Raw genomic sequence first — 57,671 nt, 5'->3', positions numbered from 1 at the left:
CGGGGTTATAGGCTCTATCACCTTTGCTATAGTAACCGATTTGTTTGCCCTGAACCAGCGCGGACGCGTTATGAGCTTTATGCAAATGGGGTTTGGCGCCAGTCAGGTACTGGGCATACCCATAGGTCTTACAGCAGCCGAATACCTGGACTGGCACGCGCCATTTTTAGGCATCGTAGTGGTAGCGGGTATTATTATGGCACTTATAGCCTTTAAATTGCAGCCCGTAGCCGAACACTTAAAGCTGAAACAAGACAAATCGCCCCTACTCCACTTGTGGCACACAGTTTCTAAAAGAGACTACAGGGTGGGGTTTACCGCCACTGCCCTGCTTTCTATAGGTGGTTTTATGATGATGCCTTACAGCAGTACTTTTGTAACCAACAACATAGGTATATCATCGGCACAACTGCCCATAATTTACTTTATAGCCGGGATTTTCACCCTTATAATCATGCCTATTATGGGTATAGTAAGCGACAAGGTAGATAAGTTTAAAATTTTTGCAGCAGGCTGTCTGTGGATGATAGGTATTGTAATAATTTATACCCACCTGGGTGCATCGCCACTATGGCTGGTAATTACCGTAAATGTTCTGATGATGATAGGCATTATGGGCCGTATGGTGCCCAGTACAGCCATGATATCGGGTGTGCCCGAAATGCAGGACAGGGGTGCATTTATGAGCATTAACTCATCGTTACAGCAAATATCGGGTGGTATTGCTGCAGCCATAGGTGGCTGGATAGTATACCAGGAAAACGAAAACAGCCCGCTACAACATTTTGATACCCTGGGGTATGTAGTGGGATGCATTACTCTTATAAGCATAGCGCTTATGTACAGGGTGTATCTTATGATAAAAGCCAAACCCAGTGCAGCACCCAAGCCACAGGACGATATAGAAGAAATAGGCGTACCGGAAGTGTAAACATAATTTAAACAGACATAAACAAAACCCTGAAAGTCAATTACTTTCAGGGTTTTGTTTTTATATTTATGGTTAAACTGTTAACCGTAAACCGTAAACTAAAAAACTAAAAACCATAGTTAGCCGCTACACCAAATACCTGCCTTACCTGGAAACCACGATAGGCGTTGTCGTCATATATGGTTTGAAATTGCAGATTGGTTGTAAGGTAACGGTTTATCTTCATTACAATATTTAACTGGTAGTCAATATCGACATTCTGAGGATCTTCAAGGTAGTTTGAATACAGGTTCACTATGTTTTCAAAGGTTACATTGGCTATAACATCCAGCTTGTAATACATATTAGCGTTAAAACCCAGCTCATAACGCATGGTTTCACCTTCCTTTACCCCAAAATAAGCCTCATCGGGCAGGGTGTAGTTCTTGTCTACAAACGTAAACTTAGATGTAGCCGGAGAAATGTTTATCTTCAGGTTATCATTCTTTTTATATTCCATACCCGGCCCCACAAGCAGGTAGGCAGGAGAAAAGAAATTAGTATACTCCTCGCGTACTTCGGCACCATTTGCATCTTTACTGTAGTTATATCCTTTGGTAAACTGCGTACGGAAGTTCAACAGCATTGTATACAACCAGTGCTCAGCCGCTTTTTTACCCAAAACCGAGTTGTAGTACATCCGGTCGTCTGTTTTCTTCGCAAATGAGCTGTTTCGCGTTTTTACTACACCATACGACGCTATTACTTTGTTATCCCAGCTCCAGTCGCCTTTTTTGTAATTAAAATCATAGTTAAAACCCAGCGTACCCGATATGTTGTTTTCGCCACCGGCAACCCAGTTGTCAAAGGTACTTTGGTTAAACAATAACGAGGCATTGCCTTTTTTTGTCCAGGGGCCTATGGTATCGTTATCGGCTTTCGCCGGATTTTCGGCATCTTGGGCAGTTACAGTAAAAGCAATGGCAACAGTTGCAAAAAACGTAAGTATCTTCTTCATAATTGTCGGGTTTTTACAAATATAGTACTTGGTAAGGCGGCAAATTTTAAACTTTCGTTAAAACTATCTGCGCTTATAAAGCGGCACTGACGAACAAGCCTCGCCAAACATAATGCTTTTGGCTACCGGCATCAGCTTTTGTGTGGCTATTACATAAGCCTCCTCAGGCACGGGCTTGCGCGAACAGCCTTTTATAATCACCGGTTTATCGGCATAAGGAGAATAGTCAAGCCCATCAAGTATTTCCTGGTACACCAGTACATTCAGGCGGTCTATACTGCCCTGAACTATCTTTTTGGCAAAAGGTTGCAGGTAGGTGGTAACCAGCATATAAGCCCATGCGGGTACTATAGCATCTTCACTGCAAAATACAGCTACAAACTTGCCACTGTACTGCTCCCAGTCGTGGTTTTTAAGGGCATCGCGAAACTCTTTTTCCCGCAATACAAGCCCCTGCCACAACCAGCCCGAAACATCGAGTGCCACGCGCTCGCCATCCGGGTAATAATCTTCAAGATCAAAAACCTGCAGGGCACTGTTTGCCACACGGTTTACAATCTCGTCTTCTGTGTTTATTTCGGGTTTCATAATCAACCTTTATTAAAAAGTGTTACATACCCACCCCGGCTTTCAGTCTCCCCTCTGTAGGAAGGAATGCCACTCTGATGTTCGGTTACTACTATTCCCCTCCTACGGAGGGGTGCCCGCAGGGCGGGGTGGATATCCTTTACGACCTTATGACTTTCGCCTTTTAGAAGTATAAGACGCAATTAAAGCATTCCCAGCTCCAGTTTGGCTTCTTCGCTCATAAGGTCGCGAGTCCATGGCGGGTCGAAGGTAATTTCTACCTCAGCGGCTTTTACGCCCTCTATGTTTTTTATCTTCTCCTCTACTTCCAGCGGAAGGCTCTCGGCCACCGGGCAGTTTGGCGATGTAAGGGTCATTAGTATTTTCACTTCGTTATCGGTGTTTACCATAACGTCGTACACCAGGCCCAGTTCGTATATATCTACCGGAATTTCAGGGTCGTAAATCCCTTTAAGCACCTTTACGATTTCTTCGCCAAGTTGTGCAGTATCTATTTCGTGCTCCATATTTCTTAGTTTTTGGCACTGAAAGCCAGTGCGTACATTTTTATCTGTTTTATCATGCTTACAAGGCCGTTTGCCCTTGTAGGCGAAAGGTGTTCCTTAAGGCCTATTTCATCTACAAAAGCGGTGTCGGCCTCCAGTATCGCGGCAGGTTTTTGCCCACTGAATACCCTGATCATTATGGCTATAAGCCCTTTGGTAAGTATGGCATCGCTATCGGCAGTAAACACTATGTTACCATCGTTTGCTTCGGCGTGCAACCACACTTTGCTTTGGCAGCCTTTAATAATATTATCTTCGGTTTTGTACTGTTCATCTATCAGCGGAAGCGATTTCCCCAGGTCTATTACGTACTGGTAGCGCTCGTCCCACTCATCAAACATAGAAAACTCGTCAATGATTTCGTCTTGTATTTCTTTAATGGTCATATACTGTGTTCGTATTCTTATTTTTCAAACCCGGCAAGCTGCACTATCTTGTCTACAACCGGTTTTATTTGTGCCGGAGGGTTACCGTGGTCAAAGGTTATGCTGGTAGTGGCCTGCTCCCCTGACCTTACGGTGAGGTTAGCTGCCATAGCACCATCAAACTGGTGTTTTTTGCTTGGTGCTTCCAGCTCTTCAAGCTTTACTCCTTTTTTGGTTACGTTGTCGTTGTATAGCTTTACCAGCTCATCCCACTGTACTGATTCAATTTTTTTAGCCTCAGGCTTGTTTCCACGTACAGAAGAAGCCCATATACCGGCCTTGCTGATAACAACATTATACTGGCTGCCACGGGTTATGGCTTTGTATTCAAACTCCAGGTTTGCAGCCTGTTTGGCGGCTTCCTCCTGCGCTTTCTTTTTAGAGGCACAACCTGTAACCAGCACCAGGCCCAGGGCAAACAATGTAAATAGTTTTTTCATCGTAAAGTTTTTAGGCGGGCCGTATAAGGCCTCATGGTAAAAATAGCAAAAAATCTGCCAATTATTATCCCAGCATCATTTGTGCCTTTTTCACTGCCGCCACAAGCGCATCTATCTCTTCTGTGGTATTGTAAAATGCAAACGAAGCCCTTACCGTACCCGGAATATTAAAATGCTGCATAACCGGCTGTGTACAGTGGTGGCCCGTACGCACTGCTATGCCCATTTTGTCTACAATAGCGCCTATATCATACGGGTGGATGCCCTGCAGGTTAAACGATATTACCGAAGCTTTTTCTTTAGCGGTACCTACAAACTGTATACCTTCTATTTCAGATAGTTTTTGTGTACCGTACACCAGTAACTGGTGCTCATACACGGCTATTTTGTCCATACCAATGCCGTTTAGGTAGTCTATGGCTGTACCCAAAACAATGCCGCCCTCTATGTGTGGGGTACCGGCTTCAAACTTATGCGGAAGCCCGGCATAGGTTGTTTTTTCAAAAGAAACCTCCTTAATCATTTCGCCACCGCCCTGATAAGGGGGTAATTTTTCCAGCCACGCCTCTTTTCCATACAAAACACCCGTACCTGTAGGTCCGCACGCTTTATGCCCGCTAAAGGCGTAAAAATCGGCATCGAGCGCCTGTACGTCTATGGTAAGGTGCGGTGCAGCCTGGGCGCCGTCTATAAGTACGGCAGCTCCGGCAGCATGCGCTTTGTCTATAATGTATTTTACCGGGTTCATGGTACCCAGTGAATTGCTGATGTGGTTCACTGCAACAATCTTAGTACGCCCCTCTGCCAAAAGGCTGTCAAACGCAGGCAGTATTAACTCCCCGTTTTCATCCATCGGTATAACTTGGAGGTCGGCTCCGGTGCGTTCGCACAGCATTTGCCAAGGCACTATATTGCTGTGGTGTTCCATAGCCGATACCATAACAGCATTACCCGGCTTTAAAAACTGGGTAAAACCACTTGCCACAAGGTTAATACCGTGGGTAGTACCTGAGGTAAACAGCACCTCATGGGCATGGGCAGCATTTATGTGTTTTTGTATGGTGTGGCGCGATACCTCATACGCATCAGTAGCCAGCTGGCTAAGTGTATGTACACCACGGTGAATGTTAGCGTTAATGGTGCTGTAATAGTTACTTATAGCATCTATAACCACCTGTGGCTTTTGTGAAGTAGCGGCATTGTCAAAGTAAACCAGCGGCTTGCCGTTTACTTTTTCGTTTAAAATAGGGAAATCGGCTCTTATAGCCTGTATATCAAACATGTTTATCCTTTCTTTTTGGGCAACTGCATCCATGTGCAATAGTTTTTTGCAAAGTTACGTCATGTTTTTTTAAAAAGTACCCTTGTAAACCTTAAAAAGCACCCTTATGCATTTTGGTTCTAAATAAGCGTTACTTTTTTAGCAAATCATTTTCTTTTATAGCCAAATAAAATGGATAGCCATCCTTTTTCGGTGGTCCGAGCAGTATACTTTCGCCTTTAATTACTGCATAATGGTAGCCTTTTACACCACTGCGGGAATCAAAAAATACGGTATCACCCTTAACGGTGTAATCACCGGTTTCTTCATCAATACCGAAACATGTTTCCCTAAAAAGATATGTTTTATTTTCCCTGAGTTTTAGTGTACACATACAACTGGCTACACCTTCGCGATAGGCTACTAATAGGGGGTTACTTTCAAGTTTTTCAAAAGGTATAATTCCGTTAGGAAAAAGGAAAATAAGAACAAGGCACGTTGCCAATAAGGCAAAAACCTTGAACCTTTTTTTATCGGATAATTTTTCCCTGATGATTATTATAAGTTGTGCTAAAGCTGCAACAGCCAGTATTAAGTACAAAAGCACAAGCAATACAAAAACGGGGATGGTAAGTACGCCCAGCCAACCTTCCCAGAAATAACGGGTATTAATAAGCAGGAAAAAGATAATGTTGGTAAATAACAGCAACCTATGTTTTTTCATAGCCCTAATATATAAAAAATCCCGCCGAAGCGGGATTGAATCTATATCTTGGTAATTACCAGTTCTACACGGCGGTCATACTCCGGGCCTTTGCCCAGCGGCTTGGTATTTCCGTAGCCTTTATATGTCATGCGGTTAGCTGCAATTTTCTTTAGCTTAAGGTAGTTGTATACCGTTTTTGCACGGTTTATACTCAGCTCGCGCTGGCGGGTGCCCATGTCTATAGCCTCCTTTTGGAACGTAGGCGTACAACATATATGCCCCTGGATTTCGAACTGCAGGTTCTTATATTTCTGCAATATCTTAATAATCCTGTCCAACTCTTTTTTGGAGCTAAGGGTTAACTGGCTTTTACCCTTTTCAAAAAGGATATTGTCCAGGTAAATGCGGTCACCCACCACCATATTTGCCTTAAGGTCGTCTATATGGTACATGCCGGGTTCCAGCTTTGGCGGCGGTGCAGCCCTAAAGTTTACCACAACGTCTACGCGGCGGTTTTTAGACCGTGCCTCGCTTTTATTGTCTATATCTTCTTCCAGTAATATACGCCCTTTACCTTCTATGGTAATAATAATCTTGTTTTTAACACCTTGCCCTACCAGCTTGTCTTTAATGGTATTGGCGCGGTTTTTACTTAGTTTAAGGTTGTAGCTGTCTTTACCTCGGTCGTCGCAGTAACCAAATATCTGAATGGTTTCTATACGGGTAGTATCAAGCGCTTTAATAAAAGCAACTACACCATTTCCCTGTTTTTCATCAAGGTTGTATTTATCAAACTCAAAGTAAACCGAATACACGGTTTCTTCTTGTGCCCGGGCTATAAGTGGGGCGAAAATCAAAAACAGGTAAATAACTTTTCTAAGCATTGTTTTGTGGGGTTTTATCATCTATCCTGCACAGGCTTATATCTTCCGGCGGATGTATTACAATAGGGAACTTTTCTACCTTAACCGAACTGCTGTCTAACCCAAACGCTCTTCCTTCTGACAGACTGACTTTTTTCAGCACAAAGTAAATATCAAGAATTATACGCTCTAACCACGGCAAATCGTTGTCGTAGCTCAGGAACTTCTCAATAATAACAAACTTAAAGTCGCCAATTACGTTATTTCGGCTAAGCGATTCATAACGGCTCGTAATATCCACTTCTCCACGCTTCACAAGGTCGCGTACTACCTGTTTAAACATAAGGTTTATACGCGGCTGTACCCTGAAACCAAGGTAGAAGTCTACACGTATAACGTCATCTTTTACAATTTCGCGTACACGGTACTCCATTGTATACGGTTCGTCTACCACATTTACGTGAACAAACCAGTAAATATCGGCACGTTTTGGCCTTTTTTGAAGTATCGAATAAATAATTTTAGATTCTACCTCATCGCTCAGACCCGCATTGGTCATGTATACCAGGTGGGTAGCGTATTTAGGTATAGAGCTGTCGTTACTCAGTTCGGCCAGTACATTCTTGTAGTTGTCTATCTTTGTAAACTCAGTATACTCGCTACGGATTTCCTTAGCTCTGTACCACATAAACATTATAAATGCAAGTAACCCGGCAATACCCAGCGAAACGTAACCACCGTGGTGGAACTTGCTCATATTAGCCACAAGGAACGAAAACTCTATGGTAAAATATATGGCCACAGTACCCAGTATGAACAGCTTGTTGTAGCGTTTCATAACCATGTAGTACCCCAGCAATATGGTAGTCATTATCATACAAAGTACAATGGCAAGACCGTATGCAGCTTCCATATTACCCGATTCTTTAAAGTGGAGTGTAATGAATACACAACCCCAAAACAGCAACCAGTTTATAGACGGAATATAAATTTGTCCTTTTAGCTCTGTAGGGAACTTAACCGATACCTTAGGCCAGAAGTTAAGGCGCATGGCCTCACTGATAAGGGTAAACGAACCGCTAATTAACGCCTGCGATGCTATAATAGCCGCCGAAGTAGCTATGGCAATACCGAACGGCAGGAACCAGTCGGGCATAAGCAGATAGAATGGGTTACCCGGCACCTCAGGGCTAGGGCTAAGCGCGGTAAGTGTTTTACCGGCATGTGATATAAGATATGCTCCCTGTCCAAAATAGTTAAGGATAAGCATAAACTTAACAAACCCCCAGCTTATGCGTATGTTGCTACGCCCGCAGTGGCCCATGTCGCTGTACAGCGCCTCGGCACCTGTAGTACACAGGAATACAAAACCCAGTACATAAAAACCGTCGTGGTGCACACTAAGCAGGTTTATGGCATAATATGGGTTAAGCGCTTTAAGTACCTCAGCATACTGAAATATGGGTATAATACCTAATACACCAAGCATACCAAACCATAACAGCATCATAGGCCCGAAGAACTTACCTACAAGGCTGGTACCAAATTTTTGTATAACAAAGAGCGCAAACAATATGCCTATAACAATAGGCACAGTATTCAGCTCCGGGTTGTAAATTTTAAGACCTTCTATAGCCGAAGAAACCGAAATGGGCGGGGTAATAATACCATCGGCCAAAAGGGCACTACCCCCTATAATAGCGGGAATAATAAGTCCTTTCTTTTTAAGGCGCTTAACCAGTGTGTACAGTGAGAAAATACCACCCTCGCCTTTGTTATCGGCCTGTAGGGTAAGTACTACGTATTTTAGCGTAGTTTGTAGGGTAAGTGTCCAAAAAATACACGAGAGTGCTCCCAGCACTACTTCGCTATTTATGGGCTTTTCGCCTACTATGGCCTTCATTACGTAAAGGGGCGAAGTACCAATATCCCCGTAGATAATACCCAGTGTAACAATTAGGCCTCCTAAGGTTACACTGTTTAGGTGTTTGTGACTTGAGCTCACGACAATTGTTTGATTTATAAAGAATACAAAGTTAGAAGATTTTACAACATGCGGTATCGCAAAAGGGCTAATATTTCACTTGCAGGTGTTGCATTTACACTCTGCGCAATACTACAGCGTATTTGTTTATTAAAAAGTTATAAACACAAATAAAAGTGCTTAAAAGAAAAGGACTTTTAAATATTAAACCTCAGAAAACACATCGAAAAACATCAATATCAGGGCTTATCCGGGTAATTACGGCACCATTCGCTCCAGGAACCCACATAAAGAGATGGTATTCCTAAGCCCGCTTGTGCCATAGCCAACAAGGTATGGCAGGCGGTAACGCCCGATCCGCAGTGGACGATGATATTATCTTTACCATATTGCTCAAATAGCGGTGCATATTTTTCATACAAATCACTTTCTGATAAAAACTCACCCACGGCGTTAAGGTTAGACTTAAATGGAATATTTATTGCGTTTTTAATATGCCCAGCAATAGGGTCTAAAGGCTCACTAATACCAAGAAATCGTTCACCATCACGAACATCAATAATAACAACTGTTTCATTTTCAGAAGCTTCTTTAACCTCATCAATATTCTTTAGAGGTAACTGCCATGCACTAAACGGATAAGGTTTTTTTGGATGAACAATGGGAACATCTGTTTTTATAGAAAAACCTGAAGACACAGCAGCCTGTAACCCTCCACTAAGCACCTGAACATCGGTATGCCCTGCCGCCCTGAGCATCCACCAGAAACGCGCAGCCGCATTACTGCCCTGTTTATCATCATAAACAACTACATGAGAATTTTTATCGATGCCAAGATTTCCGAGGAGATCAGAGAATTTCTCAATATCGGGCAAAGGATGCCTGCCGCCTATTGCAGCATTTTCGGGTACTTTTGCCAGATGTTCATTAAGGTCTACGTATAAAGCTGATGTCAAGTGACCTTCTTTATAACGCAACTTTGCCTCCTTTCCAGAGCCCGCCTCAATTAATACAATGACTTGCTTTTTCAATAATAAGCTTAATTCAGTAGCAGTGATTATGGGTTTCATGGCAGTTAAAATAAAAATCCCCTCGTAGTGAGGGGATTGTAGTATAAATTACTTTTTAAGTAGCTTACTATATTCAGCCGAGTTAGCCAGTACAGCCGTTGCTTTTTTAATCTCGGTATTACTGGTCAGGTAATACTTATAAAGCCCTTCCTTGTACTGGTAGCGTTTTATAAGCTCATCTGTAATCAGCTGTTTTATTTCCTCCTTGTGGGCAGCCAGCTCTTTGTCTTCGCTTTTTTGTACTGCTGCAAGCAAGGCATTGTATTCTGCTTTAATGCTTTCATCTACTTTTTCTTTTTTTGCTGTAACCATCAGGTCTTTAACCGCTCTTTCGGTATCGGTATCAAACTCAAAGTTTTCTTTCTTCAGGTACGCCTTAAAGGCTTCAAAATCAGCATCGGTTACCGTGGGTATCTTGGTGCCCAGGTTAGGGTTTTTGTAGTAGTACTGGGTAGCGTAGTTAAACACACCGTCTTTGCGCTGCAATGCATCGGCTATGGCGCTTTGTTTGCTTGCATCGAGCACTACATCCGGTAATATACCTCCGCCGTCGTACACAGTACGCCCGTTACGGGTTTTAAAAGCGTTGTAGTTCTTAGAATCTATGCGGATGGCCTTACCATCGGCATCCTTATGGGTATAATCCAGTGCCTGTATACCACGGCCCGAAGGCGTGTAATAGCGCGATATGGTAACCTTTACCTGCGTGCCATAAGTTAAATCCAGCGGACGCTGTACCAACCCTTTACCAAAACTACGGCTACCAATGATAACCGCACGGTCTAAATCCTGCAATGCTCCAGATACAATTTCTGAAGCCGATGCGCTTTTACCGTCTACCAGTATAGCCAGTGGAATATCCAGGTCTACCGGAGCTGCATGGGTTTTATAGGTATTGTTATACTTGTCATTCTTGCTCTTTGTGGTAACAATAATTTCGCCTTCCTTAACAAAAAGGCTGCAAATGTTTACCGCTTCGTTCAGCAGGCCGCCCGGGTTTCCGCGCAGATCCAGGATAATACGCTTGGCTCCCTGCGATTTCAGGTCGAGCAACGCCGCTTTGGTTTCGCTGCTTGCTTTGGCATTAAACTGAGACAGCACTATGTAGCCCGTTTCCTTATCGGCCAGGCCGTAATACGGTACAGCTTTTACATCTACCTCGCTCAGTACAAGATCTGTAGTATACGGTTTGCCCTGGCGCAGGTATTTCACGGTAATTTTTGTGTTCTTACTGCCTTTAAGTAATTCGCTGGCATCTTCTTTAAAATCAGCCAAAAGCACATCGCCTATCTGTATAATTTCGTCTCCCGCTTTAAGCCCGGCCTTATCGGCAGGATAATCCTTATACGGTTCTTTAATGATTAGCTTACCCTCCTTACGGCTTATCATGGCGCCTATACCGGTATATTCGCCCGTGTTGTTAATCTTAAACTTGGCCACATCGGCCTCGTTAAAGTATACCGTGTAGGGGTCCAGATCGGCCAGCATGCTTTTTATGGCCTTGTCCATCATATCGCCCGGATTCGTTTGATCCACATAGTTAGTATTCACCGTTTTATACAAGGTGGTAAATATTTCTATCTGCTTAGCTATCTCAAAAAAATCATCGCGATAGGTAAAACCCGCGCCGGTAAACAGCAGCCCCACGGCCACCGCCGGAACTACGTATTTCTTTTTAAGTCTCTTGAACATTTTTTTTCCTCTTCTTTAATTTTTTTCGGATCAGTATAATCGCAATTACGAAAATAAGTATTAACGGCCAATTGTCGAGCACGGAAAGGAAGAAATCTGATATAGAATTAAATCCTGTGCCTAATGATGCCACTATTTTACCACCATACGATTGCCTTTTGGCAGTACCGCGGGCTATTTCCTTATAAAAATACAGGTCTACAGTACTCATGCTCACCTTAGTTTGCAGGTACTTCAGTCTGCCCTGTTTGGCTTCAATTTCTTCTCGGATTTCCGACAGTTTTTGCTCAATTTCCAGCATCTCCGACACCTTGTTGGCTTTTTTCAAAAGCTCGTAGTAGCGGTTTTCCAGTTCTTTTTTGGTTTTAATGCGGGCAGCAACATCTACATATTCCTCTGTAACATCCTGCGACGAAATTTCTTTGGTGTCATAATAGTCCACACCCTTGCTCAGGTCGGCTATAAAAGCATCAAAGCTGGCAGACGGAATGCGAAGGCTCATATTGCGTGACATCTGGTAGTCTTCATGCTCCTGCACATCGCTTTGAATGTTGCCCTTGTATTTCTCTATCAGTACCTGCACTATAGCTGTTGTGCTGTCTATGTCATTGGTCTGGAAACGCAGGTTGGCGTTTTTGATGATTTTTGGTTGAATAATCGAGGCATCGTTAGTGCTTCCTTCGACAGGTGGTGGAGGTGGTAATTCACTCACATCGGTGTCAGCCATTGGGGCTTCCATAGCTGCAGCATCTACAGCAGTACTATCGTATGCCGAATAGTATACACCTTCTTCTGGAACCTCTAATGCCTTGTATTTAACTTCCTCTATAACCTCAACACCTTCTGTTGATTCAGAATTATGATTATTGCAGCCGGAAAGGGCTAATGCAAGTAAAAGGGTATAAAAAATTGTCTTCATAGGTTTGGTGATTTTAACGTATAACGCAAAATACCAAATCTGTAGTATAGTTTACTGGTTTACAAAACCTTCCTTTTGCAGAAACTTCTCAAACAGCACTACCGTTTTCTCCATAATCTCGGCATGGGTAAGGCGGTCTTTGGTTTGGTAAAAAAACATTATGGCATAGGGTTTTTCTACTGCATCAGGCAAAAGATGCTTGTTTAGCCGGTAGGCTTCACGCAGGTGGCGCTTAAAAAGGTTGCGGTCGTGTGCGCGCTTAAAATATTTTTTAGACACAGAAACTCCCACCTGGGTAGCCACCCCTTCGCCCGGCGCTAATGCCTTAAATACCAACCTCAGCGGGTACTTACTTACCGACTGCCCGTCTATAAAAAGCTCACTAATAAGTGTGCGGCTTTTTAGTTTTTCGGCTTTGCCATAAGTGTAGCGTTTCGTTTCCATGCGGCGCAAAGGTAGTATGTTTTTAGCTTTTTGCCACTTCTTTTACCATTTGGGCACGCTTATGGTTAAAAATCAAGGCACTAAGCGGGCGTAGTGCCCAATTATCGCATAAAAACACCGAAGTATATAGATTATTTTCTTATGTTTGTAAAAAATTCTGATATGGTATCACGCAGGGTAGGCCAGTTTATAGAGGCCACAGGCATTAGCTATTACGCTTTTGAAAACAGTATCGGCGCAAGCCGCGGTGCTATAAGCAAGGCTGTAAAAGACGAGAAAAGCATAGGCAGCAACGTACTGGAAAAAATAATAACCCAGTACCCACAGCTAAACCCTAACTGGCTGCTTACGGGCTTTGGCGATATGCTACTGCCTGAAAGCGAACTACCTACAGGGGTAACTACTTTCCGCCTGAAAACCGATGTTACCGTAGAAAGCCAGAAGATACCGCTGTACAACCTGGAAGCTGTGGCCGGTATAGTGCCGCTTTTTGGCAGTGCCAATACCATGAAGCCCGATGATTTTATCTCGGTACCACACCTACCCAAATGCGACGGTGCAGTATATGTTACCGGAGATAGTATGCGCCCCATACTAAACAGCGGTGATATAGTGATGTACAAGATACTGGACGATATTAAAAACAGTATTTTCTTCGGTGAAATGTACTTGCTGGGCCTGGATATGGGTGGCGATGAGTACATTACCGTAAAATACATACACCGCAGCGAGGAAACAGACCACATAAAACTGGTGAGCGAAAACCCTAAGCATCAACCAAAAGACGTGCCCATGCAGTCTATAAGGGCGCTGGCACTGGTTAAGGGCAGCATACGCATCAACTCCATGTTTTAAGCAAGATATTTACATTCAACAAAATAGCCTGTGGGCAATTTACATTTTACTTTTTGCGTTTTGCAAAGTATGTGTAAATTGCCCATAGTTTTTTATACCTACCCACCATGAAATCAATACTCAGATATACTTTAATTTCTATACTACTGGTGTCTTGTACAGACAGGAAAGCTATGGAGAAAACCGTAGAATGCAAAATACCAAAAACTCCTGAAAATGAAATTCCATCCTGCTTTTGGGCAAAGAAAATACAACCTGATAAGCACTATGATTACTGGGCATATGTGGGTTATAACCTCAACTATTTTTATGATAAACCGATAATTAAAGAAGCCGGCGACACCCTGTACCGGAAATATACTTTACAGAAACCTCCCAATCTTGGCTTTTTTCATGGTTGTCATCCAAACTTTTGTTCCCAATTTATAATCGCAGTAAAGAACAAGAAAGTTCGATATATAGATACCGAACTAAAATTAAGGGACTTCTTAGGAACAATTGACAATATTGAAGAAGCCCTACTATATGCGGCAAGTTTTAACTATTATAACACTGGAAATCACTACAGGGTAGTAAACGGAAATTATCAGTTTAATGCCAACAAATATAGCACCTACGGCAGGGTGGCTTTACCGTCGGAAAAAATTACTATTACCAAAGACGGCTTTATAAAAACGGAACGATTAATAAAAGCCAGATAGAATGAAAAAGAAACTGATATGTATAGTTGCTATTGTTGTAATGTTTGGCTTTGCAGGTTGCGACAAAAAAGGTAAAACACGCACAGAATCGTTGCCAAAGGTTAAATACAATTACCCCGAAAAATATTATGACATTAATCCATTTGATAGGGATATCTCAAATTTTGTAAAAGATATAAACCCAAAAAAAGATTATGATTACTGGCGATATACGGGTTCTGAAACCTTTGAAAAAGGCAATAAAGAATTGCGGAACCTTATTAATCTTGATAGCGTAATCAAGTTGCGAAGTAATTTTTTCGTTGGAATTAAAAACAACAACGTTGAATATTTCCCGCAAGAGCACATAAGAGATTTTATTGGCGATGTAGACAATCTTGATGAAGCGTTATTGATAGCCAATTCATACAATTTTATCCCTAATAAGCTTAGTGGTGCCACAAGCTATTACACTCAGGACGGCACTCATATACTCAATCTTGAAAATAACAGCGCGCATTCAATAAATCGTGGCGAAATAGCTGAAGTATCCATAACTAAAGAAGGTTTTACAAGAACCCATTTTATTAAACAAACTACCAAAAGATGAAACATCCTTACCTATATCTATGGGCTGTGAGTATTGCATGCCTTATTTTACCATTTTTTAATAACTCACCCGACAGCACACTGGATATAAATATACATGACACTTACTATGTAATCTTGTACAAACATTTTTACATACTTTTAGCAATACTATATTTTATAATCGGACTACCATATTTGCTACCGGTTCTTTTGAAGAAAAAGTTATTAGTTTGGCCGACACGTATCCATGTTTGGGGTAGTGTTTTATTTTTCTTCTATTTGTTAATGTTGATTTACTGTTTTACTTATACATCCCTACCACAGCGTTATTACACAAATAGTGCTTTTGATAGTGTTTCGGACGGATTGTTATTGATAAGCTTCCTAATAATCTTTGTATTAATACAATTACTTGAGTTGATAAATTGTATAGTCGCATTAATCAAAAAATCATAAATGACTAATCTATGAAAGTATTGATTACCAAAATATTAATTTTGTTAGGTGTGTTTAATTCTTTGGCTCAGCAAAACATTCATTATACAAAAGACAGCGATACTACGAGTATAAAATACACTCACGACGTTGAAAACCGATTTGACATAGAGCCTATCTGCGGTTTACAAGAACCATTTGTTTTCAGGAGTTGGAATCCCCGTTCTTTACTTGAAATTCGTAAAGACAGTACAAATCAACTTTCAGGCAGTATAACATATATGGTTCATGAATCTTCACAAAACAATAGCGGCGTGTATACCAAGGTATTTAATCTCAGCAGAAAAGAGGTTGCAAAAATGTATAAAATAATAACGCAGTCAAAGGTAGACACCATACCTGACAAGAAATACATAACGGGTTGGCCATGGGGCTTTGATGGGTATACATACACCTATGAAACGAAAAACGGCTCTGTATATTCGCACAAAAGCTATTGGTGCGCCGGCAATTACAAACTCATACCAAAAGCAGTTGCTGTGGAAAAATTTAACAAAGAACTATATTCTTGTCTTGATGAAGGTTACTTTAAAGCTTTTAATAACGGAATACCTTTTTTAGGCTGGCTTTATCCTGGATCAGCAATGTATACAGGAAAAATCTTGACTGCTGAGGAACGCCGCCGTTATGATGGGGAGATTTGGAAAAAAGGTCCGTACATGAATAAAACTACTCATTATAAGCTGGTTTACAACGAATTTACTCCCGGTGAGCCACAAAATGATACCACAACCACCATTACGCGAAATTGGCGCGGCTATAAATTTGTAAATGTGAGTGAACCGGACGGTAAAGGCAGAATGTATTATCAGGACTTAATCATTTTACAAAAGGACACGTTACCTAACCAAGCTATCTTTAATGAAAAATATGAAAAACTTTTGCAAAAAATAAACCGGAAGTTGGAGCAACAGTTTCTTAAAATGAAAAAGGAAGATATCAAAGAAACAAATTCCTACCTTGAGGATTTAGTATTTACTCCATTTGAAATAGATAAACTTCTAATAGAAATAAACGACGAAAAATCGTTTACTTTTATAGCACAATATGATGTGGGTATGGCCTGCCTTCCGGTAATGTTTGACCGTGTAACAATTCCTTATTCAAAAATTAGAAAATACCTGATTGACACGCTAACAAAAGTGAACAAATAATTCAGCAAACTTGAAACCTTAAACAAAAAATTTGTGCATACGTATGTGCGGTATATCATCTTCTAAATACCCAGCGCCTTCCTGCTCAAAACCGTGGCTTTCGTAAAACTTTTTCAGGTATTCCTGTGCCGATATGGTAATGGCTTTTTGCCCAAAGTTATCGTAAATGCCCTGTATGGCGGCACGCATCAGATCGTGACCCCATTTACGGTCGCGATAATCGGCATCTACCACCACCCTGCCTATAGATGGATTGTCAAAATAATATCCGCCATCAAACAGGCGTGCATAAGCTACTATTTTACCCTCAAACGTGCCCAGGAGGTGTAATGCTTTAGCATCTTTACCGTCAATATCCGGATAAACGCAGTTTTGCTCCACTACAAACACGTTTGCGCGCAGTTGCAGGGATTGATATAGTTCTAATGTAGAAAGCTCGTTAAATCGCTTTATTTCGAATTGTACACTCATAAGAATTTTGTGGAGCGTATTATGGCCTCAAGTTCCAGCAGCAGGTCGCGCTTAGGCGACGACGGGCAATAAATAAATCCCTCAATAACCATATAGCACTGGTTTTTGTTGTCGCGTATACTGAAGTTGATGAACGGACCGCTCATAAAATCGTTTTTCATTTCCCAGTTGCCACGGGTTTCCAGCGCATGATGGTCCTTAAACCCGGTCATGAACACCGATGGCGAATAAGATGCCTCGGTAACCATGTACGTTTCCGGCTCGCGACCGTGAATGTATAGCGTACCCACCGAATCGCGCATACGGATAATGTTGTTTATCATATCACGGTCTTTCTCCAAGGTAACATAGGGTACACGGTAGAGCAACAGGTTAGTGTTACCTCCCTGTATCTCTTTTTTCAGCCAAACAAAACTTTCATTTCTTATGGCGTAACGGTAGCTGTGCGGAACTTTTATACTCAGGTCGTACTGGTTGATAAAGTAAGTGGTATCGCGCAGGCCAACTTCTATATCCTGTTTTTGCGCACGCGAAATCTCGCCCTGTTTTATCGTCCTTATGATTTCATCGCTGTACATCTGTACCGCCTCTATCAATTCAGGAATATCCTTACCGGTAAGCGTAAAAACATTTTGCGGATTACAATAACTGTTTTGTTTGTAGCGGTAATCCAGTTTAAGCCCATCGCCCTGGTTTATGAATATGATATTTCGACCGTGCTTTATATCGTCGTCCAGCAGCTGGCCACGATACTGGTTCAGGGTAAAAATGGGCTCTTCCTGTACAAGACCCTCTACAGGAGCGGCAAATTTTTTGCGAAGGCTGTCGCCCACCGCGCCATTCCACAAGGCATCGCTTATAATAATGCTTACCTCATTTGGCCCGCCTTCCGATACATTTTGGTCATCGTCACCTTTACAAGACGAAAAAGTGCAGCCAATAAGCAACGCCATCGCTACTATTTGCTGCACTTTTTTCATGGTAAATATGTTAGGGAGCATTTCTTAGTTGTCTCCTACTTTCAGTTTCATTCCGGGCTGTATGCTCTCACCTTTTATCTCGTTCCAGTCCTTAAGGTTGTCTACAGTAACACCCGGGTGTTTCCTGGCTATACTGAACAGTGAGTCACCTTTCTGTACAATGTATAAACGGGCTTCGTCATAGGTCGTATCACGCCTTTTCGGTTGCGATGCCACAGCATTGTTTACCTTTTGTTCAGCCGGAGTATCACAATCAGCAGCCGCAATAGCCTGTGCATCTTCGGTTTGTTCTTGTTTCTCTTTGCCTTTTGCTGCTATAGCAGTTTTAGACTTGTCGGCGGTTTTAGCCGTAGCTGTTTTTGAAGCTTTCGTAGTATCGTTAGCTGCAATAGCTGTTTCCGGTTCTTCCTCAGCTACTATACGTTCTTTAACTGTAGTTATCTTTTGTATTTTAAGCTTCTGACCCGCCCTGATGTTTGTGCCCTTAATGTGGTTCCACTTCTTAAGCTCAGCAAGGCTTACATCATACTTATCTGCAATGGCGCCCAGGTTATCACCACTCTTCACCACATAGGTTTTTGTGGAAACATTAGTTTTCTTCTGGTACTTTGATTTACTCTTAGCCGGTGCTGCAGCTATAGCAGTAGAATCTTTATCAGGACGTCCTACCCAGTATGGCCTTTCGCGCCTAGTGCTTTCGTGATCTATATAAGCATAAATGGCATTTTCGTTTGAAGCGAATAAACCTATTTTCTCCTTAGGAAGCCTCAGGTAATGTGCCTTAGCGCCCGTAAACGGAATTACATCAAGTTTATAGATAGGGTTAAGGAACTGAAGTTGCTTAACCGGTATGTCTAACAGTTCTGATATCTGCCTGAACGACATTTGGCGTTTTACCATTACAGTATCAGTCTCAAAGTAAGTAAGCGCCGCTTTTTGTCCTTTCAGGCCGTGCTCCTTAGAATATTCGTAAATGTACATGGTAGCCAGGAACGCAGGGTTGTATGCCTGTGTTTCCTTAGGCAGGTTTTTACGGATGTTCCAGTAGCTTTTGTAGTTACCACTACGACGGATAGCCTTAGTTACGTTACCCGGACCTGCGTTGTATGAGGCAAGCACAAGATCCCAGTCGCCAAAAATGTTATAAAGGCTTAGCAGGTACTGGCAGGCAGCTTCTGTAGCTTTTAGAGGGTCGCAACGCTCGTCTACATAGCTGTTTACTTCAAGGTTATACTGCTTACCTGTAGGGTACATAAACTGCCAAAGGCCTGTAGCACCTACCGGGCTTTTTGCCCTTGGGTTTAGCGCACTTTCTACTATGGCAAGGTATTTAAGTTCAAGCGGAACATTGTATTTGGCAAGATGCTCTTCAAACATCGGGAAATAGTACTCGCTTATCGCCATCAGCCTTTCATAGCTTTTCGGACGGTTTTTAAGGTACGATTTTATAATGTTTTCCAGTCCTTTGCTGTATTCTATGTTAAACGGAGATGCAGCATCCAGCTTTGCAAGCCTGTCTTTAAGAACCTCAGTGCTAAGCGCCCTGTAGTCTACATCAACATCGGGGTTAATGTTCCTAAGGTCGTTTTGCATGTCTTCAAACAGGTCGTCGTTAGCCAGCTCACCCATCCATAGGCTGTCAATACAGGCCATTTCGTGGTTGCGCACAAAACTGCCTTTTATTGAATCAAGGTATGAAACCTTTACATACGGCCTGGGCGATATCTCTGTTTGTGCCGTTTCCTGGGCAAAAAGCCCCGCTGAAAGCAGCGCAAATAGTAACGACAATGTTCTTTTTTTCCTCATAATTTACTCCTCACTATAAATTACGTGCCTCTGGGACACAGACCAGTATAACTCCGGCCTTCAGGGTTTTATTGTATTTTTTAACTATTCCAGTATAGCAGCTATACCCGGAAGCGTACGTCCTTCCAGCATTTCCAGCATGGCGCCGCCGCCTGTAGAAACGTAGCTCATTTTAGGCTCCAGGCCAAACTGTTTTACAGCCGCCACAGAGTCGCCACCACCTACAAGAGAGAATGCTCCGCTTGCAGTAGCCTCAGCAATATACTCGCCAAGGGTTATTGTTCCGTTAGCAAATTTCTCCATTTCAAACACGCCGATAGGACCGTTCCAAAGGATGGTTTTGCTTTGTAATATTACTTCTTTAAAGTTTTCAAGAGTTTTTGGACCTGCATCAAGACCTTGCCATCCGTCAGGGATTTCCATAACGTCTACAATCTGAGTATTAGCGTTAGGGCTAAAATCATCAGCAGCCACAACGTCTACAGGGATGTGTACCTGTACGTTGTTTTCTTTGGCTTTAGCCAAGATTTCGTGTGCAAGATCCAGCTTGTCAAGCTCGCAGATAGAGTTACCTACATTTCCGCCAAGGGCTTTAATGAAGGTATACGTCATACCGCCACCTACAATCAGGTGGTCTATTTTATTAAGAATGTTCTCTATAACCGTAATTTTTGTAGAAACCTTGCTACCACCAAGAATTGCAGTTACAGGCTTCTCGCTGTTTTTAAGTACTTTATCAAGGCTTTCTATTTCCTTAGCAAGCAGGGTACCAAATACCTTAGCCTCAGGGAAGAACTTAGCAATGATAGTAGTAGAAGCGTGAGCGCGGTGTGCCGTACCGAAAGCGTCGTTTACATACACATCGCCCAGTTTTGCCAGTTTACCTGCAAATTCTTCGTCGCCGGCTTCTTCTTCAGCGTAAAAACGAAGGTTTTCAAGCAGCAATACTTCACCAGGCTGTAGTGATGCAGCAGCAGATTCAGCTACTTCACCTATACAGTCTTCAGCAAACTTTACTTCTTTGCCCAGCACTTCACTTACTTTGGCAGCAATGTGCTTAAGCGAATATTTTTCCTCTTTTCCTTTCGGGCGGCCCAGGTGGCTCATAAGGATAACGCTTCCGCCATCTTCCAGAATTTTATCAATTGTAGGTTTTGCAGCTACGATACGGGTATCGTCAGTTACGTTAAAGTTCTCATCCAGAGGAACGTTGAAGTCAACACGTATTACAGCTTTTTTGTCTTTAAAATTGATGTCTGAAAGGGTTTTCATAGAGTTATTTATGTTCTGTTTTAAGTATGGTGAAATGCAAATATAGGTTTTTGTGTTAATAATTACCCAAATAATTGTTCATAAAGATTTGCTTAAAACAAATAATATTTTGATTTACAGTAATTTACATATATGTTAAAGTTGGTTTTTCTGCATGAAACGGAAATAATATGTAACGAATTTAAAAAGTAGATTTTTCAAGAAATCGATTGCGGATTTTTAAGGCTAAAAACTTTATAAAGAAGATTTTTGTTAAATTTGAAATCTTAATCACCAACCCATTATGAAGAAACATACAACAAAAATTACCTATAAAAGTATAGAACAAAGTTTAGTTAAGGATTTTAAAAAAGCTATTGCAGAATATATTTGGAATGGATTTGATGCTGAAGCAAGCCAAATTGAAATAACGTTTTCCAACAATGAAATAAACTACATAACTGACTTTCAAATAAGTGACAATGGAACCGGAATTAATTTCGAAACAATCGACGAAACTTTTGGGCAATTTTTAGATTCAAAAAAGACCTCGTCAAATAATTATCATGGAGTAATAAGAGGAAAAAAAGGCAAAGGAAGATTTTCATTTATAAACTTTTGTATCAATGCTAAATGGAAAACAGTTTATAAATCTGAAAAAGGGATCATATCATTTGAAATTACTTTAGAAAAGCATTCTTTACCATCTTTTACCACTTCAAATAATTCACTCCACAAAAATAAAGAAACTGGTACTATCGTAGAATTTTCGAATTTCACTGATCTAACAGCTGATTTACTTTATACACAAGAATTCATTAACTTTATTACGGATGAATTTGGTTGGTATCTATTTTTAAATAGAAGCTCTAAATTTAGATTGACAGTAAATGATTATCAAATCGATTATGGTAGCATTATTGAATATTCAACAAATGAGACTTTAAATATCGATGGATACGATTTCCACATCAACTTTATTAAGTGGAAAAGGAATATCGGAGAAAAGTATTACTATTATTTCCTGGACGATAGCTTGAAAATCGTGGATAAACAACATACTTCATTCAATAATAAAACAGAAGATTTCCATCATTCAGTATACATTGATTCAAAATATTTTGATGAATATTATATTATTGAAAATGAACAACCTACTTTCGAAGAATTTGGAAATACTAAAAATGACATCACGTTTAAAACATTAGTAAAAAGACTTAATCAATTAGTTCTTGAGCAAGAGAGGAATTTTATTAGAGAACATAAAGCTGAGAATTTAATTAATGATTATAAACGTAAAAACATTTTTCCAAAATTTAAGGATAATCAATATGATAACATCAGAAAACAAGATCTAGAGAATGTTATTAGGGAGATTTATTGTTTAAGCCCAAAAATTTTTCAGGGACTAAAAGATCCTCAAAGTAAAACAATAGTAGGATTCTTAAATTTACTATTAGACAGTGAACAAAGAGAAAGCGTTTTGAATATTTTAGATCGAGTAATTGAATTAACAGACAATGAAAGAATAGAGCTGTCAAAAATATTAGAAGACAGTAAATTATCAAATATAACCAAACTAATTTCAGAACTGAAAAATCGCTTTGAAGTAATATCTATCCTCAAACTATTAGTATTTGACTTTGAAGAATTTACAACGGAGAGAGATCAAATACAAAAAATCATCGAAAAAAATTACTGGTTATTTGGAGAGCAATATCATTTGGTAAGTGCAGATTTGAATTTTGAAAAAACTCTGAATAATTATTTAGCATTCATCGAGTCTGATAAAAAAAACTTAGGCCTAAAAAACCAATCCTTAAAGCTTAAACGACCAGATGTTTTTATTGCCCGACAACATCAAATCTTTTCTAACGATCAAGAAGACAGCATAGAAGAAAATATAATTATAGAGTTGAAACGACCATCCGTAACTATTGGTAAAAAACAGTACGACCAAATTGAAGAATACATAAGGTATATAATTAGTGAACCAAACTTTAATAGTGAACTTAGAAAATGGAAGTTAATTCTTGTTGGAAAAGGTGTAGATGACTGGATAATTGATCAATACGAATCACAAAGAAATAAAAATAAAAAATTTTTAGTGCAAAGCGTAAAGAACTACGAAATATACGCATATAGATGGGATGACATATTTAAAATTTTTGATATTCGACATAAACATCTGATCAAGAATTTAGATTTTAAAGATATTGTCATTGATAGCTTAATAACACTAGAAAATAGTGAAGCTACGAGAATCCTTACCCAAATGGCTACTGATGATTAACAAGTCTTTGATTTCTCAAGATGAATAAAATAGTTTAACAAACTAAGTAACTTCTGTTATCTTTGCCCTATGCTTTTTTCAGAAATCTTAGGCCAAGACCACATAAAAAGCCACCTGGCTACCAGCGCCGACAGTGGGCGCATACCCCATGCACAATTGTTTATAGGCCCCGAAGGCAGCGGCACGCTTCCTTTGGCTATAGCCTACGCACAGTACATACTGTGCAGCAATACCGGTGGCGAAAACCAGGGCGGTAATGCGGCGTGCAACCTAAAATTTGAACACTTTTCGCACCCGGATTTGCATTTTGTATTTCCGGTAGCGGCAAATAGTGAAGTGAAAAGCCACCCGGTAAGTGCCAACTTTTTAAAGCACTGGCGCGAGTTTATTACCGAAACGCCTTATGGAGGCCTGTTTGATTGGTACAAGAAAATAGACATTGCCAACAAGCAGGGGCAAATAGGTGTAGATGAGGCTACGGAGATTGTAAAATCGCTTTCGCTGAAAGCTTTTGAAGGCGGGTACAAAGTGATGATCATTTGGATGGCGGACAAGATGAACACTGCCACCGCTAATAAGCTGCTGAAACTGCTGGAAGAACCGCCGCAAAAAACGGTGTTTATCCTAATAGCCGAAAGCCAGGACGATATACTGCAAACCATACTGAGCCGTTGCCAGGTATTGCAGTTTAACGGGCTGCCCGAGCAGGTAATAGCCGACGGGCTTGTTTCACGTGAAAAAACAGAACCAAACACGGCCATGAAACTGGCACACCAGGCGCAGGGTAACTACAACAAAGCCTTACACTTACTGCACAAAACCGAAGATGAATTCCCGTTTGAGGAATGGTTTATTATGTGGGTGCGTGCTGCATTCCGTGCCAAAGGTAATGCAGCTGCCATACACGACCTGATAAGCTGGAGCGAACAGATAGCGGGCATTGGCCGCGAGGCACAAAAGCAATTCCTGAATTACTGCATTGATATGTTTCGTCAGGCGCTGTTGCTAAATTACGGTGCTAAGCCATTGGTTTACATGGAGCCATCTGTTGAAAATTTCAAGCTGGAAAAATTTGCACCCTTTGTAAACGGCACAAATATTACCGAAATTTTTAAGGAGCTAAGTGATGCCCTTTACCACATAGAACGAAACGGTAATGCCAAAATTATCCTTACCGACCTGTCTATAAAGCTTACGCGACTTATCCACAGGAAATAACGGCTGTTTTGATGTTCAATTTCGACCGAAGCGCAGCGACACGAGGGCTTTGCCCGGACTGTCGAAGCAAGTGGAGAAATCTCAAAACATGGATTTGTAGGAATATTTTTCCTTTCCGTAAAAACTTAATATGCTGCAAAGCAAACTTTTGTTATTTTTGAACACCTAAACAAACACAACATACATGGAAACGCATAACCAAACTGCAATTATCATAGTACTGGCTTTTTATGCCGTAACGTTCATACAATCGGGCTACGATAAAATCATGGACTGGCAGGGCAACGTAGGCTGGCTGAAAGGACATTTTTCTGCAACCATCATCAAAAATATGGTGCCTGCTTCACTAATGCTTATACTTGTACTTGAGGTGCTTTCGGGCGCATTTTCGGTAATCGGTATCATAAAGTTGCTTATGGATGAAGGCACCGATTTCGCATATTATTCAGGTATACTTAGCGCTGTAACACTTATTTTCCTACTACTGGGCCAGCGACTTGCCAAAGACTACGACGGTGCCCGTACCATAGCTATTTACTTTGTTCCGGCAGTATTGCTGCTGAGCTGGTTGTAAAATGGATTTTTTGATGGTTGGATTATTAGAGCTTTAGATACTTATATTTTAAAATAAGCCAAAAATATAGGGCTGTTTCAGGAGTTGTAAATACCACCCTTGAAACAGCCCTTTTTCTTGTTCGAAAAGTATCTTGTTTTATTTCTTAACCGCATTTTTTAGGAGCCAGTAGTTTCGGCCTGCCAGTAACAACTCCGTTTGTTTTTGCTTTTTTTCTTCAGCGGTGTGCCATTGTATATCAGCAATCGCGGCATCATTGTTTTCCTTAAAACGGCTGCAAATAGCTTCTTTTTCAGCTTCGCTAATTCCGGATGTAATGGATAGCAGCTTATAAAAATTGGCTATGTGCGGAAGGTTATGTTCCATCTTCAATTGTTCCTGAATAAAGAATTTCTTCTCCTCCTCAGTAGCTTCCCCGCTTAAAAGCGGTTTATATATACTAAACAGCCACCTGTTTTTTAAATTAGTATCGTAGGCGGTCCCTTCCGATTTTTGGGTGTCAATCTGGTACAGATCAATCATTTCCGATAACGATCCCGGCTTTATCTCCCCCGAAGAAACTTTATTGATTTCCGAATCTACAGGTATGGCGCCCTTATCGCTATTCTCCTCAATCCTATTTTTCAAACTCAGGCCTTCTTCGCTTGTATTAAACTCTTTATCTGTACTACAACCAACAAAAGCCAATGCAGCCAGCATGAGGTAAAATGCATTTTTCATGGATTGGAAATTTAAAGTTAGTAACTAACACACATCATTGCACTTATAGATTAAGTAACTGTAATTAAGCGAATTAATTAAACTTTTAAAAAACCTCCTGTTAAAGCTTTGTTAATTAAACCGTTGAAGGATGCGTTTTCTTGATGTACGATTTTAAGCGCGATAATATTGATGAATTACAAAAAAACTCGTTTTCAAATGAATAAAGTAAAGGCTAATACACGCATCAACACATCAGCTTACTTAATCGTTGCCTGGTACAGTCGCAGTTCGCCGTAAGTAAACTCGTCGCCGTACTTTTCCTTAAGCGGACCCAGGGCGGTTTCGGTATAGCCTTCAAAAGCCTTTGCCAGCGCCACGATTTTATCTTCCGGCAACACCTCCTCTATTTTTATCTTTCCGGCCTGTATAAGGCCTGCTAAATGGCTTTGTATGGTGGTTTCAGTGAGTTTCCGTGCACCGGCAATCTCTTTAATGCTTAGTTTTTGCTGCCATAGCTCAAAAGTTTCATCCAGCGTGGACTTTTTCTTCTCTGCCGTTTTCTTTTTGGGCATGTAACGCTCCTCTTCATAATCGTCCTCGTCATCTTCCACCAGCGCTACCGGGTTTTGCTTCATAATTTCTGCAAGGGCAGCAATTTTATCGGACTTATACGTTTGTATTTCAGGAGTATTAAGGCTGTCTTTATCTATACTTTCCCCGGCGGCCAGTACTTCGGCAAGCTTACGGGCGCGCAGCATTTTCAGCACTACAGTGGTTTGCATTTGTTCCAGCTCAGTCAGTTCACCAAAAAAAGCTTTAGAACGTTTCAGCCTGCGTACCTCCAGCATTTTGCTGTACAGGCTTGTAGCTATGCTGTCCATTGTAGGGTAGAAATAATTCACCGCTGCCGTAACACGCTCTTTTACAAAATTAACATCCACGTTATCAGCACTAAATATACGGTCGAGTTGATTTAAGAATTTACCCGACGCGTCCATCAGGCTGTAAATACGGTCTTCCTGCTGTCGAGCCCATTGCGCATGGGGCTTCTTCACGCTTTTTTCACCCTCACCGCCATAGCTTACTTTGTGCTGCTGCCATTGGCGGGCAAGGTTGTCCCATAAAAAGCTGTCCTTAAGATACCTAAGCGCAAAACCAAGGGTTTCTTTACGCAACGACGCTTCAAGTTCGTCTTCCTCTGCCCTACCCTGGGCATACTCCATAACGTCTTCATCGTTACTAATACCGTTCATTCGCATCGGAGAAAGCAAAATAAGCCCCTCTAACGAACGCAAACGCGAAAGAGCTACATAGGCCTGCCCCGGCATGAAAATCTGGCTTACATCAAGCACAGCTTTGTCAAACGTTAATCCCTGGCTCTTGTGCACGGTTATGGCCCACGCCAAGCGCAGCGGATAGTGTACAAAAGTGCCCAGTACTTCTTCTTTTACCTCCTTGGTGTTCTCGTCTACGGTGTAGCGCACGTTTTCCCATTCGTATTTCTCTACGGCAATAGTAACATTGTCGTCCGGGAAATGCACGAGTATTTCACTTTCAGTCAGCGATTTTACCATGCCTATCTTCCCGTTGAAATACCTTTTCTCAGGTGAAAGATCGTTTTTTATAAACATCACCTGTGCTCCCACTTTTAATTTCAGGAGTTGTTCCACGGGGAAAATCTTCTCCGGAAATTCACCCACAATTTCAGGTAGGTAGGTATATTCTTTACCTTCAAGGTCATCTAGTGCCTGGGCGTTCATGGTGTCGGCCTTGGCGTTGTGTGTTGTAAGCGTTATATAGCCTGGGTGGTTCTTCAGGTTAAAGCCTGGCTTTACAAATTCATTCAGTACCGCAAGGTCATCTTTGGTAATGACATTATTACGCAGGTTGTTCAGCACGCCTATAAAACGCTCATCGCTCTGGCGGTAAATCTTATCCAGCTCTATGTACAAAGGTGGGTCTTGCTGTACCACATGGCTGTGAAAGAAATACTTACCCCTATAAAAACGCTGCAATACCGCCCACTCTTCATTTTTAACAACAGGAGGTAACTGTAGTAAATCTCCTATAAAAAGAACCTGAACCCCGCCGTAAGGCGTATTGCGCTGACGGATGTTACGTAATGCGTAGTCTATAGCATCCAGCAAATCAGCACGCAGCATACTTACTTCATCTATAACCAGGAGCTCCATGTTTTGTATTACGGCTTTCTTTTCACCGCGCATTACAAAATGCCTTTTAAGAGTTGACTTGTTTTCAAAACGTACATTTTCAGAAATAAAATCCTGGTTGTGTGTAGGTAAAAAACCCGAAAACGGCAACTGGAACATACTGTGTATGGTAACCCCCCCTGCATTAAGCGCAGCAATACCCGTAGGAGCCACCACCACCACATTCTTCTGTGTAGTACGGATAATCTCCTTAAGCAATGTGGTTTTACCCGTACCGGCCTTACCGGTAAGGAACACACAACGGTTGGTTTGGTTTATAAATCGCAGCGCATATTCTGCTGTAGATGAACGGGTTTGCATTGTGATTGGTTTCTAAATTACGAAAATAATCAATTATATAAGAAAATAATAATTTAAGCAAAATATTTTTGCGTTCAATTATTTGTCAAAAATAAGAAAAGGGCAACCGTTATGGTTGCCCTTTTGGATATATAGTTTTGAACTATTTTATTTCTTTTCTTCTTTAGCCGGTTCAGCTTTCGCCGGTTCAGTGCTGCCTTTTGTAGACTTGTACTTATCGTTTATTTCTTTAAGTATCTCATCTGTAACATCATAACCTTCTTTAGCATAAAGTACAGAAGCAGCATCGCCGGTACCATAAATGTAATCGTACCCTTTTTTCTTGCCGTATTCTTTGATTACTTTTTTAATCTGGCTTACAACTGTATCGCGTTTTACGCCAAACTCTTTAGCAAATTCTTCCTGGAAAGTCTGCTGTTTTACGCTAAGTTCTTGCTGTCTTTTTTGTAGTTGCTGGCCTTTTAGCTGTGCCCACTCCATACCCTTTGTACGTGCTTCGCCTTCAGCAGCAGCAGCTTCAAGCCTTAGTTGTTCAGCATCCGTCTGAAGCTCGCGGCCCATTTCCTGCTCTTTAACCTTAGCCTTATCTTCAAGGTCTTTTAGCTCATCTGATTTCTCTATAAGCTTAGAAGTATCTACATAAGCAGTTTTAAATCCTGAAGCTGTAGCACCACCTTCTTTGTTGCAGGCTACAAGCGAAATCATGGCAGCTGCTATAACTAATGTTTTTTTCATTTTCTGAAATTAGAGGTTTAAAAATTTTGGTAAAAATAATAATTCCGTTTTATGTACCAAAAACATGGCACTTATTTCAATTTTTGAGGCAATAAATTTTTGCTATCAAAAAGCAAAAACCACATAAATACTTTCAATCAAAACCGACCTCAAATAAAGCGATTTAAGGCAATTTCAAAAAAAGGTAGCCCAATCGCACATTCTAACATAAAAAAGCCCGAAAAACAGGCTTATTTTAGTTTTTAGCGTTTTTTAAGACGTAAATATGCGATGAATATTCGAAATTTTTGGCCGCTTTAAGGTTTGACACCAATCCGCGCCAAAATCCGCCCACAAAATTCATTTTTCCGGTTTTGTACTTTTCCGAAAGGAGGCTCACATAAAAACTGTCAAATTTCATTGGCAAAATTTCTACAAGATCCATTTCCTGTCGCCCAAAAAGTTTTTTTATCGAAGTTTTACTAAAATGCCAAAGGTGCCTCGGCACATCATAAGCTGCCCAAAAAGCACCGTAATATTGCGCATCATGCGATTTATAATTCGGTACAGCGATAACCAAAACTCCGTCGGGTTTTAAAATACGCTTGAGTTCTGTAATTTGTGCTTCCACATCGGGCACATGTTCCAGTACGTGCCACATGGTAATTACATCCTTGCTGTGCGACGGGATCTCCTGTAAATCGGCTGTAAACGGCACGCCTTTGCCTTTTGCAATGCTCCTTGCCTTTTCACTGGGCTCTACTCCGGTTATATTCCAACCGCTGGCCTTTGCTACAACCAAAAAATCGCCTGTACCGGCGCCTATGTCTAACAAATCGCCTTTTAAAGGCTTAAATTTCTGCACCAGGCTTATTTTATCGCGAAGTGCTTTTTGTTTTACAGTATGGTACAGTTTTTCAAAAAGTGAACGTTTACCATCGGTATGCGAAATGTAATCGTCGCTTTCGTAGTACCTACCGAGGTTTTCCAGTGCAGGTTGCGGATGCGTTTTTAAAAGTTCAAGGTCTTTATCCAGCAATAAGTCAAAAGTTTCCCCGGAAACAGAGTGGTCTTTTACAGTAATGTAAATGTTGTGGTCTTTAAAATCCATTTATAGATTATTGTATTCTTCTTTAAGTTTTGTAAGGTAATTAATAGCTACCTGATGAAAAAGTGAATTTGGCTGCAGGCAGTCCTCATTTGCGTTATTTATAACCGAGAGTCCTATGAAGTGTTCCTTTGAACCTACCACGTTTACATCATTTTCTTGTTTGGTAACCATAAACTGGCCCATATCGAAATATTTTTGTAATTCGTCGTAGTCGTAGACTAAAACTTTCAGGCGGTGTCCCTCAACGTTTACCCAGTATGAAACGTCTACATATTTGCCCACCTCATATTTATCCGCTACAAACTGCACAAATGGAATTTTTCGGGGATTATTCTCAAAAACAAAGGCAGTAAGCCCTTCTTCCTTACCCAAAACTTTTTTCCCTCCTTCCATCAGCACATAATCATCAATTTCTACACTATGGCGGGTAGTTCCGCATGATGTAAGTAACATGGCAGCCATAAACACCAAAAGGGCCTGTTTAAAAAACAGTCCTTTTATTTTATTAGAACGTTCCACGTGAAACATAATTAACGACCCATATGGATTAATAGTACAGAAACGTCTGCCGGGGTAACACCGCTAATGCGTGATGCCTGCGAAATGGTAACCGGACGAATCTTTTTCATTTTCTCACGCGCTTCATAAGAAAGCGACTTTATTTTATCGTAATCAAAGTTTTCAGGAATTTTCACATCCTCCAGCCTATTCAGCTTGTCGGCGTTATTTTTTTCTTTTTCGATATAACCAGAATATTTGACCTGTACTTCAGCCTGCTCTATAACTTCCCTGTCAAGATTATGTTCAGCAATATATTCTTGTACTTTTTCAAATTTCAGAATATCCACTAATTCAATTTGCGGACGAGAGAATACTTTAAACATTTTATCTGGCTGAGAAATCGGTGCAGATTCTTTAGATTCAAGTATCGGATTCGTTTCAGCAACGGTAACACTCGTTTCCTTAAAGAAGTTTACAAACGCCTCACTTTTCTCTTGCTTGTATTCCATTCTTCGCAAACGCTCGTCTGAAGCAAGCCCTATAGCGTGCGACATAGGCGTAAGCCTGAAATCAGCATTATCCTGACGCAGCAATGTGCGATATTCCGCACGTGAGGTAAACATCCTGTAAGGCTCTTCAGTTCCCTTTGTAATAAGGTCGTCAATAAGTACACCAATATAGGCTTCGTTCCGCTTAAGAATTAGCGATTCCTTTTCCTGAACTTTAAGTGCAGCATTAATACCGGCCATCAATCCTTGTGCAGCCGCTTCTTCATAACCGGTAGTGCCGTTAATTTGTCCCGCAAAGAAAAGGCCATCTACTAATTTTGTTTCAAGCGTATGCTTAAGCTGCGTAGGCGGGAAATAATCGTATTCAATAGCATAACCCGGACGGAAGAATTTTACATTCTCAAAACCGGCTACACTACGCAGCGCTTTAAACTGAACATCCTCCGGAAGGGAGGTGCTGAATCCGTTTACGTAAACTTCCACCGTATTCCAGCCTTCCGGCTCCACGAATATCTGGTGGCGGTCTTTATCTGCAAAACGGTTTATCTTATCTTCTATAGACGGACAGTATCGCGGACCAAGGCTTTTTATCCTACCGTTAAACATAGGCGAACGATCAAATCCTTCGCGAAGTAAATCGTGCACTTCATTACTGGTATACGTCATAAAGCACGAACGCTGCTCCACTAACGGCTTGGTTACATCCAGGTACGAAAACTTATCAGGATTTACATCACCGGGCTGTTCTATCATTTTACTATAGTCAAGCGAACGACCGTCTACACGTGGAGGGGTACCGGTCTTCATTCTACCCACAGTAAATCCGGCTGCAACCAAATCTTCCGTAATACCGTACGAAGCACTCTCTCCTGCCCTGCCGCCGCCAAACTGTTTTTCCCCAATATGGATTAACCCATTCAGAAATGTGCCGTTTGTTAACACCACTGTTTTGGCTTTAATTTCGATTCCAAGCGAGGTTTTAATTCCTTTTACTTCTCCATTCTCTATAATCAATCCTTTTACCATTTCCTGGTAAAAATCAAGATTACGCGTACCCTCCAGCATCAACCTCCACTCTTCTGCAAAACGCATACGGTCGCTCTGCGCGCGCGGGCTCCACATAGCAGGGCCTTTACTTTTGTTCAGCATTTTGAATTGGATCGCAGTCTTATCAGTTACGATTCCACTGTATCCACCAAGCGCATCAATCTCGCGAACAATCTGCCCTTTTGCTATACCACCCATTGCGGGGTTGCATGACATTTGGGCTATATTTTGTAGACTCATTGTAACCAGTAGCGTACTACAACCCATATTGGCTGCTGCCGCAGCAGCTTCGCTGCCTGCGTGCCCTGCACCTACTACAATTACATCATATACATCCTGAAACATTATATTCCTTTCTTTTGTTCCACGTGGAACAGATTTATTTTATTTATTTCTCGTGTTCCACGTGGAACACGATATTAAAGCATCCGGAAAAGTTCCACGTGGAACAAATCCAGAATTAAACAAAGTAATTAAGTTACTGTTCCACGTGGAACAGCTTCATTTTTTCTTCTTCTTTAGCACGCATTAACTGCTCGTCGGCTTCGCTTTTATCTTTATAACCGCAATAGTGAAGCACGCCGTGAACCATAACCCTGCGCAATTCTTCTTCAAACTCAACCTTAAAATCTGCTGCGTTTTCGCGCACGCGTTCAACAGAAATAAAAATATCTCCACTGATAAGATTACCCATAGTATAATCGAAACTGATAATATCGGTAAGTGTATCGTGGTTTAAAAACTCAATATTCTTTTCAAGAAGATAGGCGTCATCACAAAAAATGTAATTGATTTCGCCTTCAGTCTTATCCTCGCTATCTATAACTTCCGAAATCCAGTTCTCATACTGTTCTTCGTTTTCAATCTGGAAATCGGTCTCGTAATTAAAACTAATCATTGTTTTTAAAATAAGTTTGAACCTTTTGATTAAAATTCGGGCGCAAAGGTAGTGGTTGTCTGTTTAATATCTCTACACTATTTAAATATTCTTTCAGTGATTCAGGAAGTTCATTAGACGTGTTATTTAACTCCTTTTTATTGGTTTCACTTTGTCTTTTATTATCCTGACCCTGCTGCAGCGTAGCCTTATCTAGTTTTAGCAATTCCTGTTTAAGGTTTTGCATACGTTGTAATGTTTCATTCTTGAAACCTTTATCCAGTAATTGTTTTTCTATCTCTTTCATTTGGCGCAATGCATTCTGTCCATTACCACCCATACCGGTTTTGTCTAACAATTGTTGTAGCTGTTCACGAAGTTTCTGCTGTTCTTTATAGATTTCCAGAACACGTTCGGCATTTCCTTCACCATCATTGCCGTCACCATCACCCTGACCTCCCTGTCCCTGGCCTTTGCCTTGGGAGCCTGGTTTTTGTCCGCCTTCTTTGCCACCCGGTTGCTTCCCTCCTTCTTTTTTGCCACCATCTTTCTTTCCTTCACCATCCTGCTTTTGCTCACCTTCATTTCCTTTGCCCTGTCCCTGCTGCATACCCTGCTGCATTTTTTGAGACAGTCCCTGTTGTTTCTGGATAATGTCTGAAAGTTGGATTTCTTTACCCTGCGACTGGCCTTTACCCTTACCTTTTCCGCTACCCATACCCTGCATTTGCATCTGCATGTTGTTAAGGGCATCACTAAGGAAATCGGCAAGTTTATTAGCAGAAGTTATAGCAAACTGTTGGTTACTTACACCTCTCGGAACTATATTTTCAGCAAGATCATCAAGGGCTTTATCTACATAATAATGCACATTACCTACCTCCTTAGTTATCTGTTCTGAGATACGCGGGTTACGAAGCGACATGGCAAAAAGGCTGTCGTCAACGTGTCCAAACTGTATTTTTAAATCTTGTTGTTTTTTAAGGTACTTAGCAAAGTTAGCATTGCGGCTACCTGCATTTTTAAACTGACCCATTACATCCTCCTGAGAGAAGGAATATTCAAGCAGGTTATCCAGTATCTGACGCAGTGTTTTCACATCTTCTTCCAGTTGTTCCTGCTCCCCACCTTCCATCTGCATTTGCATTTGGTTACCCATTTGCTTCATTTTATTGGCAGCATTCTTTTGCTTAGGTTTAGCTTTACTCTGTTTGCTTTTTTGATCGCTCCCTTGTTTTTGAAGTTCCTCTTGGGCATCCTTCATATCCTGCTCGATGCTCTGCTCCTGCTTTTCATCTGTAGGAATATCCATTGGTTTTTTAAGCTCCTGGTTTTGCTTATCCAGTTCACGCATTTCCTTTTGAAGCTTATCAAACTCCTTGTTAAGGTCGCTTTGCTCTTTAGCATTATTGTCTTTATCTTCGGCAAGCTTGTCTTGCTTTTCACCAAGCTGGTTTAGTTTTTCAGCAATTTGTTCTGCTTTCTTTTCTACGTAAAAACGCTTGGTAAGTTCTACAAGTTGCTCCAGGTTTTTAGTTTGGTCTTTGCTCTGCTGTTTCAGTTTATCAACCTTATCAAACAGTTCTTCCTCCTGAAGTTTATTTGTAAGTTTCTCTAATTCGTCAAGAAGCTTCTGGTTTTTCTCCGACTCTTTTTCGTTTTTTTCAAGACGCTTCATCAGTTCTTCCTTAAACTCATCCTTCTTTTCTGGTAGGAATTTTTCAAGGTTTTCCTTTAGCTCTTTGCTTAGTTCCTGCTTGCGTTCTTCAAGCATTTGTTGCCTGTTTATAAAATCCTGTACTTTCTTTTGGTCTTTAAAATCAAGCTCACTCTTTTCCTTACCCATTTTCTGAAGCTTGTCCAGTTCGGCATTTTGTTTGTTTTGGCTTTTTATAGATTTCTCCATATTGCCAATACTGTTGTTTTGGTCCTGAAGCGCCTTCTCCTGTTGTTCCTCCTCTGTAAGTTCTTTGTGTGAAAACACAGACGACTTTGTACTCTTAAACCCGTGTACAGCATCGTTATCAAAAACCTCAAAATAATATTCGTATACCACACCTTCTTTAATGGATAGGCCTTCAGGGAAGCTGTAATAAAAACGGTCTACCGTACCTTTCTTAATAGGTAATGTTCCACGCTTGGCATTGGCAGGATTATCCTGAGGGTAGTATACAATTTGCAGTTTGTTTAAACCGTTATCATCACTAAGCTGACCCAGTACAATATCTTTTTTCAGCTTTAAACTATCAGGAGCAGCCTGTACGCTAATGGTAGGATACTGATCTTTAATGGTAGAGATCTGATATTGCAACTTTTCGTGGTTTTTTACCTTATTATTTGATGTAAGGATTTGATATTCTGTATTTTGAAGTATATTTTTACTGAAACTAAAGCTGTTATCGTTATTATTGAAATTAGAAGCAGCATCATTGGCCAACCATTGCACATTTGAAGTAGCCAGGGCATCAATTTTCCAGGTTACCTTAGTACCTTCCGGCACTATAGCATTACCGGTACCCTTAACCACTTCATTCTTTTTACCAAGATACGACGGGAACTGCAATACCATTTCGAAGTTTGCAATGGTAGGTACAGCCACCACCTCAAGCTCATAAGGTTTACTATTTACGTTATTAGCCGAAAGCTGAAAGCTTATGGCTTTTGTAGGTTTCTCAAATCGGTATGCAAATACACCGGGCTTAATGTTTTCAAGATAATACTGTTCATCACCAATAGCTATCATGGCATTTTCGGGAACCACATTACCTACAGTTTTCACCTCAAGTAAAAAATCGGTATCTTGTTGTGCCATCAACTGTTTATTAACAACAATAAATTCAAACGGTGCCGGTGGTGCATAATGTTTGTCGTAATTAACAACGCGAGTAAAACTGTTAGTTATAACCTCGCCGTTTCCGCTTATAAAAAAGAACAGTAGCAACAACAACGGCACTACCGCATACGGAATGTACTTAACATTCTTTTTAAAATTAATGGCATTGGTAAACGGTACCGGCTGCAGGCTGTTTGCCTTCTGCTCTATCGATGCAATGAGCAGTTCGCTTTGTTGTGGTTCATTATTCAGCTGCAGGAAATTGGTAAGCTTATCACTTACTTCGCTAAAGTGATTACCAATAATAGCAGATGCCTGTTTGTAGTCGATACCCTTTTGTAGCTTAAATAATTTAAACAACGGAAACAAAATAAAACGCCCAAGTAAAAGAATCTCTACGGTTATAAACAACCAAAATAGTGTGGTCCTCCCCTTTTCGGGCAGCCACAAAAAATATTCTATAAGGAAGGTTACAATAAAATAAAGTAATCCCAGCGCTGTAAAGAAAATTGTTCCACGAATAACTTCATTGGTATAATACTTCTTTATAAAGGCTTCGAGCTTGGCGTATATGATGGTTTTTGCTTCCAAATTGTGTATAAATTAACTACCGTTGTTAATAACTGATAAAAGTACAAATTATCCCGTTAGTAAAAACGGATTTTTTTGATAGACATTGTTCATAAGAAGTGGATTCGTGGATTTGTTAATTCGTTTATTTGATGATTACTCCGTTGCAGACAAATACACAAATCCACGAATTAACAAATCCACCTCAAAAACCTATCTTTGCATAAAAATTTACAACATCATGTCTAAACCGGTACGTGTGCGTTTTGCACCAAGCCCTACAGGCCCGCTACACATAGGCGGTGTACGTACGGCGTTATTTAATTATCTGTTTGCCAAGAAACACGGCGGAACCTTTTACCTGCGTGTAGAAGATACCGACCAAAACCGTTTTGTACCCGGAGCCGAAGAATACATAGTGGAAGCACTAAACTGGCTGGGGATTCCTTTTGATGAGGGTGTGGGCAAGAATGAAAAATTTGGCCCGTACCGCCAAAGCGAACGTAAAGAAATATACGGACAATATGCTACCCAACTTATAGAAGGTGGATGGGCGTATTATGCTTTTGATACTGCCGAAGCGCTTGACGAAGCCCGTAAAGCTGAAGAAGCCGAAGGAAAAACTTTTATATATAACCATACCACACGTGGAACACTGGATAACTCACTAAACCTTTCGGAAGAAGAAACAGCTAAAAGGATAAACAATGGTGAGCACTATGTAATCCGTTTTAAAGTTCCTGTGGGTGAAAAACTATTGCTAAACGACATTATTCGTGGTGAAGTAGAATTTGATACCAACCTGCTTGATGATAAAGTACTATACAAAAGCGATGGTATGCCTACCTATCACCTGGCTAACATTGTAGACGACCACCTTATGGAAACCAGCCATGTTATTCGTGGTGAGGAATGGTTACCGTCTATGCCGCTGCACGTATTGCTTTACAAAGCATTTGGCTGGGATGCACCTGAGTTTGCCCACCTGCCGCTTATTCTTAAGCCAATAGGTAATGGTAAGCTAAGCAAGCGCGATGGCGATAAAATGGGCTTCCCGGTATTCCCACTGGAGTGGAAAAATGCCGATGGTACAGCATCTATGGGCTACCGTGAGCAGGGCTTTTTACCGGAGGCTGTTATCAACTTCCTGGCGCTACTGGGCTGGAACCCGGGTACCGAACAGGAATTGTTTACGCTGGATGAACTGGTTCAACAATTTGACCTGGAAAGGGTGCACAAGGCAGGAGCTAAATTTAACCCTGAAAAGAATGCCTGGTTTAATCACCAGTATTTCCAGAAACAGGATAACGATACTATAGCAAAACAGTTTGCTCCTACCCTGCTTGAAAAAGGAATTAATGTACCAGCCGAAACCGTTTCGCGTATAATAGGACTGGTTAAAGACCGTGCTACATTTGCATCAGAACTGTGGAATCTTACAAGCTATTTCTTTGTAACACCAGATAGTTACGAAGAAAAAGCAGTAGCTAAACAATGGAAACCCGATACCGGAACCCTGCTTGCAGAACTTGCAGCAACCTTAGAAGCTACTGCCGACTTTAGTTCTGCCAATACAGAAAGCGTTGTAAAAGGCTGGGTAGAACAAAAAGGAATAGGAATAGGTAAAGTTATGGCTCCGCTACGTTTAAGCCTTGTAGGCGACTTAAAAGGGCCACATTTATACGATATAATGGAAATCATCGGTAAAACCGAAACCATAAACAGGATAAACAAAGCTGTTGAAACTTTATAAAAAAATCTAACATGAAAAAAGCCCCGAATTAACATCGGGGCTTTTTAGTATAATATGCGCTTAATAACTAAATAAATAAAAATTCACTGTAGCAGTTAAATAATCATCCTTTCCTTTTGGTGTTACATATTCAGAAAATGCAGGTAGACTTCGGTATACGTCTGTAAGCCCTTTATGATATCTTACATTTAGCTCAAATTTTCGGTAACGAGCACCTATTCCGGCTACACCAAAAAAATTAAAAGAAAGGGAATTTCTATTTCCGTCAATCTTTAATGCTTCGGGGTCTGCACCATACGGATCTAATAAATAATCCTCCCTGTAATCGTCTTCCAAAACGAAGTCAGTAAACATGCCCATAGAGCCACCAGCCGAAACACCAATTTCAATATCACCCTTAAGTAAACTAACAAAGTTATAGTGGTACAAGGCATTGAAATTTATTCTGTCAAGAGAAAAAGATATCCATTGAGGGTTACTTGTTGAAGTTTCTCTTCCTAAGAAATCCATGTAAAATCTCGAAAGTGTAAATTCAGCTCTAATAAAAGAATTATCAGACACCGAAAAGTTATCTCCAATACCTAACGTAAATCCGGTTTTTGATTTGGATGACAAAAAATTCGTATTTGCATAGTACTGATTAGTACCCGCTATAACTGCAAAAGCGCTATCATCATCATACTGTGCAAAGGCAGAAATTCCAACACAAAAAAAAGTAAATAGTAAAAATTGTTTCATTGTTTTAACATTTTGGCGCAAATATCATATTTTTGGCGGATAAAAATCATCTATGAAAAAAATATATTTACTGTTATTTACGTTTTATTTTCTTACAGGTTGCTCGGTAGAAAATCTATTGCAGGAAGAACCCCTAATGCGCACTTATGCACCCACAGACATAAAAACAACATCAGCTATTTTAGGAGGTTCAACCCTATGCGAAATGGGTCAAAATATAACAGAATATGGTATAGTTTTTTCAACTACCGATAAACCTACTATAAACGATACCAAAATACCATTGGGAGAAGGAATGGCTACATTTGTTTATAGAATTTACTACTTTAGCCCAGGCAAAACTTACTACTACAGAACTTATGGAACTAATAGTATAGGTACAGGCTATGGCGAAACTTATAGTTTTACCACCAAACAATAACTATTTGTAAATAGAATAAAACCAAAAGGGCTGTCGGTTAAGACAGCCCTTTTATGTTTTACCACCTTGTATAGGGTTAATGACAAACTGTTGAGTGTTCCTTTTAAGTTGGATCCATTAGCCTGTACACCCTGAAGTGCATTAGTAAATCCCCTTGTATACCGTAGTACCAGCCTTACCCCTTCATACCCACCGAAAATACCAATGTTAGCACCAAAATTGGTATCAGGCATGTTTTTAAAAGTACCATTATCTATTCCTGTAGCATAATCCCTTCCAGCGAAATCATCATCTCCTACCGGGGCTAACTTCTGAAAAAATATAGAAAAATAAGGCCCCCCCTGTACTCCCATATAAAACTCATCTTCTTCGTAAGGTATAACGTAATAATTACCATTAAACATTACATCAAAGTTCTGAAAAGCATAAACATCTTCCTTCTTCGTACCACCATGCTTTGGAAGAAAAATCATAGTAATTCAATCCACCTGAGATATACAAATAGCTTGGTGTAGTATCGTATTCCGGTTCATCATCTTGAGAAAAACCTAAAAAAGGCAGTAAAAACAGGCAGTACAGTGAAAATTTAAACATAAAGTAATAATTGGTGATTGTCGGCAAATATACAATAACGCGTTAATAATGTAACAACCTTGGCTTTTTTGCGTATAATTACATATAACATTAAAACCAATTCCAATGATGGGAACAGCTTTTTTAGGCTTTATACTGTTTATAGGCCTCATTATCCTCTTTACAGGTATTTTTACCGTTAAACAACAAACCGCCGTAATTATTGAACGATTTGGTAAATACCAAAGCATTCGTCATGCCGGTTTACAATTTAAAATACCTATTGTAGACAAACAGGCAGGCCGTATCAACCTGAGAATTCAACAACTTGATGTAATTATTGAAACCAAAACCAAGGAAAACGTATTTGTAAAAATGAAGGTTTCGGTACAGTTTAAGGTAATTCAAGACAAGGTATATGAAGCATTTTATAAACTGGAATATCCTCATGACCAAATCACTTCTTACGTATTTGACGTAGTGCGTGCCGAAGTGCCTAAACTGAAACTCGACGACGTTTTTGAGCGTAAAGACGATATAGCAATCGCCGTAAAACGAGAGCTAAACGAAGCCATGACTACTTATGGTTACGACATTATCAATACACTGATAACCGATATAGACCCGGATCCTCAGGTAAAAAATGCCATGAACCGTATTAACGCTGCCGACCGTGAAAAGGCTGCTGCCGAATATGAAGCAGAAGCACAACGTATACGTATTGTAGCAAAAGCCAAGGCTGAAGCTGAAAGTAAAAGGCTGCAAGGTCAAGGTATTGCTGACCAGCGTCGTGAGATAGCACGTGGCCTTGTAGAGAGTGTAGACACACTAAACAAAGTGGGCATTAACAGCCAGGAAGCTTCTGCGCTTATAGTAGTTACACAACATTATGATACGCTTCAGGCTATAGGAAGCGATACTAACAGTAACCTTATTCTGCTCCCTAACACGCCACAAGCAGCTAACGATATGCTGAACAATATGATAGTTTCGTTTGCGGCAAGTAACCAGGTAAGTGAACAACTGAAATCCTCTAAAAAGAAAACTGATACAGGCTATAAACCTTACTTAGACCAGCCGGATAATACAGCTGAAACAAATGACTAATATGAAATGCTTCCTTCGGGGAGCATTTTTTTTATACTGATATTAAACCATTTACATATTGTAAAGTCTTATAGATAACTATAAATTATATTTTATGAAAAATACACTTTTAAGGGCAATGGTACTGGGTTGTGTACTTACTGCTGCTACGGGATTTGCCCAGGATAAAACCACCGAAAAGCCACAACGTAATGGCGAAAAAATGTTTGAAAAACTGGATGCAGACGGTGATGGAAAATTAAGCAAAGATGAAGTTGCAAAAGCAGAAAGGCCTATGCTTAAAGACAAGTTTGATGAGATAGACACAAACAAAGATAAGTACCTGGATAAGGATGAGCTAAAAGCTTTTAGAGAAAAGCAGATGGCAAACCGTAAGAAAAAAGAAGACCAGTAAAATATAAAGGCTACCAATTGGTAGCCTTTATATTTTATGCTTTTCTAATAAGTTTAATAATAAGGAACACTATGCCTACAGTCAATGAAGCAATAAATAACACCCATAAAAATAATGCAGGGCTAAAATCACTAATAGTTTTTTCCATGATATAATTGGTTATTTGATACCACTAAGATATAGAAAAAGCTATCGAAATGATAGCTAAACAGTTACTTTTTAAAAAGTAATTAAAAAATCTTTTTAAGCAGCCAACTCACAGCTGCATTTTTAATGGGTCCGGAAAATGTACCCAGTACATTAAATATCATCTTAGGGGTTTCCCCTATTATGTTTCCGGGTTCCAGGCTTTCTTTAGTAGTATCAAGACTACGCTTAAACTTTGCATACGCCAGGTCACGCTCTACTTTTAGTATCTCGAGCTCTTTGTTTATTTCCTCAAAATTACGGTATACTTTTGTTTGCATGGCTTAGTCGTATTTTTTAAAGAATATTTTAGAAAAGTTAGCAAGCAAAGTCTTTTCTACAATTTTGTCCTGCACTTTGTAAATTACAATGGCTATAACTAGGTAAATAAGCCCTACTATGAGAAAACCATATGCAAAATTATTTAGCCAATAACCAAAACCAAGAGCCAGGGCAATTGAAAAAAACAAGGTAATAACAACCAGCATTATAGCCAGCATAAACAGTTTGAGCATCTGTGCAGTGCTCTTCATTAAAATCTTAAAAGCCCATAACTTATAATACGCTAAACTGCTGTCTATAAGTTTCTTGGTTTCATTTTTAAGATCTTCTGCGTTTTCCTTAATTTCTTCAAATGCCATGGCAGGTATATGGTTTTATTTACTACTAAAATTAGTTAGCCGATGGCGTAGAAGCCTTGGCATTGTTCTTAAGCTCTTCAAGCTTTTTTTCAAGGGTAGCAATAACTTCTTCTGCTTTGTCTTCTACATTTGCTACAAGCTTATCAAGTCCGGCTTCAATATCCTGGCTTGCATAACCAAATTTGCTTTTTACCGTTTCTGTAAAATCGCCAATTTTGTTTTTCAGCTCATCTGCCTTTTGGGTAGCACCGTCTTTAATTTTTTTTCTTGTTTTACTACCTTCATCAGGAGCAAATAAAATTCCTAAAGCTGCCCCTACAGCCGCACCGGCAAGTACGGCTACAATTGTTGATGTTTTACCAGCCATAATTATAAATTTTAATGATTAAAAATCGGTTTTGAATTAACTATTATAAAGGTAGGGAATTTTAACACAGCCCTGATGTTAATAAGTGGTTAATTTAGGCATAAAAAACATACAAAATTAAAATAAGGCGATTTCCCGAAGGTTTATAATAGTAAATGATAAATAGCATTAGCTATTTTTAAAAATTGATTAGAAGTAAAATATAAAAGTCACTTTTAATATAATACATCTATCAAATTTTAAAATATAATAGATTTTAAAAATAATAAAGCTACCTTATAATTCTCATTAGAAAAATAAGATAGCCTTATAAAAACTAACATTTATGAAAAAACTTAATTCCTGACTAATTTTAGTGATTTGGTTTCGTTACCTGTGTTTAAGTTTACCATATAAATTCCCGAAGCAAAACCGGAAGCATCTATAGTATACTCCATCAACCCTGAATCCTGGCCTTTTATATTTTCTGTGTAAACCACTTGCCCGGCAAGGTTAACAATAGTAATATTTATATCTGCTTTAAATTTGTTAAAAGCATGCAACTGAAACATATTACCTTTTACAGGATTTGGCGTTGCAAAAAAAGTATTATCGTTTACTGTAACTTCTTCCTTTTCCGGTTTAGTTTCGGCCATTTTACTGGTACTGCTACTTATATATTCCAGCACCCACTGCTGGTTTATGCTTACATTACTGTACCAGTGCTGCAGTATAGAACCATCGGCTGTTAATCCTCCTGTATCCAGGCATTTACCATTAGTACGATTTATAAGCTTATAGTAAGGACCCGCCGCTACTATAGCCCACTGTTGGTTGTAACTTGTACCACCAGTCCACTGGCCCACGTTAGACCCATCGGCAGTAGCACCCACACTATCAAGGTATTTACCACCGGTAACACACTTAAGTTTATAATAACCACTACCCGAATAGGTTATTACCCAACGCTGGTTATTACTAGAACTGCTGGCCCATTGCACCACATTGGCTCCATCTGTTGTAGCACCCAGATTATCAAGGTATTTACCGCTTGCAACATTCTTTAACTTATAGGTACCATTTACTACAATTGGGCTAAATGTACTTGCCACCGGCCAGTCATTGCTCCAGCCTATGGTAGCCGTCATTAGCTTAGGAGCACCGTTATCATTACCGTCATAAAAATGGTAACTAAGCGTAGATTCACCATAACCAAAATGGCCAGGGCCTATATATCTGCCATTTTTATTAGGTAAAAAAGTAGTACCACCAGTGTTCATCAGGTCTATACCATTTTGGTCATAATACGGCCCTGTAGGGCTGGAAGCACGGCCTACCTGCATGTAATACCCTGAGTTTACACCACTACAGCATAGTCCACGCTGAAAGAAAAGGTAGTAATAGCTACCATGTTTCATAATGCCGGGACCTTCTACTTCGCCTGCTATTAGATCCCAATGGCTTGTTCCTAAACGAAGTCCTGTACTGTAGTTTAGCTGTATCATGTCTATACCACTTTGCCAGTTGCCATAGGTCATGTACATATTAGTACCATCAATAAGTATAGCAGGGTCTATACAGTTATTACCGGCTACAATCATACCTTTATCTGTCCACGGACCCGAAAGGTTAGTAGCTGTAGCTAAGCCTATTGCAGCCGGGGCACCGGTGCCCGCACAAGAATAATAACAGTAATACGTACTGCCTATTTTTACCACTTCGGGGGCCCAGAAATTACCTGCAAAACCGGTAACGTAACTGGCTATCCAGCTGGGCCATGTACCCGATGCAAACACCGTGTTTTCGGTTTGCCAGCTTGAAAAATCTGTGGTAGAAGAAGAAATGGTGTAAATACCGTTACCGGTAGCAAAATGCCAATACCTGCCATCGGTATTTTTAATGGTGGAAGAAGGATCGTGTATGCCTGGCTGTGCGTAAATCAAACTTACACTTAATAGTAAAAAAAGATTGAAAATGAACCTCATAAGGTTACTTCCGGAGCTGAAATTTGGTTTTAGATTCATAAAAAATATAGAGTTTGGTTATAAACTAATGAACTAAAAACACCTTAAAAAAAGGCAATAAAAATCTGCTACGCTTGCAATGCAACGTATTTACTGGTCCTTCAACATTAACTCTTACTTCCGGGAATTCTAAATTTTTCTCATTTATTGTAAATAATAAGTGTATTATTTACATTTGTGAAATTAGTAAAATATTTTAATAATTATAACGTTTTCGAAAAAATATTCATAAATATTTTACTACAAAATAAAATAAATAAGAAACTCCCGCAGAATACGGGAGTTTCAAGTACTAATATGTAAAAAGTAATTACTCTTTGCTTTCTACTTTTGCCCAGGTATCTCTAAGACCTACAGTCTTATTGAAAACCAATTTTTCGGCATTAGTATCGGTATCTACACAGAAATACCCAAGGCGTTGAAACTGATACCTCTCCCCTGCCTCGGCACTCTTAAGTGAAGGCTCTAAATAGCCTGTAATCACACTTAGAGAGTTAGGATTGATGTATTCTTTAAAGTCTACCTCTTTATCACCATCGGGATTTTCATGAGTAAACAGACGGTCATAAATACGTACTTCTGCCTTAATAGCGTGTTGTACAGACACCCAGTGAATAGTACCTTTTATCTTACGAAGGCTTGCTTCGCTACCGCTACCACTCCTACTATCAGCATCATACGTGGCATGGATTTCTGTAATGTTACCATCAGCATCTTTTACTACGCTTTCGCCTTTAATGATGTAGGCATTCTTTAAACGAACTTCTTTACCAAGCGTAAGACGGAAGTATTTGCTGTTAGCATTCTCCATAAAGTCTTCTCGCTCTATGTACAACTCACGGCTGAATGGTACATCACGGTTACCGGCTGCTTCATCTTCAGGGTTGTTCTCTGCTTCCAGCCATTCTTCATGACCTTCAGGGTAATTAGTAATAACCAGCTTAACAGGATCAAGCACCGCCATAACACGCGGCGCAGTTTTGTTAAGTTGTTCACGTACACAGAATTCCAGTACACTAACGTCTATAAGGTTAGTACGCTTAGCAATACCTATGGTATCGGCAAAGTTAACTATTGCTTGTGGCGGATAACCCCTGCGACGCATACCGCTAATGGTACTCATACGCGGATCATCCCATCCTGTAACATATTTTTCCTGAACCAGTTGCAGTAGCTTACGCTTACTTACAACAGTGTGGCTAAGGTTACGACGGGCAAATTCACGCTGTTTAGGGCGTGTTTCTTTGCTATCATATATTTGGTCAAGGAACCAGTCATACAGTTCCCTGTGCATCATAAACTCCAGTGTACAAAGCGAGTGCGATACTGCCTCTATATAATCACTCTCTCCGTGTGCCCAGTCGTACATAGGGTATACGCACCACTTATCGCCACTACGGTGATGATGTTTGTGTAGTATACGGTACATAATAGGATCGCGCATCAGCATGTTGCTGCTGGCCATATCTATCTTAGCACGCAGCACGTGTGTACCTTCCTCAAATTCACCATTTTTCATGGCTTCAAACAGACTAAGGTTTTCTTCTACACTGCGGTTACGATAAGGGCTTTCGGTACCCGGCTGGCTTGGTGTACCTTTTTGTTTTGCCATATCCTCAGAGCTTTGGCTGTCTACATAAGCCTTACCGTTTTTTACAAACGTTACGGCCCAGTCATACAGCTCCTGGAAATAATCAGACGCATAGCGCTCCTCTGCCCATTTAAAGCCCAGCCACTCTACATCGCGCTTTATAGCATCTACATACTCCTGCTCTTCTTTGGCAGGGTTAGTATCGTCAAAACGCAGGTTTACAGGGGCATTATACCTAAGACCCAAACCAAAGTTAAGGCAGATAGAGCTGGCATGCCCCACGTGCAGATAACCGTTTGGCTCCGGTGGAAAACGGAAACGTAGTTTGTCTTTAGGAAAACCATTAGCCAGATCTTCCTCTATGATTTGTTCGATAAAATTCAGCGAACGCTCTTCGGTTGACATATCTTTTTTGATTATTAAGACTGCAAATGTAATTAAATTAGTCTGTAATGTCGTAAAGTCTAAAGTCATAAAGTCAATGAAATACCATCATAGTATCATAACAGGACTTTAAAAACTTTATGACTTTAGACTTTCTCACTTATTTGTACCTTTATACCCTTAAAACTTTATACTTTATAAGTAAAATGGGTATTATTAAACTACAAAACATACGCACTTTTTCGTACCACGGTTGTCTTGAAGAAGAGGCAAAAATAGGCAGTGATTATCGTGTAGACCTGGAAATTAAAGCAGATTTACGCAAGAGCATGGTTACTGATGAGCTGGCCGATACCGTAGACTATGTACAACTGAACCGTATAGTGGTAGAAGAAATGGCCATACGCAGTAAGCTGCTGGAACATGTAGCACAGCGTATCGTAAAAAGAATATTTGCCGAAATACCCGCAGTAAGCCGTATAGTTGTTGCTGTTAGTAAAATTAACCCTCCTATTGGCGGCGATGTAGAGGCTGTAACCATACAGGTAGAGGAGTTCAGGGCGTAATTATTTTAAATTTTGAATTATAAATTTTAAATGAAAGGTATTTATAATCAATTTATTATAAAAAAGTGGGGTACAAATATGGTGTAAATGTGGTAAAATTTAAAAATTTATGTACATTTGCCAACCAAAATAATGGCATCTTGGCCGAGCGGCTAGGCACAGGTCTGCAAAACCTGCTACAGCGGTTCGAATCCGCTAGATGCCTCCACAGTGGTAAAAAGCTCTCAGAAATGAGGGCTTTTTTGTTTTATTCCATTTACGTTTGTAGAAAAGCAAATAGGATAAAACTTAAAGTATAAATCGGAAAAGATGTCTCCGCACAGCTGTGTTTCGGTCGACATGGAAAAAGAAACCAAAAATAAAGCTGTTAGTGGGAGTTTTCGATAGTATTGATGGTTTGCTTCATTTCAGATGGAAACCAGCCCTGAAACAGCAATGCAAGCCCAAATATCATAAGGATGATACTTATCCCCTGCTTTATTTTCATAATATTTCTTGTGGTAAGCTTACTGCGCAATTGTTTGGCCAGGGTAATTTTACCCAAATCTATTACAAAATAAGCCAGTATTACCGCCACAAAAAACACAAATATGCGCGACGGAACCATATCCAGTTTTGGCCCCCAGGTAATAATAATAGCAAGCCAAAAACCCAGCACGCCAATGTTTATAAAATTTAGCAGGAAACCTTTTATAAACAGACTTAGGTAATCTTTACGGATAATGTCTTTACTGGCTTCATCTACCAGTTCATTTTTGCTTACTTTTTTTAATTTCATAAGCGAAATAAAGCCGTATGTAAACATAACAAGCCCGCCAAAAATGAATAAGGCAGGCTCGTCTTTTATTTTTTCGAGTAATTTATAGCTACTGAAATAGGCTATAAGTATAAAAACTACATCAGAAGAAATAGCACCAAGGTCAAAGGCTAAAGCGGCCTTAAAACCTTTTAAAACACTGGTTTCCAGAAGTACAAAAAATACTGCTCCCGGCATTATGCTTAAAAAGAAACCCAGTGGAATAGCGCTAAGAATGTCCTGTATCATTAAGTCGGTTTAATGATGCAAGATACGTTTTTTTAACTTAACTAAAAAAATGAGTGTTTTTTGTTATTTTTCGTAATTGATTATCTAATAACTACGATTTCGGCATCACTGCCTTTTACCTCATTTACTTTCTTTGGGTCACCGTATATTTTAAGAGAAGCATCTGATGACACAGTAGCATTTACTATATCTTTTGCGTTGATTTCTGCCGAAGCATCAGACGACATTACTATTGATGTAGTATCGGTAAGTAGCTTTTCGGCATTCAGTTGCGCATCAGACGAGTAGGTTGCTGTATGCTCACCAGCTTTTCCGCTTATAGTAACTATAGCATCAGAATTTGCAGCCGTGCTGAGTTTTTTCACATTTACTTTTATTTCCAGTTCAGCATCAGAAGCCATCGTAATGGTAAGTGAAGCTGTTTTAATTTCATCTTTGCATACAATCTTAGCGTCAGATGCAGCTGTAATGTTTTCTAAATCAGCAGTAAAATAAACAGTGATTTCAGCATCGTCTCCACCTTTTATAGCAAGACTGTTACCTTCGTTAGCTATCTCAGGTTCGTCATCGCTATTCCTGTTGATAACCAGTTTGTTTTGGTTTGATTTTATTAGCGTAACATGTACATCAGAGCCTACAGTAAGGGTTTTAAACTCTTTTAGCTCTCTTGTTTTTTGTGCTGCAGCCAGGTTAATAAAGGCAAGCGCAGCAATTACTAAAGTTGTTTTCATACAAATAATTTTAAGTTTTTTGATTAGATTATTTACAACTAAAGACTGTACTAATTTACAAACTGTTACACTTTTAAATAAAAAAATTTCCCTGTAAAGAAAAGTACTCTACAGGGAAATCTATAAGTTTTAAAACAAGGCTATTTTACAATGTTTATGTTGCCTCCGGCTATGGTTTTCTGGTCCACCTGTTTTGGTTGTCCGTGTATCCTTATATCACCCCCAGCACGGGTTTTGGCATTTACATAATCAGTAGCTGTAATATCAGCTTTACCACCGGCATTAAGGGTTATTTCGGTTTGAGAAGTTTTCAGTTCTTCAGCCTTAAGTGTAGCACCCGATGTCATGGTAACATCATGGTTTGTAGCCTTACCCTGCACGGTAATTAATCCTCCCGAATTAACCCTTGTGGTAAGTTTGTCTACATCGAGCTTAAGCGATATAATAGCGCCTTCTTTAGCACTTAATTCAAAGGCTGTAGCACTAAACTTATCTGAAGAGCTTATACTGGCACCTTCGCTTGCTTCAATACGGTCTAATTTTCCTGTATAGTAGATTACAGCTTCTATATTGTCGCCGTTAAACATCTTGCTTACTTTCATGCGTACCTTCAGCTCGCCGTTTTTGTTTACAACTTCCACGTTCTCGGCCTGGTTACCCCTTATGTCTATCTTATTTTCGGTAGATTTTTTCAGGGTAATGTTTATCCTGTCAAACGCGCGTACTACAGTAAAATCACCCAGATTTTGTGATACCTGTGCCGCCATAAACTGGCTGATGCCTAAAATTGCTATTAAAATTAGTTTTTTCATATCCTGTGATTTCTGATTGTTGCTATTTTACTTACAAAGTAACATTAACTACAAAGACAATGCCGTTAAATATTTGTTACACTTTTTTCAAAAGTTTTATAAAAGAAAAACCACTGATACTTTCCTTAAAAATTATTTTAAGTACTAAATATCAGTGGTTTATTTTATTGTTTAAATATTACTATTCGTTCTTTCTCAGAAAAGTAAAATCAAGCTGTTTCTTTACAAGGTCGGCATTTTTTACCTTAACCCAAACTTCGTCACCCAGCTGTAACAGGTTTTTAGTAACCTCGCCTACAAGAGCATACTGTTTATCATCAAAGGTGTAGTAATCATCTTTAATTTCACGTATGCGGCACATACCCTCACATTTATTCGACATAATTTCTACATAGATACCCCATTCGGTTACACCCGAAATTACACCCAGGAATTCCTGGTCCTTGTGGTCCAGCATGTATTTTACCTGCATGTATTTTATACTGTCGCGCTCAGCATTTGCAGCAAGGTTTTCCATATTGCTGGAATGTACACACTGTTCTTCATACTTCTCGGCATCGGCAGACTTTCCTCCGTCAAGGTAGTGCTGTAACAGCCTGTGCGCCATAACATCGGGATACCTTCGTATAGGCGATGTAAAATGCGAATAATAATCAAATGCAAGTCCGTAGTGGCCTATGTTCTCTGTACTGTATTTTGCCTTGCTCATGCTTCGTATGGCCAGGGTATCAACAAGGTTTTGTTCTTTTTTGCCCTGAACTTCACTAAGCAGGTTATTCAGTGATTTACTAACCGTGTCTTTCGACTTAAAGTTGATTTTATAACCAAACTTGGCAATCACTGTTTGCAGGTTTATCAGCTTATCTTCATCGGGTTCATCGTGTATACGGTATACAAAGGTTTTTTCCGGTTTTTGCTTACCTATAAATTCAGCCACCTTACGGTTTGCCAGCAGCATAAACTCTTCTATCAGGTGGTTAGCATCCTTGGCTATTTTAAAATACACCCCGGTAGGTTCGGCATTTTCATTCAGGTGGAATTTCACTTCAACTTTATCAAATGAAATGGCACCGTTTGCCATACGCTTACGACGTAGTATTTTGGCCAGCTCATCCATTTTAAGCGTTGCTGAGCGAATATCTTCGCTTACGGTATACTCATTACCTGTAAGGGATATTTCGGCCGGTATAGTAGCGCTTTTGGTTTCTATAATATTCTGCGCCTCTTCGTAAGCAAAACGCTGATCACTGTAAATAACCGTACGGCCAAACCACTGGTTAACCACCTCTGCCCTTTCGTTCAGTTCAAATACTGCTGAGAAGGTATATTTTTCTTCGTGCGGACGTAGCGAACAGGCAAAGTTACTCAGCACTTCAGGCAACATGGGTACTACCCTGTCTACCAGGTACACCGATGTGGCACGCTTGTACGCCTCCTGGTCGAGTATGGTACCTTCCTGTAAATAATGAGATACATCGGCAATGTGGATACCAATTTCATAGTTACCATTTGGCAACTTCTGGAAACTCAGTGCATCGTCAAAATCTTTAGCATCCTTAGGGTCTATGGTAAAGGTAAGTATCTGCCTCATGTCCCTTCTTCGGGCTATTTCATCGGCATGGATTTCGGTATCAAGCTTTTGTGCAAATACCTCTACATCTACCGGAAAATCATACGGTAGCCCGTATTCGGCAAGTATGGCATGGATTTCTGTATTGTGCTCTCCGGGTTTACCAAGTACTTTTAGTACTTCACCAAACGGGCTGTCGGCTTTAGCCGGCCAATCATCCAGCTTTACCAATACTACATCTCCGTTTTGTGCATCGCCTATTTTCCCTTTCGGGATAAAAATATCGGTATACATCTTGGGGTTTGCAGTACTTACAAACGCAAAATTCTTTTGTATATCTATAACCCCTACAAACTCGGTTTTAGCACGTTCCAGTATTTCTACTACTTCACCTTCAGGCCTTCTGCCCTTGCGTCTATTGTATATGTATACTTTTACTTTGTCTTTATCCAATGCCTTATTCAGGTTATTGGTAGGTATAAACACATCTTCTTCTAAATCAGGCGATACAAAATAAGCTGTTTTACGGCTTGTCATGTCTATAGTACCTTCTGTATAATCTGCCTTGCTTAGTACACGGTATTTACCACGTTCCGTTTCTTCTATACTTTCTTTAGAAGCCAGTATTTTCAGTTCTTTTATAATCTGGTTGCGGCTGTTAGTATCGTTTAGTTCCAGTGCAGCTGCTATCTGTTTATAATTAAAAGATTTGTTGGGGTCTTTGGCAAGTATCTTGTATATCTTTCTCGAAAAGTCTTTTTCCTTTTTGGCAGTTGGTTTGCCATTCTTCTTACTCATAATTCATTCTAATAATGCTGAAATGTACGAATAACAATCAGAATTATAAGACACCTTAAAGAAATAATAACGTTTTAATGGTTAACTTTATACCGGAACAGGCTAATTATAACCCATTTATGAAACAATTTGTTACCGCTGCAGTATTTACTTATCCACACGAGATAACAATACTGAAACTACTATTACAGGAAGCAGGCCTTCAGTTTTACTTCGAAAACGAAACCACCCTTACCGTAGTACCCGTTTATACACACGCACTTGGAGGCATAAAACTAAAAGTGCACAAAAACGACCTGGACACCGTAAACCAAATCCTGGAAGACTTCAATCATAACAATCATCTAAAAATTGTGTAACCAAAACAGCTCACAGTTTTCAACACTCATTATAAAATAAAAAAGAAATTTTTTAAAAATCTTTCTTTATGATTATTATTATTGCTTGTTGAAATGTGGAATAACTTTTTACGGCGGGGCTTGTTTATGGAGTTATACAATTTTATACAAATGTTTCAACAATGTTAAGAGAATGTAAATTTTTAAAAATGAGGAGTTTTCGTTTTTTTCGTTAGAGGTTATTAACATTGGTTAATTTTAAGTTTACAATAGTTTTTATGGATAACTTCACTCATTAATATCTGTTAATAACTGTGTGAATTGTATTGATAACTCCACAACAAATTTTAAAGAAATTCACTTGCATATTTCGTTTGCGTTTTGCTTATAAAAATTTTGATACACATTAAAAAAATCTTTAATTTTTCACTTTGTAGTTATCAACAAAACAAGTTAAAAAACACAGCCTTTATTTTCAGTACTTTATAAAATTTATAAACATTGTTGTTTTTTAACATTTTTATTGTTATACTATTACGTGGGTACATAAGTACCTATAAACTAATAATTTGACTTCTTTATGCACAATTTGCCGTTTTGTAATACCTTTGCACCATAAATAACACACTATTCATAACTATGAAAATTTCTATTGGTAACGACCACGCAGGACCTGAATACAAAAAAGCCATTGTAGCCCACCTTGAAGCTAAAGGATACGAAGTTATTAACCACGGAACCGATACGCCCGACAGCGTAGACTATGCCGATTTTGTACACCCTGTAGCAAACGACGTGGAAAACGGTGTGGTAGAATTTGGTATCATTATCTGCGGTAGTGGTAACGGAGCTGCCATGACTGCTAACAAACACCAGAAAATTCGCGCTGCACTATGCTGGACCAAAGAAATTACCGAACTGGCACGTCAGCATAACGATGCTAACATACTAAGCATACCGGCACGTTTTACCAGCAAAGAACAGGCAATAGCTATGGTAGATACTTTTCTTACTACTGCTTTTGAAGGTGGCCGCCACCAAACCAGGATAGATAAAATGCCTTGTATGTAATACAGTCACTGACTCAATTAATGTAAATTCCGTCAATACGTTGACGGAATTTACATTTTTAGAGGTTTAGTATTTTTATACTATTGAATGAAAAACCCCTTATTTTACAATAGTTTGACACAAATGCCGTAAAAATGCCGTATTAAAACCGTTACAACAGGCCTGCCTGCCACGGTAATTTTGCTGCATAATCTTAAAACAAAAAACCATGATTACCATTGGCAAAAAAATTTCGGAAATAAGGAAACAAAAAGGACTTACCCAGGAAGAAGTTTCAGAACGTGCGGGCATAAACCTGCGTACACTACAGCGTATAGAAAAAGACGAAACTGAGCCACGTGGCAACTCACTTCAGGGTATTTGTGCAGCGCTCGATATACCGGTTGAAAACATACTGGACTACGGAAAAGTAGAAGACAATAGTTACCTGGTATACCTGCATCTTTCGGTGTTAAGTGGTGTGCTTATACCTTTTGGAAATATACTACTGCCGCTTATTTTATGGCTAAATAAACGCGATCGTATTTCGCTGGTACAGCAACAGGGAAGTAACCTTCTTAATTTTCAGATATTATGGACGGTGCTTACTAATGCCTTTTTTATAACCTATGTAATACTAAAAATAACCAAAGGCTGGGATCGTTTTGATTGGTTTGTATATACAGCTATAGCCCTGTATATAATAAACTTTATATATCCCATAGTTGTTGCCATACAGGTAAGTAAAGGAAAAATACGCACCTATTATCCGGCACCCATACGTATTATAAAATAAAAAAATCGCGCCACAGGCGCGATTTTAGTTTATCTCAACTGGGGTTTTACTCCACTGTTCGTTCTATACGTTTATCGGGGATAAGCCATATAAGCGCTACCAGCACATACATAGAACCCGATAGCCAGCTGCTTACCCAGCTAAGGCCTATACCCGCTATATACAGGCAAGCCGATATGTTTCCTTTTTGGTCTTTACCTATTGCTTTACCTAATACTGATTCTTTACCCTGTGATTTTATAATTTGTCGTTGCAGTATAAAATAAGCCACGGCACACATAAGCATAATAAAACCGTACAAGGCCATGGTTTCGCAGGCAAAATGGTTTTCGCCCATCCAGCCGGTAACAAACGGAACCAGGGACAACCAAAACAGCAGGTACAGGTTGGCCCACAAAATGCCGCCGCTAACGCGGGTTACCGTATGCAGCATGTGGTGGTGGTTGTTCCAGTAAATACCTATATAAATAAAACTAAGCACATAACTAAGGAATACCGGTATCAGGGGTAGGAGTACGGCAAAACCGGTGCCGTGCGGCACTTTAATTTCCAGCACCATAATGGTGATGATGATAGCCAGTACGCCGTCACTAAAGGCTTCCAGTCTTCCTTTTTGCATGATTTTTTGGTTTTAGGTGACGATAAAAGTAGTAATTTTTTGCAGCTAAAGGGTCAAAAAAAAATCGCGCCTGTGGCGCGAATCCCAACTATTTTTTAAAGACCAGCTCGGCCTTGTGTACCCTAAGTTCAGAATAATCCAACGGGGTATAAATCCCCTCAAAGGTATACTTACCATTTTCCTTTACAGTAAACACATGGTTTTTAGCGTTAAAGCTTGTTTGGGTATAGCCGTTTATGGTTCTAGAAAACTCATTCATCATAAAATTACTCTTAAACGGATCTATATCCAGCTCGTCATAAGGCAGCTTGTCTTTGTATACCTTTACCCTGAAACGCGTTTGTATTTCGCCCTGAAACTCCACATCCATGTCTGACCAGATGCTTATCTCCTCACCCTTTTTTAAATCCAGGGTCAGTTCTTTGGCAAACACATGCTGATAACCAATACTCAGTTTGTTAATGGGCAAACGGCCTATTTCCTCGCCGGTTATATCGCAGGACACAAAAAGAACGGAAACAAACAGTAAGGCTAAAAACTTTTTCATTGGTATGGTATTAAGCACACAAATATAAAATTTTATGGTAGGTTTTAAAAAAATCACTTCCACCAGCGTGATTGGTTTTAGAATTTATAAAAAAGCTTTCCGTTCCATGGATATTCACTATTACGCCATATAGTAGCCCAAAGGCATATAAAAACAGTAATACACAAAAAGATAAATGTAAGCCACATAAAATATCTGCTATCTTTTTTAAAGTTTTTAATGGTCAGGATAGTATGAGTTATAAAAACGATATACATAAACGGGTAACCTATAACGCAATCTCCTAACCCCATACCAAAACTTATGTGCTTATAAAATGTGCCTAAGCCTATAATTGTTGCAAGGATACACAAAACAAGTAAGTTGGTTATTTTCCAGAAATTCATATAGGTTGGTTTTATAAAGATAAAAGTAATGAAAGTATATAAAAATAAAAAATCACGCTGGTGGGCGTGATTGGTATTGTTAATGCTTTTCAAGCCACTCTTTTGCTTCTTTTTTCACTAAAGATTCAATATTATCAAGAGTTGCGCCGTCATAATAATAATTGTCATCTCCGTAGTCAAGATCGTACCATGCGTAGTATAAGAGGTAAAAAGGATTTAAACCGTAACCATGGTCGTATTGATTGCATAAATCATTAAGTTCCGTTAAGCTTTTTCTTAAAGAATTATCTATAACTATCTCCATAACATAATAACGAATCACTGCAAGTATAGCATCTTCACCATCAATTTCTTTGAGGCTCAGGTCATTTAGGGCAACGTTAATATAAGGACGTATTTCAAGAGCATCAATAGGTTCGGCAAACGAAGCCAGCATAAATACACTGGGCATTTCATTACCTTTCTTCATTAAAGACAATGCCCATACTACTGCGAGGTTATAATTAAGCGTATCTATACTGTTATGTGCCTGTATTAGATTTGTCAGGTAAGGATTGTTTTGTTCAGATAAGTATAATAGGTTAACTTTTTCTTTATTGCTGTGATTTAGTGTAAGATTTGGAGGGCTATTTCTTTCCTCATCCTGTAGTGGTTTTTCAGGTTTACTCTTAACACTGAAAAGCTTTTTAAAGAAGTTCATTTTTAGTTGGTTTTGCGAAAGTAAAAGTAGTAAAAATAAAAATCACGCTGGTGGGCGTGATATTATTTGGTTCTTTTCAGTTTAAAAGGATTTTGCCTTGTATCAAAAACATCTGCAATTTTAATTTCTTTCAAAGGTTTGTTTATTGAATAAATGATTTTATAACTGTCGCAGATAATATAACGGTATTGTATTTCCCTGTCTAGCAAAGCATCTTCAAAAGGATAAGTTTCAGGGTCTATTAACAGTCTGTCAGCTTCAGATACAATTGTTGTATAAATCTTCACTGCAACACCGAAGCCTGCTTTCTCAAGGTAATAATTAAATATTTTATTTAGTTCAAATACCGCGTAATCAGACCATAATATTTTATAATCCATTACCTAAATCGCGCCAAAAGTTCAGCACTGCTTTTATATCTACCATTTTTAAAATCGTCTTCAGACCTGTCTATCCTTGCATTAAGTTCTTCAACAGTCATGGGTTTAAAATGGTCTTCATTACCGGAAGTTTGCTGTTTCATTACAACTTCCAAAACAGCAATGATTTCCTCATTTTCAAGTTTAAGGAATTCCTGTATAAATTCTATTTTTCTGGTTTGTAAATCCATAGCAGTATTATTTATTATCAAAGGTAGCTATTTTCAAATTGGTTTAAGTTAAGTGTAAATAAAAAAATCCCGCTTTTGGGCGTGATTGGTTGAGTTTTCCATTTCGAGCGCAGCTTACGGAGTCGAGAAATTTCGTATTTTGGTTTAAGAATTGGCACGAGCAAGATGGTCGCGCCAGCGGGGCCATATTCCAAAAGAAGTTGAACTTTTGTATGAAGATTTGAATATAAATATAGAAAAAAATTGATTACGATAAAAAGTGGATATTCAGGTTTAGTTTTACTGAATAATGAAATAGATAAAAATGAAAAATTTGA

At 39.7% G+C, this 57,671-nt stretch carries 57 protein-coding genes and 1 tRNA gene (1 of these 58 running past the window's edge); 17 read left to right on the top strand and 41 right to left on the bottom strand.

The genetic code is table 11. The features are described 5' to 3' along the window. Positions 1-931: the 3' portion of an MFS transporter gene (locus tag ACLI1A_RS02525; RefSeq protein ID WP_411405755.1), read on the top strand. It extends 353 nt beyond the left edge of the window; 931 of the gene's 1,284 nt are visible here — the last part of the coding sequence; its start codon lies off the left edge, out of view; the stop codon is at positions 929-931. A gap of 106 nt (positions 932-1,037) precedes the next feature. Here ACLI1A_RS02525 and ACLI1A_RS02520 read toward each other — a convergent pair whose 3' ends face one another. The 13 genes from ACLI1A_RS02520 to rnpA all read right to left on the bottom strand — a co-directional run bounded on the left by ACLI1A_RS02520 (position 1,038) and on the right by rnpA (position 12,865). Next, positions 1,038-1,928: a DUF3078 domain-containing protein gene (locus ACLI1A_RS02520; RefSeq protein WP_411405753.1), complete on the bottom strand. Its 891-nt coding sequence runs from the start codon at positions 1,926-1,928 to the stop codon at positions 1,038-1,040. Positions 1,929-1,991: 63 nt separating this feature from the next. After that, positions 1,992-2,516 (bottom strand): DUF2480 family protein, encoded by a 525-nt coding sequence (locus ACLI1A_RS02515; RefSeq protein ID WP_411405751.1) that lies wholly within the window; start codon positions 2,514-2,516, stop codon positions 1,992-1,994. Positions 2,517-2,698: 182 nt separating this feature from the next. Continuing rightward, positions 2,699-3,022, bottom strand: a complete 324-nt coding sequence (locus ACLI1A_RS02510) for an SUF system Fe-S cluster assembly protein (protein ID WP_411405749.1) — start codon at positions 3,020-3,022, stop codon at positions 2,699-2,701. A gap of 5 nt (positions 3,023-3,027) precedes the next feature. Then, positions 3,028-3,447, bottom strand: coding sequence for a SufE family protein (locus ACLI1A_RS02505; RefSeq protein WP_411405747.1), 420 nt, complete (start codon positions 3,445-3,447; stop codon positions 3,028-3,030). Positions 3,448-3,464: 17 nt separating this feature from the next. Continuing rightward, the gene (locus tag ACLI1A_RS02500; RefSeq protein ID WP_411405745.1) at positions 3,465-3,926 is read right to left on the bottom strand and encodes a hypothetical protein; all 462 of its coding nucleotides are present in this window, start codon (positions 3,924-3,926) and stop codon (positions 3,465-3,467) included. 64 nt (positions 3,927-3,990) lie between these two features. Beyond that, entirely contained in the window at positions 3,991-5,208 is a 1,218-nt protein-coding gene (locus ACLI1A_RS02495; protein ID WP_411406471.1) for an aminotransferase class V-fold PLP-dependent enzyme, read from the bottom strand. A 130-nt stretch (positions 5,209-5,338) separates the two neighbouring features. After that, positions 5,339-5,911, bottom strand: coding sequence for a hypothetical protein (locus tag ACLI1A_RS02490; RefSeq protein WP_411405743.1), 573 nt, complete (start codon positions 5,909-5,911; stop codon positions 5,339-5,341). A gap of 41 nt (positions 5,912-5,952) precedes the next feature. Then, positions 5,953-6,777 (bottom strand): OmpA family protein, encoded by an 825-nt coding sequence (locus ACLI1A_RS02485; RefSeq protein ID WP_411405741.1) that lies wholly within the window; start codon positions 6,775-6,777, stop codon positions 5,953-5,955. Further along, positions 6,770-8,767, bottom strand: coding sequence for a KUP/HAK/KT family potassium transporter (locus ACLI1A_RS02480; RefSeq protein ID WP_411406469.1), 1,998 nt, complete (start codon positions 8,765-8,767; stop codon positions 6,770-6,772). The genes ACLI1A_RS02485 and ACLI1A_RS02480 overlap by 8 nt, the downstream gene beginning before the upstream one ends. A gap of 212 nt (positions 8,768-8,979) precedes the next feature. Further along, the gene (locus tag ACLI1A_RS02475) at positions 8,980-9,810 is read right to left on the bottom strand and encodes a sulfurtransferase (RefSeq protein ID WP_411405739.1); all 831 of its coding nucleotides are present in this window, start codon (positions 9,808-9,810) and stop codon (positions 8,980-8,982) included. Between the two features lie 48 nt (positions 9,811-9,858). After that, a complete protein-coding gene (locus ACLI1A_RS02470; RefSeq protein WP_411405737.1) occupies positions 9,859-11,502 on the bottom strand; it encodes a S41 family peptidase in 1,644 nt (547 codons plus the stop codon). Then, the gene (locus ACLI1A_RS02465; RefSeq protein WP_411405735.1) at positions 11,486-12,421 is read right to left on the bottom strand and encodes a DUF4349 domain-containing protein; all 936 of its coding nucleotides are present in this window, start codon (positions 12,419-12,421) and stop codon (positions 11,486-11,488) included. Before ACLI1A_RS02465 ends, ACLI1A_RS02470 begins: the two co-directional genes overlap by 17 nt. 51 nt (positions 12,422-12,472) lie before the next feature. Next, complete coding sequence (gene rnpA / locus ACLI1A_RS02460; protein ID WP_411405733.1) at positions 12,473-12,865, bottom strand: ribonuclease P protein component; 393 nt, start codon at positions 12,863-12,865, stop codon at positions 12,473-12,475. A gap of 162 nt (positions 12,866-13,027) precedes the next feature. Here rnpA and ACLI1A_RS02455 point away from each other — a divergent pair, with 162 nt between their 5' ends. The 4 genes from ACLI1A_RS02455 (at position 13,028) to ACLI1A_RS02440 (ending at position 16,640) form a co-directional block, all read left to right on the top strand. Then, positions 13,028-13,720, top strand: a complete 693-nt coding sequence (locus ACLI1A_RS02455; protein ID WP_411405731.1) for a helix-turn-helix transcriptional regulator — start codon at positions 13,028-13,030, stop codon at positions 13,718-13,720. Between the two features lie 107 nt (positions 13,721-13,827). Further along, on the top strand, positions 13,828-14,421 hold the full coding sequence (locus ACLI1A_RS02450; RefSeq protein WP_411405729.1) for a hypothetical protein: 594 nt from the start codon (positions 13,828-13,830) through the stop codon (positions 14,419-14,421). Between the two features lies 1 nt (position 14,422). Next, positions 14,423-15,010: a hypothetical protein gene (locus tag ACLI1A_RS02445; protein ID WP_411405727.1), complete on the top strand. Its 588-nt coding sequence runs from the start codon at positions 14,423-14,425 to the stop codon at positions 15,008-15,010. Between the two features lie 448 nt (positions 15,011-15,458). Then, positions 15,459-16,640 carry a hypothetical protein gene (locus ACLI1A_RS02440; protein WP_411405725.1) on the top strand — a complete coding sequence of 394 codons (1,182 nt, stop codon included), beginning with the start codon at positions 15,459-15,461 and terminating at the stop codon, positions 16,638-16,640. Positions 16,641-16,658: 18 nt separating this feature from the next. Here the strand turns inward: ACLI1A_RS02440 and ACLI1A_RS02435 are convergent, their stop codons facing one another. From ACLI1A_RS02435 to ACLI1A_RS02420, 4 genes are all read right to left on the bottom strand, one after another. Further along, on the bottom strand, positions 16,659-17,111 hold the full coding sequence (locus ACLI1A_RS02435) for a GNAT family N-acetyltransferase (RefSeq protein ID WP_411405723.1): 453 nt from the start codon (positions 17,109-17,111) through the stop codon (positions 16,659-16,661). Beyond that, on the bottom strand, positions 17,108-18,091 hold the full coding sequence (locus ACLI1A_RS02430) for a DUF4837 family protein (protein WP_411405721.1): 984 nt from the start codon (positions 18,089-18,091) through the stop codon (positions 17,108-17,110). Before ACLI1A_RS02430 ends, ACLI1A_RS02435 begins: the two co-directional genes overlap by 4 nt. Positions 18,092-18,115: 24 nt before the next feature. Further along, positions 18,116-19,897 (bottom strand): LysM peptidoglycan-binding domain-containing protein, encoded by a 1,782-nt coding sequence (locus ACLI1A_RS02425; protein WP_411405719.1) that lies wholly within the window; start codon positions 19,895-19,897, stop codon positions 18,116-18,118. Between the two features lie 84 nt (positions 19,898-19,981). Continuing rightward, positions 19,982-21,169 (bottom strand): phosphoglycerate kinase, encoded by a 1,188-nt coding sequence (locus ACLI1A_RS02420; protein ID WP_411405717.1) that lies wholly within the window; start codon positions 21,167-21,169, stop codon positions 19,982-19,984. Positions 21,170-21,452: 283 nt separating this feature from the next. On the opposite strand from ACLI1A_RS02420, the gene ACLI1A_RS02415 reads away from it, so the two are divergent. The 3 genes from ACLI1A_RS02415 to ACLI1A_RS02405 all read left to right on the top strand — a co-directional run bounded on the left by ACLI1A_RS02415 (position 21,453) and on the right by ACLI1A_RS02405 (position 25,233). Further along, positions 21,453-23,441 carry an ATP-binding protein gene (locus ACLI1A_RS02415; RefSeq protein WP_411405715.1) on the top strand — a complete coding sequence of 663 codons (1,989 nt, stop codon included), beginning with the start codon at positions 21,453-21,455 and terminating at the stop codon, positions 23,439-23,441. A 69-nt stretch (positions 23,442-23,510) separates the two neighbouring features. After that, a complete protein-coding gene (locus ACLI1A_RS02410; RefSeq protein ID WP_411405713.1) occupies positions 23,511-24,659 on the top strand; it encodes an ATP-binding protein in 1,149 nt (382 codons plus the stop codon). Between the two features lie 184 nt (positions 24,660-24,843). Further along, entirely contained in the window at positions 24,844-25,233 is a 390-nt protein-coding gene (locus tag ACLI1A_RS02405; protein ID WP_411405711.1) for a DoxX family protein, read from the top strand. Positions 25,234-25,371: 138 nt separating this feature from the next. Here the strand turns inward: ACLI1A_RS02405 and ACLI1A_RS02400 are convergent, their stop codons facing one another. The 8 genes from ACLI1A_RS02400 to ACLI1A_RS02365 all read right to left on the bottom strand — a co-directional run bounded on the left by ACLI1A_RS02400 (position 25,372) and on the right by ACLI1A_RS02365 (position 36,649). Next, positions 25,372-25,953: a hypothetical protein gene (locus ACLI1A_RS02400; protein WP_411405709.1), complete on the bottom strand. Its 582-nt coding sequence runs from the start codon at positions 25,951-25,953 to the stop codon at positions 25,372-25,374. A gap of 239 nt (positions 25,954-26,192) precedes the next feature. Next, on the bottom strand, positions 26,193-28,466 hold the full coding sequence (locus ACLI1A_RS02395) for a helix-turn-helix domain-containing protein (RefSeq protein ID WP_411405707.1): 2,274 nt from the start codon (positions 28,464-28,466) through the stop codon (positions 26,193-26,195). Between the two features lie 147 nt (positions 28,467-28,613). After that, entirely contained in the window at positions 28,614-29,201 is a 588-nt protein-coding gene (locus ACLI1A_RS02390) for an OmpH family outer membrane protein (RefSeq protein ID WP_411405705.1), read from the bottom strand. Between the two features lie 235 nt (positions 29,202-29,436). Then, a complete protein-coding gene (locus ACLI1A_RS02385) occupies positions 29,437-30,291 on the bottom strand; it encodes a class I SAM-dependent methyltransferase (RefSeq protein WP_411405703.1) in 855 nt (284 codons plus the stop codon). Beyond that, entirely contained in the window at positions 30,292-30,810 is a 519-nt protein-coding gene (locus ACLI1A_RS02380) for a hypothetical protein (protein WP_411405701.1), read from the bottom strand. It abuts the gene before it with no gap. Between the two features lie 11 nt (positions 30,811-30,821). After that, positions 30,822-32,693 (bottom strand): tRNA uridine-5-carboxymethylaminomethyl(34) synthesis enzyme MnmG, encoded by a 1,872-nt coding sequence (mnmG, locus tag ACLI1A_RS02375; protein WP_411405699.1) that lies wholly within the window; start codon positions 32,691-32,693, stop codon positions 30,822-30,824. 133 nt (positions 32,694-32,826) lie between these two features. Beyond that, the gene (ybeY, locus tag ACLI1A_RS02370; protein WP_411405697.1) at positions 32,827-33,246 is read right to left on the bottom strand and encodes an rRNA maturation RNase YbeY; all 420 of its coding nucleotides are present in this window, start codon (positions 33,244-33,246) and stop codon (positions 32,827-32,829) included. Further along, positions 33,239-36,649 (bottom strand): hypothetical protein, encoded by a 3,411-nt coding sequence (locus ACLI1A_RS02365; protein WP_411405695.1) that lies wholly within the window; start codon positions 36,647-36,649, stop codon positions 33,239-33,241. The genes ybeY and ACLI1A_RS02365 overlap by 8 nt, the downstream gene beginning before the upstream one ends. Positions 36,650-36,869: 220 nt before the next feature. On the opposite strand from ACLI1A_RS02365, the gene gltX reads away from it, so the two are divergent. Next, positions 36,870-38,381, top strand: a complete 1,512-nt coding sequence (gltX, locus tag ACLI1A_RS02360) for a glutamate--tRNA ligase (RefSeq protein WP_411405693.1) — start codon at positions 36,870-36,872, stop codon at positions 38,379-38,381. A gap of 60 nt (positions 38,382-38,441) precedes the next feature. Here gltX and ACLI1A_RS02355 read toward each other — a convergent pair whose 3' ends face one another. Then, positions 38,442-39,119, bottom strand: coding sequence for a hypothetical protein (locus tag ACLI1A_RS02355; RefSeq protein WP_411405691.1), 678 nt, complete (start codon positions 39,117-39,119; stop codon positions 38,442-38,444). 52 nt (positions 39,120-39,171) lie between these two features. Here ACLI1A_RS02355 and ACLI1A_RS02350 point away from each other — a divergent pair, with 52 nt between their 5' ends. Next, a complete protein-coding gene (locus ACLI1A_RS02350; protein WP_411405689.1) occupies positions 39,172-39,540 on the top strand; it encodes a hypothetical protein in 369 nt (122 codons plus the stop codon). On the opposite strand, the gene ACLI1A_RS02345 is transcribed toward ACLI1A_RS02350, so the two are convergent. Next, entirely contained in the window at positions 39,516-40,013 is a 498-nt protein-coding gene (locus ACLI1A_RS02345) for a hypothetical protein (protein WP_411405687.1), read from the bottom strand. The genes ACLI1A_RS02350 and ACLI1A_RS02345 overlap by 25 nt on opposite strands. Before the next feature lie 229 nt (positions 40,014-40,242). On the opposite strand from ACLI1A_RS02345, the gene ACLI1A_RS02340 reads away from it, so the two are divergent. Together ACLI1A_RS02340 and ACLI1A_RS02335 are read left to right on the top strand one after the other, a co-directional pair. Then, positions 40,243-41,220, top strand: a complete 978-nt coding sequence (locus ACLI1A_RS02340; RefSeq protein WP_411406467.1) for an SPFH domain-containing protein — start codon at positions 40,243-40,245, stop codon at positions 41,218-41,220. Between the two features lie 94 nt (positions 41,221-41,314). Beyond that, positions 41,315-41,614, top strand: coding sequence for a hypothetical protein (locus tag ACLI1A_RS02335; protein WP_411405685.1), 300 nt, complete (start codon positions 41,315-41,317; stop codon positions 41,612-41,614). Between the two features lie 230 nt (positions 41,615-41,844). On the opposite strand, the gene ACLI1A_RS02330 is transcribed toward ACLI1A_RS02335, so the two are convergent. The 5 genes from ACLI1A_RS02330 to ACLI1A_RS02310 form a co-directional block, all read right to left on the bottom strand. Next, entirely contained in the window at positions 41,845-42,081 is a 237-nt protein-coding gene (locus tag ACLI1A_RS02330) for a DUF6327 family protein (protein ID WP_411405683.1), read from the bottom strand. 3 nt (positions 42,082-42,084) lie between these two features. Continuing rightward, the gene (locus tag ACLI1A_RS02325; RefSeq protein WP_411405681.1) at positions 42,085-42,441 is read right to left on the bottom strand and encodes a competence protein; all 357 of its coding nucleotides are present in this window, start codon (positions 42,439-42,441) and stop codon (positions 42,085-42,087) included. A 31-nt stretch (positions 42,442-42,472) separates the two neighbouring features. After that, positions 42,473-42,808, bottom strand: a complete 336-nt coding sequence (locus ACLI1A_RS02320) for a YtxH domain-containing protein (RefSeq protein ID WP_411405679.1) — start codon at positions 42,806-42,808, stop codon at positions 42,473-42,475. Between the two features lie 335 nt (positions 42,809-43,143). Then, a complete protein-coding gene (locus ACLI1A_RS02315; RefSeq protein ID WP_411405677.1) occupies positions 43,144-44,811 on the bottom strand; it encodes a family 43 glycosylhydrolase in 1,668 nt (555 codons plus the stop codon). Positions 44,812-45,121: 310 nt separating this feature from the next. Continuing rightward, entirely contained in the window at positions 45,122-46,807 is a 1,686-nt protein-coding gene (locus ACLI1A_RS02310; protein WP_411405675.1) for a glutamine--tRNA ligase/YqeY domain fusion protein, read from the bottom strand. A 185-nt stretch (positions 46,808-46,992) separates the two neighbouring features. Here ACLI1A_RS02310 and folB point away from each other — a divergent pair, with 185 nt between their 5' ends. After that, positions 46,993-47,352 (top strand): dihydroneopterin aldolase, encoded by a 360-nt coding sequence (folB, locus tag ACLI1A_RS02305; RefSeq protein WP_411405673.1) that lies wholly within the window; start codon positions 46,993-46,995, stop codon positions 47,350-47,352. A 134-nt stretch (positions 47,353-47,486) separates the two neighbouring features. Beyond that, a tRNA-Cys gene (locus tag ACLI1A_RS02300) sits at positions 47,487-47,560 on the top strand. 159 nt (positions 47,561-47,719) lie between these two features. Here the strand turns inward: ACLI1A_RS02300 and ACLI1A_RS02295 are convergent. The 4 genes from ACLI1A_RS02295 to rnr form a co-directional block, all read right to left on the bottom strand. Next, positions 47,720-48,397, bottom strand: a complete 678-nt coding sequence (locus ACLI1A_RS02295; RefSeq protein ID WP_411405670.1) for a LysE family translocator — start codon at positions 48,395-48,397, stop codon at positions 47,720-47,722. 80 nt (positions 48,398-48,477) lie between these two features. Next, a complete protein-coding gene (locus ACLI1A_RS02290; protein WP_411405668.1) occupies positions 48,478-49,128 on the bottom strand; it encodes a GIN domain-containing protein in 651 nt (216 codons plus the stop codon). A 140-nt stretch (positions 49,129-49,268) separates the two neighbouring features. Beyond that, entirely contained in the window at positions 49,269-49,940 is a 672-nt protein-coding gene (locus ACLI1A_RS02285; protein WP_411405666.1) for a head GIN domain-containing protein, read from the bottom strand. Positions 49,941-50,121: 181 nt separating this feature from the next. After that, the gene (gene rnr / locus ACLI1A_RS02280) at positions 50,122-52,308 is read right to left on the bottom strand and encodes a ribonuclease R (protein ID WP_411405664.1); all 2,187 of its coding nucleotides are present in this window, start codon (positions 52,306-52,308) and stop codon (positions 50,122-50,124) included. Between the two features lie 119 nt (positions 52,309-52,427). On the opposite strand from rnr, the gene ACLI1A_RS02275 reads away from it, so the two are divergent. The 3 genes from ACLI1A_RS02275 (at position 52,428) to ACLI1A_RS02265 (ending at position 54,492) form a co-directional block, all read left to right on the top strand. After that, on the top strand, positions 52,428-52,667 hold the full coding sequence (locus tag ACLI1A_RS02275) for a DUF2007 domain-containing protein (protein ID WP_411405662.1): 240 nt from the start codon (positions 52,428-52,430) through the stop codon (positions 52,665-52,667). A 618-nt stretch (positions 52,668-53,285) separates the two neighbouring features. Then, complete coding sequence (gene rpiB, locus ACLI1A_RS02270; RefSeq protein ID WP_411405660.1) at positions 53,286-53,717, top strand: ribose 5-phosphate isomerase B; 432 nt, start codon at positions 53,286-53,288, stop codon at positions 53,715-53,717. 208 nt (positions 53,718-53,925) lie between these two features. Next, positions 53,926-54,492 carry a DUF4870 domain-containing protein gene (locus ACLI1A_RS02265; RefSeq protein ID WP_411405658.1) on the top strand — a complete coding sequence of 189 codons (567 nt, stop codon included), beginning with the start codon at positions 53,926-53,928 and terminating at the stop codon, positions 54,490-54,492. A 46-nt stretch (positions 54,493-54,538) separates the two neighbouring features. On the opposite strand, the gene ACLI1A_RS02260 is transcribed toward ACLI1A_RS02265, so the two are convergent. From ACLI1A_RS02260 to ACLI1A_RS02240, 5 genes are all read right to left on the bottom strand, one after another. Beyond that, positions 54,539-55,111 carry a TMEM175 family protein gene (locus tag ACLI1A_RS02260; protein ID WP_411405656.1) on the bottom strand — a complete coding sequence of 191 codons (573 nt, stop codon included), beginning with the start codon at positions 55,109-55,111 and terminating at the stop codon, positions 54,539-54,541. 88 nt (positions 55,112-55,199) lie between these two features. Continuing rightward, complete coding sequence (locus tag ACLI1A_RS02255) at positions 55,200-55,658, bottom strand: hypothetical protein (RefSeq protein WP_411405654.1); 459 nt, start codon at positions 55,656-55,658, stop codon at positions 55,200-55,202. A gap of 465 nt (positions 55,659-56,123) precedes the next feature. Further along, positions 56,124-56,744, bottom strand: coding sequence for a hypothetical protein (locus ACLI1A_RS02250; protein ID WP_411405652.1), 621 nt, complete (start codon positions 56,742-56,744; stop codon positions 56,124-56,126). Positions 56,745-56,806: 62 nt separating this feature from the next. Continuing rightward, complete coding sequence (locus tag ACLI1A_RS02245) at positions 56,807-57,124, bottom strand: type II toxin-antitoxin system RelE/ParE family toxin (protein WP_411405650.1); 318 nt, start codon at positions 57,122-57,124, stop codon at positions 56,807-56,809. Beyond that, on the bottom strand, positions 57,124-57,354 hold the full coding sequence (locus ACLI1A_RS02240) for a hypothetical protein (protein WP_411405648.1): 231 nt from the start codon (positions 57,352-57,354) through the stop codon (positions 57,124-57,126). Before ACLI1A_RS02240 ends, ACLI1A_RS02245 begins: the two co-directional genes overlap by 1 nt. Between the last annotated feature and the right edge of the window lie 317 nt (positions 57,355-57,671).

Source organism: Flavobacterium sp. RHBU_3, assembly GCF_046613565.1.
Taxonomy (GTDB): domain Bacteria; phylum Bacteroidota; class Bacteroidia; order Flavobacteriales; family Flavobacteriaceae; genus Flavobacterium.
This window is presented reverse-complemented; position numbering and strand designations above follow the sequence as displayed.

Coding starts and splice junctions, on each gene's coding strand:
- ACLI1A_RS02520 (WP_411405753.1), bottom strand. CDS start 1,928: ATGAAGAAGATACTTACGTTTTTTGCAACTGTTGCCATTGCTTTTACT.
- ACLI1A_RS02515 (WP_411405751.1), bottom strand. CDS start 2,516: ATGAAACCCGAAATAAACACAGAAGACGAGATTGTAAACCGTGTGGCA.
- ACLI1A_RS02510 (WP_411405749.1), bottom strand. CDS start 3,022: ATGGAGCACGAAATAGATACTGCACAACTTGGCGAAGAAATCGTAAAG.
- ACLI1A_RS02505 (WP_411405747.1), bottom strand. CDS start 3,447: ATGACCATTAAAGAAATACAAGACGAAATCATTGACGAGTTTTCTATG.
- ACLI1A_RS02500 (WP_411405745.1), bottom strand. CDS start 3,926: ATGAAAAAACTATTTACATTGTTTGCCCTGGGCCTGGTGCTGGTTACA.
- ACLI1A_RS02495 (WP_411406471.1), bottom strand. CDS start 5,208: ATGTTTGATATACAGGCTATAAGAGCCGATTTCCCTATTTTAAACGAA.
- ACLI1A_RS02490 (WP_411405743.1), bottom strand. CDS start 5,911: ATGAAAAAACATAGGTTGCTGTTATTTACCAACATTATCTTTTTCCTG.
- ACLI1A_RS02485 (WP_411405741.1), bottom strand. CDS start 6,777: ATGCTTAGAAAAGTTATTTACCTGTTTTTGATTTTCGCCCCACTTATA.
- ACLI1A_RS02475 (WP_411405739.1), bottom strand. CDS start 9,810: ATGAAACCCATAATCACTGCTACTGAATTAAGCTTATTATTGAAAAAG.
- ACLI1A_RS02470 (WP_411405737.1), bottom strand. CDS start 11,502: ATGTTCAAGAGACTTAAAAAGAAATACGTAGTTCCGGCGGTGGCCGTG.
- ACLI1A_RS02465 (WP_411405735.1), bottom strand. CDS start 12,421: ATGAAGACAATTTTTTATACCCTTTTACTTGCATTAGCCCTTTCCGGC.
- rnpA (WP_411405733.1), bottom strand. CDS start 12,865: ATGGAAACGAAACGCTACACTTATGGCAAAGCCGAAAAACTAAAAAGC.
- ACLI1A_RS02455 (WP_411405731.1), top strand. CDS start 13,028: ATGGTATCACGCAGGGTAGGCCAGTTTATAGAGGCCACAGGCATTAGC.
- ACLI1A_RS02450 (WP_411405729.1), top strand. CDS start 13,828: ATGAAATCAATACTCAGATATACTTTAATTTCTATACTACTGGTGTCT.
- ACLI1A_RS02445 (WP_411405727.1), top strand. CDS start 14,423: ATGAAAAAGAAACTGATATGTATAGTTGCTATTGTTGTAATGTTTGGC.
- ACLI1A_RS02440 (WP_411405725.1), top strand. CDS start 15,459: ATGAAAGTATTGATTACCAAAATATTAATTTTGTTAGGTGTGTTTAAT.
- ACLI1A_RS02435 (WP_411405723.1), bottom strand. CDS start 17,111: ATGAGTGTACAATTCGAAATAAAGCGATTTAACGAGCTTTCTACATTA.
- ACLI1A_RS02430 (WP_411405721.1), bottom strand. CDS start 18,091: ATGAAAAAAGTGCAGCAAATAGTAGCGATGGCGTTGCTTATTGGCTGC.
- ACLI1A_RS02425 (WP_411405719.1), bottom strand. CDS start 19,897: ATGAGGAAAAAAAGAACATTGTCGTTACTATTTGCGCTGCTTTCAGCG.
- ACLI1A_RS02420 (WP_411405717.1), bottom strand. CDS start 21,169: ATGAAAACCCTTTCAGACATCAATTTTAAAGACAAAAAAGCTGTAATA.
- ACLI1A_RS02415 (WP_411405715.1), top strand. CDS start 21,453: ATGAAGAAACATACAACAAAAATTACCTATAAAAGTATAGAACAAAGT.
- ACLI1A_RS02410 (WP_411405713.1), top strand. CDS start 23,511: ATGCTTTTTTCAGAAATCTTAGGCCAAGACCACATAAAAAGCCACCTG.
- ACLI1A_RS02405 (WP_411405711.1), top strand. CDS start 24,844: ATGGAAACGCATAACCAAACTGCAATTATCATAGTACTGGCTTTTTAT.
- ACLI1A_RS02400 (WP_411405709.1), bottom strand. CDS start 25,953: ATGAAAAATGCATTTTACCTCATGCTGGCTGCATTGGCTTTTGTTGGT.
- ACLI1A_RS02395 (WP_411405707.1), bottom strand. CDS start 28,466: ATGCAAACCCGTTCATCTACAGCAGAATATGCGCTGCGATTTATAAAC.
- ACLI1A_RS02390 (WP_411405705.1), bottom strand. CDS start 29,201: ATGAAAAAAACATTAGTTATAGCAGCTGCCATGATTTCGCTTGTAGCC.
- ACLI1A_RS02385 (WP_411405703.1), bottom strand. CDS start 30,291: ATGGATTTTAAAGACCACAACATTTACATTACTGTAAAAGACCACTCT.
- mnmG (WP_411405699.1), bottom strand. CDS start 32,693: ATGTTTCAGGATGTATATGATGTAATTGTAGTAGGTGCAGGGCACGCA.
- ybeY (WP_411405697.1), bottom strand. CDS start 33,246: ATGATTAGTTTTAATTACGAGACCGATTTCCAGATTGAAAACGAAGAA.
- gltX (WP_411405693.1), top strand. CDS start 36,870: ATGTCTAAACCGGTACGTGTGCGTTTTGCACCAAGCCCTACAGGCCCG.
- ACLI1A_RS02355 (WP_411405691.1), bottom strand. CDS start 39,119: ATGAAACAATTTTTACTATTTACTTTTTTTTGTGTTGGAATTTCTGCC.
- ACLI1A_RS02350 (WP_411405689.1), top strand. CDS start 39,172: ATGAAAAAAATATATTTACTGTTATTTACGTTTTATTTTCTTACAGGT.
- ACLI1A_RS02345 (WP_411405687.1), bottom strand. CDS start 40,013: ATGATTTTTCTTCCAAAGCATGGTGGTACGAAGAAGGAAGATGTTTAT.
- ACLI1A_RS02340 (WP_411406467.1), top strand. CDS start 40,243: ATGGGAACAGCTTTTTTAGGCTTTATACTGTTTATAGGCCTCATTATC.
- ACLI1A_RS02335 (WP_411405685.1), top strand. CDS start 41,315: ATGAAAAATACACTTTTAAGGGCAATGGTACTGGGTTGTGTACTTACT.
- ACLI1A_RS02330 (WP_411405683.1), bottom strand. CDS start 42,081: ATGCAAACAAAAGTATACCGTAATTTTGAGGAAATAAACAAAGAGCTC.
- ACLI1A_RS02325 (WP_411405681.1), bottom strand. CDS start 42,441: ATGGCATTTGAAGAAATTAAGGAAAACGCAGAAGATCTTAAAAATGAA.
- ACLI1A_RS02320 (WP_411405679.1), bottom strand. CDS start 42,808: ATGGCTGGTAAAACATCAACAATTGTAGCCGTACTTGCCGGTGCGGCT.
- ACLI1A_RS02315 (WP_411405677.1), bottom strand. CDS start 44,811: ATGAATCTAAAACCAAATTTCAGCTCCGGAAGTAACCTTATGAGGTTC.
- ACLI1A_RS02310 (WP_411405675.1), bottom strand. CDS start 46,807: ATGTCAACCGAAGAGCGTTCGCTGAATTTTATCGAACAAATCATAGAG.
- folB (WP_411405673.1), top strand. CDS start 46,993: ATGGGTATTATTAAACTACAAAACATACGCACTTTTTCGTACCACGGT.
- ACLI1A_RS02295 (WP_411405670.1), bottom strand. CDS start 48,397: ATGATACAGGACATTCTTAGCGCTATTCCACTGGGTTTCTTTTTAAGC.
- ACLI1A_RS02290 (WP_411405668.1), bottom strand. CDS start 49,128: ATGAAAACAACTTTAGTAATTGCTGCGCTTGCCTTTATTAACCTGGCT.
- ACLI1A_RS02285 (WP_411405666.1), bottom strand. CDS start 49,940: ATGAAAAAACTAATTTTAATAGCAATTTTAGGCATCAGCCAGTTTATG.
- rnr (WP_411405664.1), bottom strand. CDS start 52,308: ATGAGTAAGAAGAATGGCAAACCAACTGCCAAAAAGGAAAAAGACTTT.
- ACLI1A_RS02275 (WP_411405662.1), top strand. CDS start 52,428: ATGAAACAATTTGTTACCGCTGCAGTATTTACTTATCCACACGAGATA.
- rpiB (WP_411405660.1), top strand. CDS start 53,286: ATGAAAATTTCTATTGGTAACGACCACGCAGGACCTGAATACAAAAAA.
- ACLI1A_RS02265 (WP_411405658.1), top strand. CDS start 53,926: ATGATTACCATTGGCAAAAAAATTTCGGAAATAAGGAAACAAAAAGGA.
- ACLI1A_RS02260 (WP_411405656.1), bottom strand. CDS start 55,111: ATGCAAAAAGGAAGACTGGAAGCCTTTAGTGACGGCGTACTGGCTATC.
- ACLI1A_RS02255 (WP_411405654.1), bottom strand. CDS start 55,658: ATGAAAAAGTTTTTAGCCTTACTGTTTGTTTCCGTTCTTTTTGTGTCC.
- ACLI1A_RS02250 (WP_411405652.1), bottom strand. CDS start 56,744: ATGAACTTCTTTAAAAAGCTTTTCAGTGTTAAGAGTAAACCTGAAAAA.
- ACLI1A_RS02245 (WP_411405650.1), bottom strand. CDS start 57,124: ATGGATTATAAAATATTATGGTCTGATTACGCGGTATTTGAACTAAAT.
- ACLI1A_RS02240 (WP_411405648.1), bottom strand. CDS start 57,354: ATGGATTTACAAACCAGAAAAATAGAATTTATACAGGAATTCCTTAAA.